Source organism: Methylotenera sp. E1MeOHC1, assembly GCF_058745595.1.
Genome location: NZ_CP196025.1, coordinates 1,555,256 through 1,611,645, shown reverse-complemented (window position 1 = coordinate 1,611,645; position 56,390 = coordinate 1,555,256). Strand labels below are relative to the sequence as shown.

The following is a 56,390-nucleotide window of genomic DNA, read 5'->3' as shown; positions in this document are numbered from 1 at the left end:
AGTTTATCGGTATAGGTAGATTTTAATTTGGCTAAGCCGCGGTACTCCAGCAGCACTTTCGGCAGTGGGTAATCTAGCGCAAGCTCCTGCAGTACGTCTTCGTCTGTAGACGGCGCACCAGAGGGAGTCTTTTTAATAGGCTTAATGCCGAGTTTGCCAAATAAGATTTCTTGCAGTTGCTTAGGTGAGCCCAAGTTAAACGGTTGCCCTGCAAGCTCAAAAGCTTTTGTTTCCAGCTCCATCAGTTTCATGCCGATTTCGTTGCTTTGGCGGTTGAGCATGTTGGCATCAATCAACACACCATTGCGCTCAATGGTAAACAGGCATTCCATTGAAGGCATTTCAACTTGGCTGTAAATAAAGTTGAGTTTGCTATCTTGCAGCACCTGTGGTGATAGCGCCTCATGTAGTTGCAGGGTAATGTCAGCGTCCTCGGCTGCGTATTCAGCGGCAACCTCGATTGTCACTTGATTAAAACCAACTTGCTTGGCGCCTTTGCCGGCCACTTGCTCAAAGCTGATAGGCTCAATGCCTAAATGTCGGGCGCTGAGTTCATCCATGCCGTGGCCGCGGTGGCTTTCTAGCACATAAGACTGCAACAGTGTGTCGTGCGTAATACCATTAAGCGCAATGCAGTGGTTAGCCAATACGTGTTTATCGTATTTTAAATTTTGCCCTACTTTTTTAATGGCTGGGTTTTCCAGCAAAGGCTTAAACTTGGCTAAAACCTGTGCCAGCGGCAGCTGCTCAGGGGCGTCAAAGTAATCATGCGTGAGCGGCAAATAGGCGCCAGTTCCTGCTGACACGCTAAACGACATGCCGACAATTTGGGCTGTGAGCGGGTCTAGTGAGGTGGTTTCTGTATCAAAGCAGATGAGGTCCGCCTGGTTAAGCTTAGCGAGCCATGCATCTAAGGCTGTTTCGCTGAGTATGGTTTCATATTGGCGGCTGGTGTTAGGGGTGTAGCTGTACTGTACGGATGGAGGCGCGGTGTTAGCCTCAGCTTTAGCTTTGGCTTCGGGTCTGGCCACCGTTGCGGGTGCGCTGAATAAATCACCAGAGGTACCTGCTGGCGGAGGCTCCGCGCTAGGCTGAAGTGCCGCGTCTGGCATATTGTCCAGCTCGCGCTTCCAGCTTCTGAATTCAAAGTGGTCAAATAGTGCGGTTAGTTTTGCTTTGTCTGGCGTTTGTTGTACCAGCTCGTCAAAGTGGTCGCGGATGCCCACGTCACAGCGGATGGTAATCAACTCGCGTGCGGTGGGTAGCCACGGTAGCGCCTTGCGTAAGTTTTCACCTACCACGCCTTTAATGCTGTCTGCATTGGCGACTATATTGTCTAATGTGCCGTATTCTTTTAGCCATTTAACCGCAGTTTTTGGGCCAACTTTTTCCACCCCTGGCACGTTGTCTGAGGTATCACCAACCAGCACTAGGTAGTCAATGATCAAGCTGGGCGGGATGCCAAATTTGTTTTCCACACCAGCCACATCCAGCACGTCATCGGTTTTGCGGAAAGCGTCGCGCATAGTGTTGACTACGGTAATGTGCTCGTTCACCAGTTGCGAAATGTCTTTATCACCGGTAGAAATAATGGTCTTAATGCCTTGGCGCTCAGCTTGTTTGGCCAATGCGCCAATCACATCGTCTGCTTCTACGCCATCTTCAACAACCAGTGGCCAACCCATGGCGCGTATGGTTTCAAATAGAGGCTCAATTTGCGAGCGTAAATCATCAGGCATGCTGGCGCGGTTGGCTTTGTATTCTGGATAAATGTCATCACGAAAGGTTTTGCCTTTGGCATCAAATACGCAGGCACTGTATTCGGCAGGGTAGTCTTTGTGTAGGCGGCGCAGCATATTGAGTACGCCCTGAATCGCACCTACCGGCTCGTTGGCCGAGTTGCGTAGGTCGGGCATGGCGTGGAATGCACGATACAAATAAGATGAACCATCCACCAATAATAAAGTTTTCATATAAAAATCCAAAAATTGCGAGCGTCCGTCACATTAAATAGCCCTGCTTTAGGCAAATAATTGCAATAGGTTGTTGCCAACGGTCTTTAATCGCCTACATAATAAAACATATATGACATGCTTAAAAATTGTTTATGCGCAGGCGTTTAATTTAGCCTGTTTAAATTTTGGTATTTCATTCATCAAGGATTAATCGTCATGACCATTGTTAAAAAAATTCCAAAAATTACCGACCCTGACGTGCAGGGTATGCACCATACCGGCCTTGAGTCTTGGCATGCGTTTAAGATTATGTCTGAGTTTGTGGATGCAACGGAGCGTCTTAAAGAAATTACGCCTGCGGTTTCTATCTTTGGCAGTGCACGCACCAAGCCGGATAGCCCTTATTATGAATTGACGGTGGACATTGCAAGACGGCTTTCTGATGCAGGCTTTGCTGTGATATCTGGCGGTGGCCCCGGCATTATGGAGGCGGCTAATAAGGGCGCATTTGCAGGCAAGTCACCAAGTATCGGCTTAAATATTGAGTTGCCGCATGAGCAAAATGCAAATCCGTATCAGGATATTAGCCAGAATTTTAAGCATTTCTTTATGCGCAAAGTTATGTTTGTAAAGTATGCGAGCGCCTATGTGGTAATGCCAGGCGGGTTTGGTACTCTAGATGAGCTGATGGAGGCGATTACGCTGGTGCAAACCGGCAAAACGCTCAAGATTCCTATTATCTTGGTATGTGAGCCATTTTGGCGCGGGCTGGTGGAGTGGGTGAAAACCACTTTGGTGAACGAAGACATGATTTCAACCAGTGATTTGGACCTAATTCAGATGATTGATGACCCAGAAGAGATTGTGCAGGCCATTTTCAAACATTACGAAACACGTGGTTTCAAGCTTTCTGCAGAAGAAGAGCGCATCCAGCTTTATTTGTAATCATATGGCCTTATACCGGATGGTTTTTGATAGAATGAGCACTTAATTTAGTTGATGATGTTGATGCCGTAAAGGGTGGTAATGATGATGCGTAAAAATTACAAAAATCTAAGTGCTTTATTACTTGCAGCAATGCTAGCGCCAACGCTGTTGCAAGCTAGAGAGTTGCCATCCAACCTGCAGCCGTTGGAGGACATTCCACCGCCTAGCATCAGCTCGGAAGATGTGCCGGATGAGCCGGAAGTTACTATCGTTAAAAAGAATGGCGAAACCATAGAGGAGTACCGTGTTGGTGGCCAACTGTACATGATGAAAGTCACACCTAAGCATGGCGTGCCTTATTATTTGCATAGAGAAGACCAAGACGGTGCTTGGGTAAACGTAGGGCCTAATCCGCCGCTATCTATTCCTAAATGGACTATCTTTAGATTTTAATCCATCACAATTGATCGAATACAGGCATGGGGATGTAAGCAGTGTTTTCATCTACATGCTTGATATAATGCCCCGCCTTTAATTATTTCCAGTTTTTTAAATTACACCTATGTCTGTTTTTACCTCAGTTAACAATCAACAACTACAAGCATGGCTTCAAGATTACTCCATCGGTGAGTTGGTTGAGCTAAAAGGTATTTCCTCAGGCATTACCAATACCAATTACTTTGTGACTACTACGCAAAGTAAGTACGTACTCACCTTATTTGAGCACAACACGATTGATGAGCTGCCGTACTTTATTGACTTGATGCATCATTTATCCACACACGGTGTACCTTGCCCAGACCCAATTAGTAATAAGGCTGGTGTTAATTTACACATGCTCAATGGTAAACCTGCCGTATTAATCAGTTGCTTGAATGGTCAGGATATTACAGCGCCTACTACCGTTCACTGCGCGGAGGTTGGTAGAGTGCTGGCGCAAATGCATCAGGCAGGGCAGTCGTTTGTTTCTCAGTATTCAGGCCAGGCACATCAAAACCCACGCGGCGCAGACTGGCGTAATCAAACCGCACAAAAGGTGATGGCGCATTTATTGGCAGATGACCAACAGTTATTGGCTGAAACACTGGCATTCCAAGCTGGGCTGGATACCTCAGCCTTACCTAAGGGCATTATCCATGCGGATTTGTTCCGCGATAATGTATTGTTTCACGGTGATAAAGTCGGTGGTTTGATAGACTTTTATTATGCATGTCATGATGTGCTGGCATATGACTTAGCGATAGTGGCTAATGACTGGTGCGTGCAGGCGGACGGCCAGTTAGATGCCGCCAAAGTGGAGGCGTTATTGCAGGCTTATCAAGCGGTGCGTCCATTTGAGCAAGCGGAACATGCCGCATGGCAGGGCTTGTTGCGTATTGCCGCATTACGTTTCTGGCTGTCGCGATTGTATGATCAGATTTATCCGCAGGCGGGTGAGTTAACGCACGCAAAAGACCCAAATCATTTTAAAAATATCCTGAAGTTAAGAACCGCACAATCTTAATCAAGGATAGGATTAATCAAACTGGATTAATCTGTTGTGCGTTAGCATAGAATAGTCATTACAGTAGGCTGATTTGAAACTAGAGGTGAAGGCATCATGGCAGAAGATCTAAACACGCAATCTCCAGCAGTTAAACAAGTGCCGGCGGCAAACGCATGGCTTTGGATTGTCAACGGCGTTAACTTGTTTAGAGCTAACCCTGTGATGTGGGTGATTCTGCTGCTAATTTACTTGGCAATCATGATTCCTATTTCAATGGTGCCGATTTTGGGCTCTGTGGTTAGCACTTTGTTGGCGCCGGTGTTTGCGGCAGGCATGATGTGGGGCTGCCAAGCACTTACACGTAATCAGGATTTAGAAATCAACCATCTGTTTCAGGGCTTCAAGCAAAACACTTCGCAGTTGGTAGCGGTGGGTGGTTTTTATATGATGAGCTTGCTGGTGATTGCGGTTTTAGTAGTGCTGATGCTAGATAGAGGTGCGGTAGAACTGATTTCGCAAGGCAAAGACTTAAGCCCTGAGCAAGCAAGCACTGTAATCTTGCCATTATTTATCGCCATGTGTTTGCTTATGCCGGTGCTGATGGCCTACTGGTTTGCACCAGTGTTGGCTGGGCTTAACCAATTAAAAGCAGTAGATGCGATGAAATTGAGCTTTGTTGCCTGCTTGAAAAATATGCTGCCGTTTCTGCTTTATGGCTTGATGTTTATGGCGGTTTTAATGTCTGCCATGTGGTTGGTCGTGAGCGTACATGTGATTTTTTCTGTGGTGTTTGTTGCCATTATTCCAGTCATGATGACCAGTTTATACACCAGCTACGCTGATATTTTTGGCATAGATAACGTTAGCCAATCTAGCCAGCCTGACCAAGCGATTTAGCCTTACTAACTCGCTTAAAATTATCTAGGTTTAATATTAAAACTTAATTGAATTGGTAGCCTGCTTAGCGCAAATCGTTAAGATTTTCGCTAGGCAGACTAAAGTTTAGATCGCAGTCAATTTAGCAAATTCTAACGCCAGCCATTTTAGGCCTTCACGTCCAAAATTCACTTGCACGCGCATATCGTTAGCGTTGCCTTCGTAGCTCACCACCACACCATTGCCAAATTTGTTGTGTGCCACTTGCTGGCCTACTTTCCATGGCATGGCATTTTTCTGTGTGCTGCTTTGCTGTTTGCTCATTACCGCAGGCAGTTCGTTGTAATCTCTGCCGTAACCAGATTTAGCCACAGGTTTGCTGTTTAAGCGTTTGAGCAGTTCCTCTGGAATTTCATCCAAAAAGCGCGATGGGATGCCGTAGCGTACTTGTCCATGCAACATGCGGCTTTGGGCGTGGCTTAAATATAAGCGTTGGCGTGCGCGTGTTACTGCCACGTACATTAAGCGCCGTTCTTCTTCTAGGCCATTGGCTTCGTAAGTGCTCTGCTCGTGTGGGCACAGGCCTTCTTCCAGGCCGCTGATAAACACTACTTTAAATTCCAAGCCTTTAGAGGCGTGTACGGTCATCAGCTGCAAAGCTTCACGCCCTACGTCTGCTTGGTGTTCACCTGCCTCTAAACTGGCATGGCTTAAAAACTGTGTGAGTAAGTCTTGTTCGGTTTCGCCATCTGCATTGCTATGGTTGCCAAAATCCTGGTTGGTAAACGCAACTGCGGCGGTGACCAACTCCTCTAAGTTGGCAATACGGTCTTCGCCTTCTTTTTCATTTTGGTAATGTGCTTTAAGGCCTGAAAGCGTGGTGGCGAGCTCAGCCAGTTCTGAAAGGCTAATGCCATAAGCTTCATCCACCATTTGCCTAATCAGTGCGACAAAACCATCAATGCCTTTGCCGCCAACCTTGCCGTGCCCCACTTTATTAATGGCAGCCTGCCATAGACTGCAATTTTCTGCGCGAGCGGCTTCCTGTAGCTGCTCTAAGCTACGAGCGCCGATGCCGCGCGCTGGGAAGTTAATCACGCGCAATAGTGCTGTGTCGTCATTGGCATTGGCAATCAGGCGCATGTAAGCGAGTGCGTGTTTAATCTCGGCACGTTCAAAGAAACGCAAGCCGCCATATACGCGGTATGGCAGATTAGCCGAGAATAGTGCATGCTCTAATACACGAGATTGCGCGTTAGAGCGGTAGAGCATGGCCATTTCGCCCAGCTCAGTACCTTCTGCATGTAGCATTTTAATTTCATCAACAATAAATTGCGCTTCGTCATTATCGTTGTAGGCTTGGTACACGCGCACAGGCTCACCAGCGCCTGCGCTGGTCCATAGGTTTTTGCCTAAGCGATTTTTATTGTGCGAAATAATCGCATTGGCGGCATCTAGTATGTTGCTGTGCGAGCGGTAATTTTCCTCCAGCTTCACTACGCTTTGTACATTGAAATCAGTTTCAAAATCGCGCATATTGCCAACGCGGGCGCCGCGGAAGCCGTAAATAGATTGGTCGTCATCACCCACGGCAAAAATACAGTTATGCTGTCCATCCTTACTTTGGCCCGCCAATAGTTTTAGCCATTGGTATTGCAGGCGATTGGTATCCTGAAACTCATCGACTAAGATATATCTGAAACGGCTTTGGTAATGCTGGCGAATATTGGCATCGCGTTCTAGTAGCTCGTAACAGCGTAATAGCAGCTCGGCAAAGTCTGCCACACCATCACGTTGGCATTGCTTGTCGTATTCTTCAAAAATCTCACGCAGTTTTTGTGAATGCGGGTCGTAGGCGTCCACTGCATGTGCGCGCAGTCCCTCATCTTTGCAACCGTTAATGTAGTTTTGCACTTGCTTGGGCGGAAACTTCTCGTCATCTACATTCATTAGCTTCATTAAGCGTTTAAGCATTGAAAGCTGATCTGCAATATCCAAAATCTGGAAACTTGCCGGCAGCCCGGCCTCACGGTGATGTGCGCGCAATAGACGATTGCACAAACCGTGGAATGTGCCAACCCACATGCCGCGGGTGTTGATAGGTAACGATGCAGTGATGCGCGTAAGCATCTCTTTTGCTGCTTTATTGGTAAAGGTTACCGCCAACAAACCCGTAGGTGAAACTTGTTCAGTTTGAATTAGCCATGCAATACGCGCTGTGAGTACGCGCGTTTTGCCACTGCCGGCACCAGCTAAAATCAGTGCAGACTGTTGCGGTAAGGTAACTGCCTCTAACTGTTTATTATTTAATCCAGCTAAAAGAGGATCTTGCATAGTGGTTTGCGGTTGGCTATTCATAGTCGATATTTTAGCATGACTACTTAAACCAAATATTCCATATGTGGTCACAGCTTACATATGTTTTAGATAGCTTCTTTGGTGTTGAATCTTTGGTGTTAAATGTGGCGCGGTTTTTTAAGTGAGCCTAAGTTTGGTGTAAAAGCTAGGCCTACAAAAAACGCATTTATTTTGGAACTTATTTAGAAAAGGCTTAGTCAGAACCTACAGGTAACGCAAGTTACCTTTCCGCTCCAATCCTCCCTGAGCGGAAGCCTTAGACGATGAGGCATTTTTGGACCCCGATTTCATCCCCTTGGTTGGGGTCTTTTTTTGCCTGCTATTTATGCAAAGGCTTTAATTTATGCATGCTAGTATAAACGTAAATCTTACCAATTGTAAATAACTTGTAAATGATTTGTAAATTTATTTAGAGGCTGTTTTAAACCTTAGTCATTAGGAGTAGTTTACTTGTATGAAACCAAACATTAGATTCCCAACGTTGTTTATCTCTCATGGTGGCGGGCCTTGGCCGTATATTGAGGATATGCGCGCAAGCTTTGCAGTGACAGAAACTGAGCTAGCCAAGCTGCCTGCCAGTTTGCCGGCAAAACCCAAGGCGATTTTGGTGATTACAGGCCACTGGGAAGAGCCGCAATTTACAGTATCTACCGCACAGCAGCCACCCATGGTGTATGACTACTTTGGGTTTCCTGAACATACTTACCATGTGCAGTATCCTGCAAGCGGTAGCCCTGACTTGGCTAAACGAGTAAGGGAGATATTGGCATTAGCTGGGGTGAATGCGCTGGAAGATGAACAGCGCGGTTTCGACCACGGTACTTTTGTACCGTTAATGCTCATGTACCCGAATGCTGATATTCCGGTGGTATTGCTTTCAATGAAAACAACTTATGACCCGCTTGAACATATCAAGCTGGGTGAAGCGCTTGCGCCGTTAAGAAATGAAGGCGTGCTTATTATCGGCAGTGGGCTCACTTATCATAATATGCGTGGCTTTGGCCGGCCAGCATCGTTTGAGCCTTCTGTGCAGTTTGAGCAGTATTTATATGAAGCGGTTACTGACCATAATACGCAGCAGCGTAATCAAGCATTGGTGGATTGGGAGCAGGCACCATTTGCACGCTTGGTGCATCCGCGGGAGGATCACTTAATCCCTTTAATGGTGGTGGCAGGTGCGGCAGGTGATAGTGTAGGTGAGCGTATTTTTACAGATACAGTGTTTGGTGTGGTAATGGCTTCTTACCGTTTTGGCTAGTACTAAGCTGGCTTTGCGATGGAGTTACCGCCAAGCCAGCGTTAGGGTTGTCATCCTATCCCCAGCCACGTTTCTTCTTCTCTAAATTTTGCATCTAAATCAGATTGCTGTAAGTCTGTTGTATTAGCTTCTTGCTCAGTATTTGCGCTGAAAATGGAGTTTCTCCAAGTGTAGATTCTTTCTAAAATCATCGTTATTCTCTTTTCTGTATGTGTTTAATTGGATTAAAGCTCCCAAGCCTTTGCTCGGGAGTGCTTTAACCGCTAACGCGATTTAAATAAAAGCGGCTTTGTTGGCAGTAATAAAGTCTTCCAATCTGGTTAATGGGCGGCCTAGTAAAGTTTCACCATCTGTGGTCACGACTGCTGCTTGGTTAGAGGCAAATACTTCAAATAGCTCAAGCACGCCTTTCGCCTGCCACTCTGGCCAGCCAGAACCTGTGAGTGACGCATACGTTGTGTCTTCATCTGGTGATACATAGTCAACGCTATGCCCAGTCACACGTGAGAATACGGCTGCAATGTCGCTGCCTGATAGCAACTCTGGTCCAGTAATGTTGTAAGCTTTATTGGTGTGGCCTGCTGTTGTGAGTGTCACCGCTGCCGCTTCGCCAATGTCTTGCACATTTAATGGTGCAAGTTTGCCTTCTCTAATACCAAAGTATAATTTGCCGCTTTTTACGCCATCCGCCCAGCCAAAAAAGTTATCTTGGAACCAGATCGTGCGTAAGTGCGTCCATGGCAAACCTGATGCTTCTAAATACTTCTCTGCCTCGCGGAACTGTTTTGCGAATAGAATCGCTTCCCACTCTGCACCTACTACCGATAACAATACGATTTGACTCACAGTGCCTGCCGCTACCGCAGCATCCACCGTATTTTTGGCATGTTGCGCTCTGTTCTCTACGTTGCCTGGAATGATGTAGACTTTGGTCACCCCTTCAAACGCTGCTTTCAAAGTAGCTGGCTCATCTAAATCAAAAATGGCGGTTTCGATCGTTGGGAATTTTTCTTTAAGTTGCGCGGCTTTGCTTGCGCTTCTTACGCCAGCCACTACTGTAATATTGCGATCATTTTTGTTCACTAATGCTTCAATGGCCGCTACGCCGTTATTGCCTGCTGCGCCTACGATTAAAATGGTTTCTTGTGTCATGGTATTGCTCCTAAAGAAATATAAAGTAATTAAAATTAAATAAAAGTTAGTAAATAAATAAGGTTAGTAAGGTAGGTCGAACATTAGTAGTTCGGCATCTGCTGCATTGCTAAACTCAACCAAAGCTTCCTCTTGAATTTTTAAGGCATCGCCTGTGGCCAACTTAATGCCGTTGACTTCCACTTCGCCTCTAATCAAATGCACATAGCCTGTTCTGTTAGCTGCTAATTGATGAGCCAATTTGGTTTCTCCGTTCAATATCGCTGCATAGATGCTTGCGTCTTGGTGAATCAGCACTGAGCCATCTTTTCCGTCTTGTGAAGCAATCAAACGCAGTTGGCCTGTTTTTGATGCGGCATCAAAATGTTTTTCCTCGTAGCTTGGTGCAATGCCGGTTACGTTAGGGTTAATCCAAATTTGCAAAAAGTGCACACGCTCAGTGCTAGAGTGGTTGAACTCACTGTGGCTCACGCCAGTGCCGGCACTCATTCTTTGCACATCACCGTAACGAATCACAGAACCATTGCCCATGCTGTCTTTATGTTCTAGTGCACCACTCAATACGTAGCTGATGATTTCCATGTCTTCATGGCTGTGTGTGCCAAAGCCACGGGCAGGTTGTACGCGGTCTTCATTAATCACCAGCAAAGGTCCAAACCCCATTTGCTCTGGGTTGTAGTAATGGCCAAATGAAAACGAGTGGTTAGATTGCAACCAGCCATGATCAGCTGCACCGCGTTGACTATTTTTAAGCACTTGTAACATGATGAATGACTCCTATTTAATCTGGATTGCTGCATCATTTATTACTCTATGTGCGATAATTTGAAACATAGTGTTTATTAATAAATGGCTTGCTGTTAATGTGATAAGCATTATGAACCGTTAGTTTCTCTATGAAAAACGGAAAAATTATCAACCTATCATCGAAAAATTCGAATGTTCAGAATAAGCCTAGATTCTTTATTAATTCTTGATGCGATTGACCGTGGCGGATCGTTTGCTGCTGCGGGTAGTGAGTTGCATAAAGTACCGTCCACCATTTCATACACGGTCAGTAAGCTGGAGCAAGACTTAGGCGTGCAAGTATTTGAGCGCCAAGGCCCTAAAGTTAGCCTAACCAGCGCGGGTAAGGAGCTATTAAAAGAAGGACGGTACCTGCTGAAAGCAGCGGAAGACCTGGAGCATAGAGTGCGGCGTGTAGCGTCAGGTTGGGAAACCGAGCTATCCATCGGCATGGATTCAGTGTTCTCTCCCACGGCATTGGTTGAAGATATTGCCGAGTTTTATAAAGTGGCGAATCTGACCAGACTGCGGTTTGCACAAGAGGCGTTATCCGGCTGCTGGGAAGCGCTGATGGACAGGCGCGTGGATTTGCTGATAGGGGCCGCAGGCGAGGGGCCATCTGGTGGCGGCTATCATGCAAAGGTGATTGATACCATCAATTTTGTGTTTGCTGTTGCGCCTAATCACCCATTGGCCAATGTGAATAAGCCCTTAGGTAAGGCCGAGTTATATCATCATCGCGCTATCACGGTGAGTGACTCGGTACGGAAAATGCCACCACGCACCGTGGGTTTACTGTTTGGTCAGGAAGCCTTAGCGGTGTCCAACATGCGTACAAAATATGAGTTTCAGCTAGCTGGGCTTGGTTTTGGCTTTTTACCTGAGCCATTAGCTCGCGATGCCATAGCAAACGGCTTGCTGGTAGAAAAACAAGTAGAAGAGCCACGCCAACCAGAATCCATCTATATGGCTTGGCGTAGCGGCGATGCTGGCGCTGGCTTGAAGTGGTGGGTTGATAGAATCAAATCACAAAATATGGCAGAAAAACTGTGGTGAAGTAAGTTGTGTGTTGAATAGCCAGTAAGTTTCTGTGTCTAACCATCTGTTCTATATGGGTGATTGTCTCTAACTTTGTTGACTGATAATGTTTGCTTGGTTTGAATTTATACGCATGCAAACGAGCTTATTATCCTGCTTGGCGATGAAGCGCGATAAAACATTTGACCTCAACATACTAAAAAAATGACAGTTGAATGGCTGTATCAAAATAAGCGCGTCCAAATTATTGGTAAGCAGATTTGTAAATTCAGATTGTAGATTAAGTGTAGCGATACTTTTTTATTAACAATGAGATTGCAAATGAAGAAAAAACTAATAATCCCCATCATGCTAGCTTTGCTAGTACCTTTAATTGCGAGTTGGTTTGCTTACCCCGATACGCATTTGCCACCTGGTTTTGGCGTATTTCCTCCGCAGTTTGTCGCAGAAGCACCAGGTTTCAATTTAATTGTATTTTGTGCGTTGGCTTTTGTAGAGTTGGTTGTACTGGCGTTATATATTTCCCCCACGCTATTTGGATTTAAAAAGGTGGAGCCTGCCGCACCTAATAAACCGTTACCTTTGCCTGTTTGGTTTTGGCTGGGTTTAGTGTCTACGTTGTTTTTTTTATGGCTGATGTGGACGCGCGTGACTATATTTGGCAGCCTTGTTTATTATGCATTTACACCGCTGTGGTGGAGTTTTATTTTTACACTAGACGGCGTTGTTTATCGTTATAACAATGGGCAGTCTTTGTTGTCATCTAAACCAAAAACACTAGTTATCAGCGCATTGGTTTCATTGGTTGGCTGGCGTATGTTTGAGTATTACAATTACTTTGCCCTAGGCAATTGGTATTACCCGCAAACCGAGAGTATCCCCTCATTGTCCCATGAGGCAGTGGTGGTGATATTTTTGCTAGCTTACACCACTGTTTGGCCTGCCATTTTTCAATGGTACATGCTGCTGAACACTTGCCCTAGCTTGGCTAGTAGGTACTCTCAAGGCCCCAAGGTTTCTGTTAATGGTAATTTTTTATTGTACGCAGGCTATGCATTGTTATTCCTCATGGTTTTTTGGCCTTATCCTTTATTCTGGGTGCTGTGGATAGGTATATTGATGATATTTTCAGGCTTACTCATCAAGCTTAATATTTGGACACCATTTACTGACATGGCTAAAGGCAACTGGACCTCTGCACTGCTCGTTGCGTTAGCAACCATGCTGAACGGTTTTGTTTGGGAGTGCTGGAACTACGGAAGCGCACACCCACAAATGCCGATTACGAACCCTAACTACTGGGTATACGATATCCCTTACGTTAATGTGATTCACATCTTTTCAGAAATGCCACTGCTAGGCTATATGGGTTATATGCCGTTTGGCGTGTTGGCGTTGGTGATGTGGATTTGGGCAGGGAATGTATTCGGTTTTGATACAAAAATAATCGATACCGATCAGCACTAATCCTTTACCTGTTTTACAAAGCCATGTTTAACGGGGCTTAATGATTGATGAGGCAGATGTCGCTTGTCTCATTATGATGTTGATGCCCCAATAGCAACGTTGCAAAAGAGTAGAACTTCTGTGTTTTGTTGGGTGCTGGTTTTTTGAATTGCCTCGCCGAAGGCGAGGCGCACATACTTATTGCATGGAAAGTTTTACCACTGTTTGCTCAGCATTAAATGCAGAAAGAACCCCTCGTTACGCACTTCAGTATTGTCGCCAAACAATTGGCTGTCATAAGTCACTTTTTTAGGTAATAAAAACTCAATACCACTCGTGATTTTCCATGTTTCATCTAGCTTGCGTGCGAAGCCCAGCGTAACGTGTTCTTCTAAAATCGCGGCGAGCAAAGCGCTAGAGTTATTTCTTGGCACCGGATTTTTGCCGTAGTTGTAGCCTGCATATAAAGTGGTTTTGTCATCGTAAGTATAGGCAGCACCTAGCGCATATACTATCTGGTTGCGCCAATCTTGTTGTCTAACATCCACGACTGAGGCAGGTGCAAACGCGCTAGTGGTGTCACTCCATGTGGTGGTTACATCGTTAACGGCATCTGCCCAGTTAAGCCAATTAATCTTGGCTGAAAGCAATAAATCAGGGTTAGGTTTAAAGGCGGCGCCAATTGCTACTTCACGTGGTAGCGCAAATCCTTTAATACTGAGGTTGTCATATTTAACAACGCCAGCCGAGCCATAGTTAAATTTAGCCGTGCCGCCAGTGAGCGGTAATTCAGTTTTTTCTGTATAGCTTGCGCCTAAGGTCCATTGCTCGTTTAATTTATATTGCGCGCCTACTTTAAAGCCGAAGCGTAGTGTATCTGCACCTTTATTTTTAAAGCCCGCAAAGTTAGAGGTAGGTGGAGTATGGTAAAAAAACTTTTGCTCAATACTGGCGTAAATCATGCTAATAGAGCCGCCGATTGCAAGGTTGTCTGTTACTTGGCAGCCAATGCCCGGCGTTACTTTTGCAATACCAAACAGTGAGCTCATTTCGTCATCGGTACCAAACGGTGTATTGATGTGTTTAAACACGGCGCCTGCGCCACCTTGCGAGAAAAAACCAATTCCCACTGTACAGGGTGAATTTTCCAATTGCTGTGCGTAGCCGCCACCAGCAAGCATGACGTAGCGATTGTCAGCATGCTGGTCATTGCGTGCGTCTTTGTGTGCTAAATCAGTGGTGCGTAGTAATGAACCGTACGCATCTAGCAACTTGCCTTTGACTTGTGCCAAACCTGCAGGGTTGGTGTTTAACGCACTGGTGTCGCGTGCCACAGCGGTATCTGCGCCGCCCATCAGCGTTGATTCCGCGCCATAGCCAATTAAATTGATGCCGTTCGTTGCATGGCTTTGTGTCGTAATCGATAGGCCGCAAAGTATCAATGCAATAGTGTAGTTGCGTTTCATTTGTTGTTATTTCTTCAGTTTTAGGCGATGAGTGTTTGGTTTTTGTTTGATTTTATATTGCTGCACTGCAGTTTTTATAATGGTTCTTATTATGCAATCAGCATAGTACATATTTAATCTGTTACGACAATATTTTTGTATTCTGTAGGCGCTGGTAGATATTTATACTTTCATGCGCATTCGCCAACTGAACTTATAAGTGATGTTATTTCCCGCTGCCAAGAAAATTAGCGACTACTTCTATAAACGCTTGTGGCTGCTCTGCATGCACCCAGTGGTTTGTTGCTAAGGTGGCAAATTGTGCGTTGGTGAAATGGGTTTTAATATGCTCTATATCAGCATCCTGCACGTAATCACTGCGTTCACCGCGGATAAATAGACTAGGCTTTTCATAACGGGTATGTTCACACACGGCTTGTATCAGGTGAGGGTAATTAGCCCTGAGTGCGGCTAGGTTGATGCGCCACGTAAGGTTGTTTTCGGGTTTGATTAGATTCATCAGCAAGAACTGGCGCACCATCGCATGGGGAATCTCGCTAATCAATGCTTTATCCACGTCATTACGGCTTTGCATGGTGCTGAGGTCAACTGCTATCATCGCATCAATCATATGCGTATATGCATCGGGGTACGTGCGTATTGCCATGTCCACCACGATCAACTTCTCTAGCTTATCAGGGTATTGTGTAGCAAATTGCATTGCCACTTTACCGCCTAGTGAGTGGCCTACTAAATGGATACGGTCTAAGCCGAGCGCGTCGCATAGTTCCAGCAGGTCATCTGCCATCTCGGTATAGGTTTGCGAGTCACTATGCGGTGATCTACCGTGGTTGCGTAAATCTACACTAATCACTTGGTAGTGCTGCGAGAAGTGCTTGGCAACCGTGCCCCAGTTATCGCCAGAGCCGAATAAGCCGTGCAGTAATATAAGTGGTTGGGTTTGGGCTGAAGTTTTATCGCCTAAGATTTGGTAGTGTAATTGCATGGGGGGATTATAAAAGATTGAAGTAGGCAGTGAGTTTAAATGCCTAGCAATTGTAGATGGCAATACAGCAGGGTGGATAACTAAGTTACCCACCCTAGTCATGCTAGCCTTATTCGATAGCTAATAATTCAACTTCAAAAACCAATGTTGCATCTGGGCCAATCGCTGGGCCACTGCCATTTGCACCGTAAGCTAAGTTTGATGGAATAGTTAATTCAAATTTACTGCCTACGTTCATTAACTGTAAGCCTTCAACCCAACCAGCAATCACGCCAGTGACTGGGAAAACGATAGGCTCACCGCGGTCGTAAGAGCTATCAAACACCGTACCATCAATCAATGTGCCTCTGTAATGCACTCTTACTTTGTTGCTTTTGCTTGGTTTTTCACCATCACCAGCCACCAATGATTTATATTGCAAGCCGCTATCTGTAGTAATAACGCCTTCTTTTTTGCCGTTTTCAGCTAAATAAGCCGCGCCTTCCGCTTGGTTTTTTGCAGACTGTTCCGCCTGTGCCGCCATTTGCTTTTCTTGGCTCTCTTTTTGCACTTGCTCAACCGTGCTGCGTTTTTCTGCATCCGTTAAGCGTGATGGGGTGTCCGCCATGACATCGATAACAGCTTGTGCAACTGCGTCTGCGTCTAAGGCTAAGCCATCATTCTTAAGCTGATGTGCCATGTTTTCACCAACAATATAACTTAAGCGTTGGGTTAAAGTGTTTAATTCAATTGCCATTGTGTGTTTCTTTCTTTGTTTAAGGGGATGCTTTTAATGCGATTGATGCAAGCGGCATAAACCGTAATTATGACGGAGAATGATAGATAAAACAAAACTAGACTAACTGGGGTGGCTGGTAGGTTTAATTCTACAATGAGTCTAATTCCGTAGTTATGTGGGATAACCGCACGTGGAAGTGATAAGTTATACTATGATCGCAAAGCGTGGTTCGAGAATACCACCTACATCGCTTAATGTTTAGCTTCGGTTACATGAACGTGGTAAGTATCTGCTTAGATGAGTATTTTAAATTTATAATATTTAAAGAAATGAATTACCAAGATGTCTATTAAAGTTATTAAGACGCAAATCGAGCTATTTTTAGCCAGTGACATACCAGAGGTCTTGGCAATTAAAGGCGCTTGGGGAATTGGGAAAACCTACTCTTGGAAGAAGTACCTTCATGAGGCTAAAGATCAGAAAAAGATTGCATTAGAAAAATATTCGTATGTATCTTTATTTGGAGTAAATACTTTAGATGCACTTAAACAATCAATCTTTGAAAGTGTCCTTAATCGGAATTTGATAGGTACGGAACCGAGCATTGAAACTTTTAAAGCGAATATAGCTGCAGTTTCAAACTCTTTTGGTAGGAAAGCTATAGATTTTATATCCAGTATTCCTTTTATTAAAAACTTCACATCTACGATTGATTCACTATCTTTTTTATCGTTAAGTAAAACTTTAATTTGCATTGACGACCTTGAAAGAAGAGGCTCTAAATTAGAGATTAAAGATGTACTTGGCTTAGTTTCTCAATTGAAGGAACAAAAAAAATGCAAAATAGTATTGTTATTAAATGATGGAGAAGATGGGTTAGATGATTATCTCAAATTTCGTGAAAAAGTAATCGATATTGAGTTGGAGTTTGCTCCTTCGGCTGCAGAGTGCGTAAGTATTGCTTATGAGGGAGTTAACAATACACATGTTAGATTGAGAGAGTTGGCAGAAAAATTAGAAATCAAAAATATTCGAGTTCTTAAAAAAATTGAAAGGCTTGTTAATCTGGCTCTTCCGTACACTACCAAATATGAAGACGAAGTTAGGGATCAATTCATTCATTCACTGACACTATTTTCATGGTGCCACTTTAATGTGGGTAAAGGCAACCCTACACTAGATTTTGTAACTAAGATAGGTTACGACTTTACCTATGGATTGGGTGATCCCAAAGACGAGAGTGAAGAGCAGAAAAAGTGGCGAACATTACTAGGTAACTACAATTATCAGAATACAGATGCCCTAGATCTTGTTCTTGCAGATGGGGTCCGTACTGGTTATTTTGTAGAAGATAAATTGAATGCCGCCACAAAGAAAAGAAATGAAGAAATTATTGCAGTAAAATCAGACAGCTCATTCCATGATGCTTGGAGGTTGTATCACGATACATTTGCAAACAATCAACAAGAAGTTGTTGATACTTTGTACAAAAGCTTTATGCAAAATGCAAAGCACATAGCCCCCAACAATCTAAACGGAACAGTTAAGCTATTTGTAGACCTCGGGGAGCAATCAAAAGCTTCGGAATTAATAGATTTCTATATTGATTTAAGAAAAGATGAAATAGATTTATTTAATCTCGACAAAAGTACTTTTTTTGGCGATGTCTTAAATGAGGAAATTATCACCAAATTTAAAATAGCATTTTCAAAACTAGCTATAACTGAGAATGCTAAGCAAGTACTGGAAAGGATTTCGGGCAGGGGTGGATGGAATCAAAAAGACGAAGTAATCCTTGCAAATACTTCAGTCGACGAATATTACGACCTGTTTAAATCTGAAACTGGACTTAATCTCGATTCTTACATCAGAGCTTGTTTACAGTTTGGTCAATTTTCAAATTCAAGTGATCAGCATAAAAAAATCATTGACACAGTGCAGCAAGCGCTCAAAAAGATTGCAGCTGAAAGTCAAATTAATCAGCGTCGTATGAAAAAATTTGGTATTGAGATTAATAGTAATTTAACTTAGTCTTACCAACAAATCACTTCTTTCCAGCGCCTGTTTTAATCATCTTGGGCCCACCATTACATTTGAAATTATTAGCCATAAAAAAAGCCTCGCAATAGCGAGGCTTTTTTTATTTAACTTGCAGTCAGACTAACTCTGTAATCTGGCTTCAGTTCGAAGGTGATGCTAGGCGGTGAAATTATTTACGACGCAGGCAGTACGTTAAGTACGACAAGGAGTAAATGATGAAACCAACAACGCATCACCGATGAAATGAAGAGCAGATTTACATCATACCGCCCATGCCGCCCATCCCACCCATATCGCCACCCATCGCTGGGCCGTCATCTTTAGGTAGTTCAGCAACCATACAATCAGTAGTTAGCATTAAGCCAGCCACTGAACCTGCATTTTGCAATGCTGAGCGTGTTACTTTAGTTGGATCTAAGATACCCATTTCGATCATGTCGCCATAAGTTTCGTTAGCAGCGTTGTAACCGTAGTTACCAGTACCTGCTGCCACGTTGTTCACCACTACTGATGGTTCAACACCAGCGTTTTGTGTGATTTGGCGTAATGGCTCTTCAACTGCGCGCAATACGATTTTGATACCAGCTTCTTGGTCAAGGTTGTCACCTTTAACTTTAGAGATAGCGTCACGTGCACGAATCAATGCTACGCCACCACCAGCTACGATACCTTCTTCAACTGCTGCGCGTGTTGCGTGTAGTGCATCTTCAACGCGAGCTTTTTTCTCTTTCATTTCGATTTCAGTTGTTGCGCCAACCTTGATCACTGCAACACCGCCAGCTAATTTAGCCACGCGTTCTTGTAGTTTTTCACGGTCGTAGTCGCTTGTCGCTTCTTCGATTTGAGTTTTGATTTGTGTGATGCGTGCTTTGATGTTTGCTTCAACACCGTGGCCATCAATGATGATTGTATTTTCTTTACCTACTTCAATACGTTTAGCTTGACCTAAATCTTCAAGCGTTACGTTTTCAAGTTTTAGGCCAACTTCTTCAGCAATCACTGTACCGCCAGTTAAGATAGCGATATCTTCTAGCATTGCTTTACGACGATCACCGAAACCAGGTGCTTTAACAGCAACAGTTTTCAAAATACCGCGGATGTTGTTCACTACCAATGTTGCCAATGCTTCGCCATCAACATCTTCTGCGATGATTAACAATGGACGGCCAGCTTTAGCTACTTGCTCTAAAGTTGGTAACAAATCACGGATGTTTGAGATTTTTTTGTCATGCAACAACACGAATGGATTGTCCATTAAAGCGATTTGACGCTCTGGGTTGTTGATGAAGTATGGTGATAAGTAGCCACGGTCAAACTGCATACCTTCAACTACGTCTAACTCGTTTGAAAGACCTGAACCATCTTCAACAGTGATTACGCCTTCTTTGCCTACTTTGTCCATTGCATCAGCAATGATTTGGCCAACTGAAGTGTCTGAGTTAGCTGAGATAGAGCCAACTTGCGCGATTTCTTTGCTGGTTGTACATGGTTTTGATTGTGCTTTTAAATCAGCAACTGCTGCTTCAACCGCTTTGTCGATACCACGTTTTAAATCCATTGGGTTCATACCAGCAGCAACAGATTTCATACCTTCACGGATGATTGCTTGTGCTAATACGGTTGCAGTTGTTGTACCGTCACCAGCGATGTCGTTGGTTTTAGAAGCAACTTCTTTCACCATTTGTGCGCCCATGTTTTCGAATTTGTCTTTTAATTCAATTTCTTTAGCAACAGAAACACCGTCTTTAGTGATGGTTGGAGCACCGAATGAGCGCTCTAATACAACGTTACGGCCTTTAGGGCCTAAAGTAACGCGCACTGCGTTTGCTAAAATATTGACACCGTTTACCATTTTTTGGCGAACGTCGTCACCAAATCTTACGTCTTTTGCTGCCATGTTAAATCTCCTGTTGTGGCAAAACATTTCGCTCTAAATAAGGGTGTTGCATCAACGCTTAAAAATCCTCATTTACTATTTGTAAACTCCGGTTTTTGCGCCTTGCTGCGCCTACTTATTTATTCGCTCTGATGTTTTGCATATCCTATTAAAAATTAAAAAAGCCGAATTAGGTCATCGTATTTGGTGTGGCGAGAGGAAGCGATACAAGGCGCGAGAAACGTATTAAGCGCAGACAGTACGTAAAGTACGGCAAGCTTAACGGCTTCGAGCAACGCAGTAGCGCGAACTCGCAGACCGCCAAATTATTCGACGATAGCCATGATGTCTTCTTCGCGCATTACCAATAGCTCTTCACCGTCAACTTTAACAGTTTGGCCTGCGTATTTGCCGAATAACACTTTGTCGCCTACTTTAACGTCAAGGGCAATTACTTTGCCGCTTTCATCGCGCTTGCCAGAACCTACAGCTTGAATCACGCCTTGGTCTGGTTTTTCTGTTGCGCTATCTGGGATTACAATGCCAGACGCGGTTGTACGCTCTTCTTCTGAACGTTTAACAATCACGCGGTCGTGTAATGGACGAATTTTCATTCAATTTCTCCTGATGAGTTATGCAAATAAATTGGTTAAATACAAAATTGTATGGGTAATGCCGCATTTTAGCACTCCCGTACCTCGATTGCTAATTTGGGGGCCAATTAAGTGATTTCAAGAGTTATAATAAAAATATTCGCAATTGTCGCTGTCATCCTAAGTTTGGGTGGCGCGGGCATCTAGCGTGCACCTGTAAGTGCAGGCTATCCCAACTGTACTCTAAAAACTCTCCGTTTCTGTGTCTGGTTTGTATCTGTGATCTCCCTTACGATTGCTGTAATCGTTATTCCGTATTCATGCGTGGCAAACTTTTACCAAAGACAGCCCGCATTTTTAAATTTTAAGTAAAGATTTATGTCGCAGCCAAAAGCCGTTATTAAGCCATACCATCATCCTGCCGCCGGTTGGGGTGCATTAAAGCAAGTTGCAGCGCAGCTTGCGTTACAGAAAATTCCAGTGAAGGGTGTCATGACCCTGCTTGCCCAGAATCAGCCCGATGGTTTTGATTGCCCGGGCTGTGCATGGCCTGATAAAGAGCACACTTCTACTTTTGAGTTCTGCGAAAACGGCGTGAAAGCGGTTGCCGCTGAAGCAACTGCCAAGCGTGTGCCGCCTGAGTTCTTTGCCAAACACACTGTTACTGAATTAATGGAGTGGAGCGATTTTGATCTGGAAAATGAAGGCCGCCTAACCCATCCTATGCGCTATAACTCGGCAACGGATAAGTATGAGGCAGTTTCCTGGGATGGTGCCTTTGAGCTGATGGCGGCGCATTTAAATGCGTTAGCTGACCCGAATGAGGCTATCTTTTACACGTCTGGTCGCGCCAGTAATGAAGCGGCTTTTCTTTATCAGCTGTTCGTACGTGAATTCGGCACCAATAACTTTCCAGATTGCTCCAATCTCTGCCATGAATCTACCAGCATGGCCTTGCCGCCAACCGTGGGCATAGGTAAGGGCTCGGTGACCCTGCATGACTTTGAGCATGCGGATACTTTGCTGATTTTTGGCCAAAACCCTGCGACCAATCACCCCCGCATGCTGGGTGAGTTACGTGAGGCCGCCAAGCGCGGTGCACGCATCGTTGCGATTAACCCATTGAAAGAGCGCGGTCTGGAGCGTTTTGCCGACCCGCAAAGCCCATTCGATATGTTGTCTTTCAAGGGCAGCAAGATCAGCGGTTTGTTTATCCAGCCCAAGCTAGGCGGAGATCTGGCACTGATTAAGGGGATGATCAAGTTCGTGATTCAGTGGGATGACGAAGCGATCAAGCAGGGCACAGAGCGTGTCGTAGACTTGGCGTTTATTCAGCAGCACACCAACAATTTCGAAGCGATTGCCGAAGATGCGCGCCAGGAAAGCTGGGATCTGATTCTGGAAGAATCCGGCGTGCCATTGGAGCAGATTGAAGAACTCGCCCGTATTTATGCGACGGGTGATCGCGTGATCTCAACTTGGGGTATGGGTCTTACCCAGCACAAGCACGGCGTAGCTACCATTAAGACTCTGGTCAACCTGATGCTGCTGCGCGGCAATATCGGCAAAGAAGGTGCGGGCTTGTGCCCAGTGCGTGGCCATAGCAATGTGCAAGGTAACCGTACCGTGGGCATTTATGAAAAGATGCCATTAGCATTTCTTGAAAGCTTGGATCGTGTATTTGATATCAATGTGCCTAAAGCGCCAGGTTACGATGCGGTGGCTGCCATTCAGGCCATGATTGATGGTAAAGCTAAATTCTTTTTTGGTTTGGGCGGCAACTTCTCAATTTCTACGCCGGATACAGATCGTACCTGGCAGGGTATGCGTAATTGTGACCTGACTGCTCATGTCACGACCAAGCTTAACCGCAGTCACCTAGTACATGGCAAAGAGGCACTTATTCTGCCATGCTTGGGCCGCACTGAAATCGACACGCAGGAAACTGGCGCGCAAGGCGTAACGGTGGAAGACTCCATGAGTATGGTGCACGTCTCCTACGGGATGAATAAGCCAGCGTCACCACAGCTGCTTTCTGAGCCTGCCATCGTGGCGCGCTTTGCGCATGCCACACTCAAACACAGTAAAACACCGTGGCTGGCATACATCAAGGATTACAGTAAAATCCGCGACGCGATTGAGCAGACCATGCCGGAGGCATTTAAAGACTATAACCAACGCATCAGACAGCCTGGCGGTTTCCGTATGCCGGTGCCTTCTAGCGAGCGTATTTGGAACACACCATCAGGTAAGGCTGAGTTCTCTGTGCAGGAGATCCCGTCTCGCTCGCCTATCCATCAGGCACGCGAGCAATATGGCGACCAGCTGTTCGTGCTGATGACTACGCGCTCACACGATCAGTACAATACGACGATCTATGGCATGGATGACCGTTATCGCGGCGTGTTTGGTCAGCGACGCGTTATTTTCATGAATCCGGCAGATATCACGCGTATGGGGCTAGTTGCTGGTGACTGGATTAACCTGACCAGCGTCTGGCAAGATGGTATTACGCGCAGAGCGGACAAGTTTTTAGTTGTATCCTACGACATTCCGCAGGGTTGCTTGAGTGGTTACTATCCGGAAACCAATAATCTGGTACCACTGGAGAGTGTGGCCGATCACTCACGCACGCCAACCTCGAAGTCCATCCCGGTGATTATTGAGAAAACCACAGCGTCTGAGGTGGCTAATGCTGCTTGAGTGCGATCATCATGAAGTGCAGGTGCGAGCGGGCTTTGTTTATGGCCAGTTTGACTCTGCGCAACTGGACCCTGTTCAGCCAGACCCGTTTCAACTGGATCACAGCGCCGTGCTGATGCTAGGCATACTGGAGTTGCTGCATGCGGAGCATGAAGCGGGTCGTGCACATGTGTCGCTCGCTGTTATTTGCAAGCGTCTGGATATCCGCATGAGTACGCTGCAACGGCTGATGACTGCATTAAGCGAGCAAGTGCTGGTGGAAGTTTCCACGCAAAAGGAGCGGTTGGTTGCTGCCCTTACGGCTAGCGGTGAGGAGCTTTCTCTCGCATTGCAGGCGGCCTAAGGCTACACCAACCACGAACCTAGAACGAGCTCTCAAACGAACCTAAGGTGGTGTGACGTAAGCTGTGCAGGGTTAGGCTGTAGTATAATTGCCGATAACAAGAACCCTCCCATTTGGCCACCATGAAGCTTTATGTCTCGTTTGCCGCTCGCATACGCGCAATGATCGATGAAGGCGTTTTACGGCCAGCAGACAAGATTTTTTCGGTACGGCAGGCTAGCCAGAAATATGGGGTCAGCATCAGCACTGTATTGCGCGCTTATCTGCTGTTGGAGCAAGAGGGCGTTATCAGTAGTCACCCACAGTCAGGCTACTATGTCACACCACGTAAGCGTCTGCAGCAGCGCTATGCATCCCCGTTCGCCAAGGATGTTAATCTTTCCGAAGTCGATGCGAGTAAGCTGGTGCTCACTACGCTTAAATCCATCCGCGAATTCGGCACCGTGCCGTTAGGTTCACCATTCCCAGACCCCCAGCTGTTCCCACTCAAGAAAATCCATCAATATGAAAAAGCCCTGACCGATGACGAGGGGGAGTGGGGTGTGTTGAGCGACCTGCCACCCGGCAACGAAATGCTACGCCAGCAGATTGCGCGCCGCTATCTAGCCAGCGGCATAGATGTATCACCGGATGATATTGTTATCACGCATGGCGCCACCGAAGCTATCACCCTCTGCCTGCAGGCAGTGGCCAAGGCGGGAGATACCATTGCGCTGGAATCACCAGGCTATTATGCGCTAGCACATACCGTGGAGCGACTGGGTATGAAAGTCGCTGAAATTCTTACCGATCCGGAGTCCGGCATTGATCTGGATGCGTTGCGGGCGGCGGCAGCTGATACGCGTATTGCGGCGGTGATTCTTACTACCAATTTTCAGAATCCGCTAGGCTTTGTCATGCCCGAGGCAAAAAAGCAGGCCTTGGTGGAATTTCTTGCGGAGCAGAATATTCCGCTGATTGAGGATGATGTTTATAGTGAGCTGTACTTTAGCAACGAGCCGCCTTTGCCCGCCAAGGCCTATGACCGCTCGGGCATGGTGCTGCACTGCTCGTCGTTCTCCAAATCGCTGGCACCTGGCTACCGCGTGGGATGGACCAGCGCAGGACGCTATCGCCAAGAGGTAGAGCGACTAATGTTTCTTAACAGTCTATCGCTCACCTCGGCGCCGCAGATTGCGATTGCCAAGTTTATGCAGCGGGACAGCTTTGAGCAGCATCTCAAGCAGTTGCGGCATACGTTACGCTCAAATTATGTGTTGATCCGCAATGTGATAGAGCAAAGTTTTCCTGTCGGCACAGAGCTTTCTGTCCCCAAGGGGGGGTATGTGGTCTGGGTAAAGCTCCCTCCGGCGCTAGATGCACTCAAGCTTTATCGTACTGCGATTGACAACGGCATCACAGTAGCGCCTGGTACCATTTTTTCGCGCAAGAAAGACCTCACACACTATATACGCCTCAATTTTAGCCATCTTTGGACACTTGCCATTGAACAGGCCGTGCGTGATGTGGGCGCCCTTGCCTGCGAGATGCTGGCATCAGCTAGGCCAAGCCAGGATAGTGGCACCAGTGTTTAGCAAAGACATTTAGTATGTCTAAACTTATAGTGTGTCTAAATTTACGACGACAGTAACCAACATCAGGATCAAAGTATGCAATACACCAAGCTTGCCCACACCGATTTAAATGTTTCTAAAGTATGCCTAGGTACCATGACCTATGGAGACCAGAACACGGAGGCTGAGGCACACGAGCAGTTAGATTATGCGATAGCCCGTGGCATTAATTTTATTGATACGGCTGAAATGTACCCAGTGCCACCTAAGGCCGATACTTTTACGCGTACTGAATCCATCGTGGGGACTTGGCTAAAAAAACAGCCGCGTGACCAAATCATACTGGCGGGTAAAGTTTCCGGGCCACGCCGTGGCTTGGATTGGATTCGCGGTGGCCCGCCATCGCTAGACCCTGCCAATATTCGCGCGGCGATTGAAGGCTCTTTACAACGCTTGCAGACGGATTACATCGATTTATACCAATTACATTGGCCTGAGCGCAATGTGCCGATGTTTGGGCAATATCAGTTTGACCCTGCGAGTGAGTTTGAGTCTGGCGTGTATCAGCAAGGGGAAGAGAAAGTATGGGTGTCGATACAGAACCAGCTGGAAACGCTGGCTGAGTTAGTGCAAGAGGGGAAAGTGCGTTATGTCGGTTTATCGAATGAGCAGCCGTGGGGCGTGATGGAGTTTGTGCGTATCGCTAAGGCTTATAACCTGCCGCACATTGCCAGTGTGCAAAACTGCTATAACCTGATTAATCGCGGTATGGAGTTTGGCATGGCTGAAGTTTTATATCGCGAGCAAGTGGGTTTGCTTGCGTATTCGCCACTGGCGTTTGGCCATTTAACCGCAAAGTATATTGATAACCCTGAGGCAAAAGGGCGCGTCACCATGTTTTTAGGCTATGCACAACGTTACAAAAAGCCTGGTGTAGCGTCTGCCAGTGCCGCATATGCCAAACTGGCAAGGGCGCATGGGCTTACGCCTACACAATTGGCGTTGAGCTTTGTGTATCACCGCTGGTTTGTGAGCAGCACGATTATTGGCGCAACCACGATGCAGCAATTAAAAGAAAATATTGACGCGTGGGATACCAAGCTATCGCCAGAAGTGCTGCAAGAGATTGAGCATTTGCATTTGACCATGATGAACCCGGCACCTTAGCGATTAGATAAGTCTGTATTGATTACTAGGTTAAAAGGCCACCTAATATAACCATATTTAAAATAATGTCTTTCTATTGGGGTGCTGCCTAGCTTACAATCACAGCATTGTTAACTATTGTTTAATCGTTTAGAAAGTTTTGTATGTCCCAGCTCCCATCATGCCCGCAATGCCAATCTGAATATACCTATGAAGATGGCGATAGGTACGTTTGCCCAGAGTGTGCGCACGAGTGGTTAATTGATGGCGGTGCAGAAAGCACTGATGAAGTGCGTGTGATTAAAGATGCAAATGGTAATGTGCTGCAAGATGGTGACACGATTACCGTGATTAAAGACCTGAAAGTGAAAGGTTCTTCATTAGTGGTAAAAGTAGGCACTAAGGTTAAAAATATTCGCTTGGTGGATGGCGACCATGACATTGACTGCAAAATCGATGGCATTGGTGCAATGAAATTAAAGTCAGAGTTTGTAAAAAAAGCGTAATAAAAACTTGGTATAAAGCTTGCTGTTTTTAGCCATACAGCGCTCTCCTAATTTAAGCTTGTTTCGAGCAGGGGTTGACGCGTCAAGTGTGCGTGCTTTACTTTCACCCCAACTAGCACTTCAACAAAAGGGCATTAATCTGTATATTGTGAGACATACATTAATCACACCAAGTTTGACAGTTAATGATGTCATGGTTTAGCCCACAACAATTGCGTACGTGTTTTGCTTGCCTAGCCTCTTATGCAGGCGTGTTGTTCAGTCTTTTTCTATTCTTGGCTGCACCAGCGCATGCAAGCCCTGATCTGAAGCCCAGTTTGATTGAGGGGCATTGGTATGCTGCGCGCCAGCCTGCTACGCCGATTAAATCCCTGCCATTAACTGGTGGTGATTTTGTATTTAATGGCACCTTGCATATCGCCACTGCCGGTGACTATGTGATTGATTTCAAAAACACCAGTACGTTTGCGATGTTTAAACATAAGGTGCTGGATAGCCGCAGCGTAGTGGTTGCTGAGTTAGAGGGCGGAATCAGTAGCACGGAAACCAACCCCTTTACGTTAAGGCATGCGCGGCTTTTGTATTTGGAAGCTGGCAATTACACTTTACTGACTTCGCTTAAAACCCCTTACCTGATTGCACAGCCTCAGCCATATTTAGACTCAAAGGCACATTACCAGCAGGCGATTAAGCTTGGTAATTTTATCTCGCTGCTTTGCTTGGGTGTGCTGGCTGGATTAATGGCGTATTACGTTGTGCTAAGCTTAATTAGACGGCAAATGGTGCACAGCATGTATGCGCTGTTTATTTTGGGCAATCTATTTTTGCAGGGAACATCACTATTGGTATTCTCTGACACGTTTGACATCCATTACTTTTACTTGAGTGCGTTGCCTATCCTGTTCTCAAATATCGCTTATGTTTTCTTTGTTAAAGGCTTGCTGAATATCCGCCAGCAATACTACCCTAAGCTATATCGCTGGATTCAATATGCAGTGACGATATTGGTGCTATTTGCGGTGTGGGGTATTTACTCTCCTCACTGGATGATGGAAATGGCGCGTTATGGCGTTGGTGTTTTTCTGTGCCTTGGCTTGGCATGTGGCATCTACCTTAGCAGTAAAAAGAACATGACCGCGCGTTATTACTTGATTGCGATTCTGACCTTTTTTGTTTTAGGTGGCTTAACCATTACTGCCCAAAATTTCACCGGTTATACGCTCTATGTTGAGCATTTAGGTTTGGTGGCGGTAACGATAGAAGCGCTGTTGCTGTCGTTTGTACTCAGCTACCAATTTAGTGAGTTATTTAAAGAAAAAGAACAAGTGCTGACAGCGTTGGGCCTCAGTGAGGCTAGGGTTAAAACAGATAAATTAACCGGTTTGCCTAATCGCATGGCACTGGAAGCCACCATTCAGGAGTTACCTAAGAATGGCAGTATTACCATACTGGATTTAGATCGTCTCAAGTACTATAACGATAATTTTGGGCACGCCTACGGCGACAAACTGCTGTGCGATTTTAGCCGTTTCCTACAGGCTAAATTAGAAGGGGTCGCGACGCTGCATCGTTTAGGTGGTGATGAGTTTGCAATTACTGCACATAATGCAGATGAAGCGCTGATTCAAACACTGCTGGATGAAACCGTAGCACATCTGCGCGCCAATGGTTTTGAGTTGGTCGGTGTGAGTGCTGGTACGGCGTTTATCTATGAGGAGCAGGATAACTGCGGCGTGGTGATGCACATGGCTGACCTACGTATGTATGAGAATAAGCGCGCCCATAAGCGCGCGCAAAATGAGCAATTCTATTAGCGGAATGCCTTAGGGAAAAAGTTAACGGGCTGTGGCTCAGGTATTTGCAAAATGTTTTTGCGGATTTTACCCATCACATGCATCTCGCATGGTTTGCAATCAAACTTCAACGTGTAGCGGTCATTGCCGTTAATTAATGTCATTGGCTCTGCGGTGACCGTACCTTGCACCCCAATCACACCTTTAGCTTCTTTCGGGCATAGGCCATGGCTAAAACGTAAGCAGTGCTTGGTAATCATCAGCGGCACTTCATCTAACTCTTTATTGGCTTCATAAGCCGCCGCAATCATCTTTACGCCATGTTTTTCGTAAAATTGACGTGCTTTTTTGTTGTACACATTGGCAAGGTAGCTCAGTGTATCTTCAGGGAAAATCGCTGGCGGTTGCGCTGCCTCACGGCGTGGTGGGCGTTGGTAGCCTAAATCACGGGTTTGCTGCAATTGTTCGATAGCGTCACGGCGTAAGTTGTTAACGATAGAGGCAGGGATAAACCAGGTTTGAGCGGTGCTGATTTCAATCCCTTGCGTGCTGAAATCTGTGCCGCCCAGTTTGCTCAGGTTCTCACGCAGGCTAGTTTCCGCTTTTTCCAGATTTTGTGCGCTTTGTTTTTCTGCTTCACAGGTGGCGGTAGCGCTAAAGCCGCTTTCATCGGTAATGGTTAAAGCAAAACCATTGGCCGTTTCGTAAAAATTCATATCAACCGCAATTTTGCGCTGCGCTGAATCTTTTTCCAGCAGGCGCATAAAGGCGTGGTCGCGATTGCGGTAAATGGTCATATTGCGCGTTAGGCCAGTTGGCATTTCGTTAGGGTAGAGCCTTTTGCCTTCTACCGTGTTGACGCGCAAGCCGACCAGTTCTTTATGTACATCAAAGAAGCATACGCCATCACCGTTATGTAGCTCGATATTGGTTTCCACCTCAAAGTAATCGTTACCCACTTTGCTAACCTTCCCTAATGCCTCACCAGAGAATTTAGGCGTATCAAACGCGCCAATATCGGCTTGGCGTCCGTTTACAAAGTAGTCGGTTGCGCTACGGTTGAAGGTTTTTTCCGGCTGTGGAGTGAATGTGTAGGTGGCGTGGCCTGACGATGGTTTTGCCAACTCTGGCCTGTCGTTCAGTATTTCATCAATCAATTCACGGTAATGCGCGGTGGCATTTTTTACATAGGGTAAATCTTTGTAGCGGCCTTCAATTTTAAATGAGCTGACACCGGCTTCAATCAATGCACGTAGATTGGCACTTTGGTCGTTATCTTTCATGGATAAAAAGTGCTTATCCTTACCGATGATACGGCCTTTTTGGTCTTCTAGCGTAAAGGGCAGGCGGCATTCTTGTGAACACTCACCACGATTGGCGCTACGTCCCGTGTGTGCGTGGCTGATAAAGCATTGACCGCTAAACGCTACACATAGCGCACCATGAATAAAAAATTCCAAATTACATGAAGTCGCGTCAGCAATCTGTTTGATTCTTTTTAAATCCAGTTCGCGCGCTAATACAATTTGTGAAAAACCAACCTGGTCTAAAAATACTGCTTTTTCTACGGTGCGGATATCAGTCTGTGTGCTGGCATGTAGCTGTATCGGCGGTAAATCCATTTCCAACAGCCCCATGTCCTGCACGATAAGCGCGTCTACTTCAGCGTCGTAAAGTTGATGTACCAGCTCACGCGCGCCTTCTAGCTCGTTGTCATGGAAAATGGTGTTTAGTGCAACATACACCTCTGCGTGGTAGCGATGTGCGTGTTTCACCAAGCGTGCAATGTCGGCAATGGTGTTAGGCGCTTTTGCACGAGCACCAAAGGCTGGGCCGCCGATATATACCGCGTCTGCGCCATGATTAATGGCCTCAATGCCGAAATCAGCATTTTTTGCAGGAGCGAGTAGTTCTAAATGGCAGCGAGTTTTTTGCATGGGACTTAATTTGCTTAGGTGATCAAGGTTGAATTTTAGACTAAACAACAGCTTATGACGACATTTGATTTTTGTTCAGATGAAAAACCTCACACAATTATCGTACAATTCAGCCATGAGTAATCAAGATCTATTAAACCGCAGTATGCAGTCTGTATGGCACCCGTGCACGCAGATGAAGCAGCATGAGTCTTTTCCATTAACGCCGATACAACGTGGGGATGGGGTCTGGCTATATGATGCAGATGGCAAAAAATACTTAGACACTGTCAGTTCCTGGTGGGTGAACTTGTTTGGGCATAATAATCCACGCATCAAAGATGCCATCAAGCAGCAGTTAGATACCTTGGAGCATGTGATGCTGGCTGGCTTTACCCATGAGCCAGTGGTGGCGCTGTCCGAGCAACTAGCGGCGCTTACCGGGCTTGGTCATGCGTTTTACGCCAGTGATGGTGCCAGTGCCACCGAGATTGCGCTCAAAATGAGTTTTCATTATTGGCGTAATGTCGGTCAGCCCAATAAAACCAAATTTATTAGCTTGCAGAATAGCTATCATGGCGAGACCTTGGGCGCGCTGGGGGTGACCGATGTAGCCATTTTTAAAGATACCTATGCACCGCTATTGATGCAATCTGCACAAATGCCTAGCCCTGATTCCAGATTGGCAGAGGCTGGTGAGAGCGCTGCAGACTATGCCTTACGCTGCGCTGCGCAATTGGAGCTGTATGTAGCGCAACACCATGCTGAGCTAGCAGCTTTTATTATAGAGCCGCTGGTGCAGTGTGCCGCAGGCATGGCGATGTATCACCCCGTTTATCTGGCTAAAGCACGTGAAATTTGCAGCAAGTATCAAGTGCATTTGATTGCCGATGAAATTGCGGTGGGCTTTGGCCGCACAGGCTCCATGTTTGCTACTGAGCAAGCAGCTAGTGAGGGATGCAAAGTAAGTGATATTGCAGATTTTGTCTGCTTGTCTAAAGGGATTACCGGTGGTTACTTGCCACTTTCTGCAGTACTCACAACTGACAGTATTTATCAGGCTTTTTATGACCAGAGCACTGCGCGTGGTTTTCTACATAGCCATAGTTATACGGGTAATCCATTGGCATGCAGTGCGGCGTTAGCCACGTTAGCAATTTTTAAATCAGACCATGTGGTGCAAAAAAACTTGGCACAGTCTGCGTTGATTATGCGCGAGATGCAAGTGCTCACTGACTTGCCAATTCAACATCTACGCCAGCAAGGCATGATATTCGCGTTTGATGTAGTCACCGATAACCATCAGTTTGCAAAGCAGTGCTACCAACTGGCAATGCAGCATGGTTTATTGTTGCGCCCGATTGGCAACACAGTGTATTACATGCCGCCGTATACCATCAATGCAGATGAAATTGTATTTATGGTGCAAAACACGCATCAGGTGATTAAGCGGATTCTATGAAAAAACTCACATTGTTGGTTAGCCTGATGTTGCTCTGTGCACAAGTGCATGCTGAATTGCCTAAAACCGTTGCAACGGAGCTGGTACAAGCCGATGTGCCGCTAAGCGGTGTGTCTATCTATGTGCAGGCGGTGGATAATCAGGCGCCAAGCCTAAGCCATAACGCAGACAAAGGTATGAACCCAGCTTCTGTGATGAAAATGGTGACGACCAATGCGGCATTGGATTTGCTCACACCGGCTTACCGCTGGAAAACCGAGCTTTACCATGACGGCCAAATTAAAGACGGTGTATTAAATGGCAATTTAATCATTAAAGGTTATGGCGACCCTAGCTTTAAAGTGCAGGATTTTTGGCGCTTATTGATGAGCTTAAAACAGGCCGGGGTAAAAAAAATCAACGGTGACTTGCTGATTGATAAAAGTTACTTTGCTGATGGTCTTGATAATGGCATTAGCTTTGATGATGAAAAATGGCGTGCATACAATGCAAAGCCCAGCGCATTTTCTGTCAATGGCCGCAGTACTAGCTTCCGCTTTTTTGCCAACGAAAACGGTTTGAGCCTGAATCAGGAGTTTGAATTACCCGAGGTAACGATAGTCAACAATATGAAGCTGGTGGATGGTGATTGCGGCAACTGGCGCGGCAGAATGAGCTATGACATCCAGACCAAGGCTGCAAAAGCTGTGGTGAGTTTTAAGGGTGTTTATGCAGCTGACTGTGGCGAGCGTTACATCGAGCTCAGTTTGTTTGACGACACGCAATATGCTTACTTTACGTTTAAAAAACTATGGCGTGAGCTAGGCGGTACGTTTGATGGCAAGTTAAAGCTGCAACCCGTGCCTAGCACTGCTAAAAAGCTGCTTGAACAAGTTTCTGAGCCTTTAGGCACAGTGGTGCGAGACATTAATAAATGGAGTAATAACCTCATGGCGCAGCAGTTGCTGCTCACGCTAGGCACTGAGAAATTAGGTGCGCCGGCGACCATGCAAAAAGGCGCCGCCGCCATGCAAGACTGGCTGTTTACAAACGGGCTTAATTTTAAAGAGCTTGTGATTGAGAATGGCTCAGGCTTGTCGCGTGCTGAGCGTATCAGTGCCGAGCACTTGGGTAAAATGTTAGTACGTGCTTACTCAAGCCCTGTGATGCCTGAATACATGGCATCTATGCCGATATTATCGTTAGATGGTACGGTCAAACATCGCTTGCAAGACAATGCTGCCAATGGTCGAGCGCACCTTAAAACTGGCTCTATCAATGGGGTGAGCAGTATTGCTGGCTATGTGTTGAGCGCAAGTGGGCATCGGTATGTGATGGTGATGCTGGTTAATCACCCTAATGCGGGTGCCAGTAGAGATGCGCAGGATGCGTTAGTGGAGTGGGTATATCGCCTGCCTTGAGTTAACGGTAACGCTGATTTTAAAGTATGATTACGGATTAAACCCCTTCATTTAGATACAACGCTACAGGACACACAATGAAATTATTAGGATCATTACTCGCAGTTGTTTGCTTGTTAAGCTTAGGTGCATGTCAAGCCGAGTCAAATAAATCAACATCAGATAAGTCAACAGTAAAGGAAGCAAAAGCGATGTCGGAACAAGTTAAAGAATTACAAAAGATTGATACCTTAGTGGGTGAAGGGCGTGAGGCTGAGCCTGGCTTTAATGTAACCGTGCATTACACTGGCTGGCTGTATGACGCATCGGCTAAAGATGGTAAAGGTAAAAAGTTTGATAGTAGCGTAGATCGCAAACAACCGTTCGTTTTCTTCTTAGGCGGTGGCCAAGTGATTCAGGGGTGGGATGAAGGCTTTGCCGGCATGAAAATTGGCGGTAAACGTACATTGATTATCCCATCAGAAATGGGCTACGGTGCACGTGGTGCAGGTGGCGCGATTCCACCTAATGCGGACTTGATTTTTGATGTGGAATTATTGGGCGTTAAATAACTCATCAGCAGTTTATTGACCATAGCTGATATCTGATAGCGTTTGTATTGGGCGCTATCGGTTTGTTATTTGCAACTGGTTATTGATTAGACCTAACGGTACGAGAGATGAAACATGAAAGTTAGTATAAAGTGGATTGACGGTGTAAGTTTTGTCGGCGAGTCAGAGACTGGCCACGCGGTTGTGCTAGATGGAGCGCCTGAGAACGGCGGCCGTAACATTGGGATGCGCCCGATGGAAATGCTGTTAATCGGTATGGGCGCTTGCACTTCATTTGATGTGGTGGCTATTTTGAAAAAAGCGCGTCAGCCAATTTTTGATTGTGTTGCCGAGATTGATGCGGCGCGTGCTGATGAGATTCCAAAAGTATTTACCAAGATTCATGTACATTTTGTGATTACTGGTGACAATTTAAACCCGGCACAGGTAGAGCGTGCGGTTAAATTATCTGCTGAGAAATATTGTTCAGCTTCTATTATGCTGAGCAAAAGTGTAGAAATCACACATGACTTTGAGATAAAACCATTGACTGTAAAGGCATAAGGCTGATTGCTTGGCTTGCGCTGAGTAGAAGTTAAGCGCTGGCTAGAATTACTGCAATAAAAAAGGGGATGAGTAATCATCCCCTTTTTTTATCTTTTTAAGCACTCAATCACGTGTGCATCCAAGCAAGTCGTTCGCCCGTTGTCTGAATAAACGGGTATATCAGCTTATGCTTCAATCACTTTCACCGTGAGCGGTTGCTCATCTTCCAGAATGTTTAGTAAACGGTCTACGTTCGGATGTTTGCCAGGGCAGTTCTCAGCATCTTCAGTATGTTCTGCATATAAGCTTAAGCCCTCAACCGCCGCATCTAAAGAGATTTCTCCATACATGCGCGCCAAATGGCTATAAACCTTGATTGAGCCCTGGCTACCCGGTTTGTTCTCAATCACGCCCGCTGAGCTGCCGTCTTTATTGTAAAGCTCGATACGTTCGACATTGGAAGCGTCATCGAGAGTTTGTAGTACATCACTGAATTTTTGCATGGTATTGCCTTAAAAAATAATTAGATATGATAGGTCGTGCTGGTCATTAGTTGCGACATTTTTGTCATGCAGAATTTAATCGGCGCCGGCAACTCGGCTGCGCCTTGTTGTTTTGCGTCATTGGCGTGCTTGGCTTCATCAATTTGCATTTGTGCAATAATGCGGCGTGATTTTTCATCTGTGGTTGGCAGTTGGTCGAGATGGCTGGCTAAGTGCGCACCTACCTGCTTTTCGGTTTCTTGCAAAAAGCCTAGGCTCCATTTGTCTCCCAATGCGCCTGCTACTGCGCCAATCGCAAATGATCCGGCATAAAACAATGGATTAAGTACACTGGTGTGCCCGCCTAATGCTTCAATACGTGACTCACACCATGCCAGATGCTCGGTTTCTTCACGTGCCGCTTGTTGCATGGTGCTGCTGGTGGCAGCACTTTGTGCGGTGAGTGCCTGACCACTGTAGAGTGCTTGCGCACAGACTTCACCAGTATGATTAACACGCATTAGCGCGCTTACATGTTTTTTCTGTTGGTTATCCATTGGCGAGTCATCAATCGCCACATCCGGATGTTCACGCTCGCTATGTGGTTTTGCAAACAGGGTACGCAACCCAGTGTCAAAAGCACAAATTAATTTGTCTGTAGTGAGTAGTCTGTTCATGAAAGTTATTTTACGCTTAATTATCTTGGCTAAGCTAGTGTTGCTTGATTTGTTTTAGATACTAGATGCGGGCAGAGGCTGATGGTGTCGGTGTTGAGTAGTGCTGTTTGGTTATGCCTTAAATCCCATTTGCTTCGCAATGATTTGTATCGGGTGTAGCACGTGGGTGTCTATACCTTCGTTCTCTAATCCCTTAGTGATATGCAAACTACAGCCAATATTGGATGTGGCCAGTATTGATACCTGATTGGACTGTATAGCGGCCAGTTTATCATTGCGTAGCGTGTTTGCCATCTCCGGCTGCGTAATAGTGTAAGCGCCAGCGCCGCCACAGCATTGACCGTTGCCCGGCAGTGCTTGTATGTCAGCAGTCGGGATTTTTTTTAGTAAGTCATACACCGCTTTTTGTGCTTTGAGTCCATTGCGCAGTGAGCAAGGGTCCTGCACGAAAATGCGCTCTTTAAGTGGTGCAACTTGCGCTGTTGACCAGTCGCAACTCATTAAAAAGGTACTGATGTCTTGTACTTGATGCGTGGTGAGGTAATCCTGCAGGCCTGCGCCGCAACCGCTTGCTGTGGAGAGTATGGGCATGGCATGGTCAAAGCTTGCGCCATTTTTTGCAATTAAGGTATCGGCTTCAACAGCGTCACCTGCCTGACGTGCAATACTACCGCAGCAAGTTTGCGCAGTGGGTACGTGTACATCGTAGCCCAGTGTGTTTAATACATAAATGCTGGCGCTTAGTGTTTGGTTATCAAAGGCGTTGGTGGCGCATCCTAAAAATAAACTCACAGCACCGCGCTTGGGTGTGGTTGCCGAGTACAATGCTTTCCATACAATGGGCTTGGGGATGGCCGGCAACAGTTTGGCTAATGGTGCGATGCGCTTTAACGCACCCATCAGTTTGGCTTTAGACAGTAACCAAAGTGGCCATGTACATATATAGCTTAATGCACGGTAACGGATAAATGGTTTTGCTAAGCTTAACCAAAGGCTCTTTTTCTTAATATAAAGTGCACGTGTTGTATCTACCAGTGCACCATAGCTCACACTATTCGGGCATGCCGATTCACAGCTGCGGCAGCTTAGGCACAGATCAATATGCTCTTTAAAGCGTGCGCTGTTAGGCAGAATGTCTTGCGACACCGCACGGATAAGCTGGATACGTCCACGTGGAGAGTCTGCCTCAGAGCCCGTCTTTCTATAAGTTGGGCAGTGCGGTAAGCACAGGCCGCATGCAACGCAGCGGTCGGCTTCAGCAGTGAGTTCTTTAAGTGATAACGTCATGGTGACATTATAATCGTTTTCAATCTCAACACTTCTTAAACAATGTTAAGTCATGACGACAGACGTAAAAAAACCGCCTTAACTATCAAGGCGGTTTAGTTTGCTACGGCAATACCTTATTCAGTTTTTGGTGTTTCAGCTTTTACCGCAGGGGTAGACTGAACAACTGGCAAGCCTTTTAGCAGGTTCATGGCTTGCGTAAATTGAATATCATCTTTACTTGCAGGCTCAATCGGTGCGCTAGGCTCTGCGTATTTCTTCTCATTCAATTTTGCTTTGGCCGCATCATTTTGAGTAGCGCTATCTGCAGGTTTATTTGCCTCAGCATCTTTCGGGTTAGACAGATGGCGAGATAAGTCCGCTTCATGAATTGCGCCAGATTGGTCGGTACCGTCTTCAACCAAGTAATCAGGCACGATGCCTTTAGCCTGGATAGAGCGACCTTTAGGCGTAAAATAACGTGCAGTGGTTAGCTTAATCGCCGCACCGTTATTCATCGGCATAATGGTTTGCACTGACCCTTTACCAAAGCTCTGTGTACCCAACACTGCTGCGCGTTTATGGTCTTGCAGGGCGCCCGCTACAATTTCAGACGCAGAAGCAGAACCACTGTTAATCAATACCACCATCGGTACCGTTTTGATATCGGCTGGCAAATCACGGATGTAATCGTTTGCTGCGCCACCACGTACATAGTTTTCTGGTGTAGCGGTGAGCTGCATTTTAGAGTCAGGTGCACGACCTTCTGTGTAAACCACTAACTCGCCTTTAGGTAAAAAAGCAGCAGATACGCCAACCGCACCGTTCAGCAAGCCGCCCGGGTCATTACGCAGGTCTAACACTAAGCCCTTAAATGCGCCTTTGTTCTCAGTGTGCATGGTTTTAATGGCTTTGGCTAAATCTTCACCAGTACGCTCCTGGAACTGCGTTACACGTACGTAGGCATAACCTGGCTCGGTTAGTTTGTATTTAACACTCTTGCTCTTAATAACTGCGCGGGTCAGCGTGAACTTGAGTGGCTTGGTTTCAGTTTTGCGGATTACCGTAAGTACAATTTTAGTATCAGGTTTGCCACGCATGCGTTTAACCGCATCATTTAACGTTAAACCTTTGACTGGGGTGTCATCAAGCTTAACGATTAAGTCACCGCTTTTAAGGCCAGCTGCATAAGCTGGAGAATCTTCAATCGGTGAGATTACTTTCACTAAGCCATCTTCCATACCAACTTCAATGCCCAAACCGCCAAACTCGCCCTGAGTGGCAACTTGCATGTCTTTAAATGCATCAGGGTCCATGTAGGTAGAGTGTGGGTCCAAGCCAGTGAGCATGCCGCTGATAGCTTCTGAAATTAGTTTTTTGTCTTCAACCGGCTCTACGTAGTCGGTCTTGATTTTGCCAAACACTTCAGCAAAAGCACGCAGGTCATCCAGCGGCAACTGTGGTTTAACCATTTTTTCTGCAACTGCAGAATAGGTTAGGCTCAGCATTAGGCCAAGTATCAAACCTGAGCCAACTAGCCCGATTTTTGTAAGCCGGTGATGTTTATTATTTACTTGCATGAATGTAAGGTGTCCTAACAAAAGTAACAGTAACTGATTTATGCTTTAATATCTTAACTCGCTTTATATGGTTTACATAAAGCCAGATTAGGGTTTGTTGCATTAATACATTGCGCTAGATTTAACGGGCTAAACAACAGCCTAGCGATAACTATGAGTTGCCAAATATTTTTTAGTTTCAGAGTTTAATCATTATATTGCGTTCTACGCATATTAAACTATATCAGTCGGGACATACAAATTGAGTAGATATATTGTTGAAATCACCTATTGCACGCAGTGCCGTTGGCTATTGCGCGCGGCATGGCTTGCGCAAGAGCTATTAACAACGTTTGAGCAGGACTTATACAGTGTGGCATTAAGGCCGGGTACTGGCGGCATCTTTGAGGTGAGCTTAAATGATGAGCTGATTTTCTCCAGAAAAGAGGCGGGCAGGTTCCCCGAGGCAAAAGAGATTAAGCAACTGGTGCGTGATAAAGTAGACCCAGACCGTCATTTGGGGCATAGTGATAAAACGACTACTGAGAACTAGTCGTCTATCGCATGCGTCAGTATGAAACGTTACCGATTTAGAGTCGGGCGATTATTTTTTGATAAGAAAGGATTACAAAATGTCAGATCATCACGATAACAGTCCTATTGTGGACGCGCTCAACACGATTTTAGAGTTTGAATTAGCAGGGGTTGTAAGATACACCCACTATTCGTTGATGGTGTTTGGTTACAACCGTATTCCTATTGTGTCTTGGCTGCGTAGTCAAGCTACAGAGTCTTTAGATCATGCAAACAAAGCAGGCGAAATTATTACGCATTTAGGTGGGCATCCATCATTGTCGATCGGGCCATTGTTAGAAACCCATAATCATGACATTGGTGATATTTTACGTGAGTCTTTAGCGCACGAAACTGCAGCTTTGAATGCGTATAAAGCGCTGTTAAAGCTAGTAGAAGGTGATTCAGTGATGTTGGAAGAGTACGCTAGAGAAATGATTTACCAAGAAGAGTTGCATTTGGGTGAAGTGGATAAAATGCTGCGTAAACCTGGCGATTTAGCTAAGTTTCACGCTTAAGCTAAACCCTCTGTTTGGATATTGACTGGCGGCAACTTGCTCGCCAGTTAGTGTTAGTTAAGACATACGAATTAAAGCAGAAGTTAAGACAGCGAAGCTGAAATTTAGATAACGAGTTAAGCAGGTTATCAGCATTAAAAAAACGACGAAGCCTATGATTGCAAACCTAAGCGTTTAGCGCTTGGGCTTCGTTTAGTTTTTATCTTGGTCAGGTTCTATACGCTGGGCGCCATTAAAGCGTTTGCTCCAATAGCTCGTTTGCATATCATCTACCCGCACACCGCCACCGCTGCTGGGCGAGTGAATAAAGCGGTTATTTCCTACATAAATACCTACATGTGAGAAGGTTGATTTGAGTGTGTTGAAGAACACCAAGTCACCTGGCTGCAAATCACTTTTAGATACTGATTTGCCAATTTGGCTAATGGCTTTTGCACCATGTGGTAGGCTTAAATTAGTAGCTTGCTGGTATACATAACGCACAAAACCACTGCAATCAAACCCGGTTTCTGGTGAGGTGCCGCCATACTTATAGGTAATGCCGGTGAGGCTGAGCGCGCTCACTAAAACTTCACGCGCACGTTCCGGCCAAGCGTGATGCGTCTCTACAGGCTCGGCAGGTGTAGATTTCTCTGTGAGAGTGTTGGTGCTGGTCAGCCCATTGGGGCTAGCTGCGCAGGAGGCACTGGTGAGTGCAAGCACTAAACACACTAAATAATTGTAGTAAGTGAATTTTGCCACGGACTCATTATATTCAACTTACCCAAAAGTACCAAATGTGACGATAACTCAGGTTAAAACAAACATGAGCGTGTTAACTCATGGGATAATTACCGTTCTATGAGTGAATACAATATCCGCCAAGTTTTTGAAAAAGATGGCATTTTAGCTTCTCACATTGCTGGCTACCATGAGCGTACCCAGCAATTGGAAATGGCGTTGGCGATTGCCGATGCGATTGAGCATAATACCCAATTGGTTGCAGAAGCTGGCACCGGCACAGGCAAGACATTTGCCTATTTGGTGCCTGCATTGCTGACTGGCGGCAAAGTCATTATTTCTACTGGTACCAAGAACCTGCAAGACCAACTGTTTAGCCGCGACCTGCCCAATGTGCGAGATGCACTGAAAGTGCCCGTGACGGTAGCTATGCTGAAAGGCCGCTCCAACTATGTGTGCCATTATCATTTAGAGCGCGCAGCTAACGAAGGGCGCTTTGCGGCGAGAGATGATGCCAAATATGTGCAAATTATCAAGACTTTTGCCGAAAACAGTAAAACCGGTGATAAAGGTGAGTTGAACACCGTGCCTGAAAACGCCACGATATGGGCTAACGTTACCTCAACCCGTGATAACTGCCTGGGCGGGGATTGCAACTTCTACAAAGAGTGCTTTGTGATGGAGGCGCGCAAGCAGGCGCTGGCTGCGGATGTGGTGGTCGTGAATCACCACTTGTTCTTTGCGGATGTCATGTTGCGGGATGAAGGCGTGGCCGAATTGTTGCCCAGCGCGAACACCGTGATATTTGACGAGGCACACCAATTGCCGGAAGTCGCAGGCCTGTTTTTTGGCGAGGATGTATCAACCAGCCAATTAATAGAGTTGGCGCGCGATTGTACCGCCGCACATTTGAGCCTAGCCAAAGACTGTGTACAGCTAGGTGAGGTGATTCCCGTACTGGAAAAAGCTTGTAAAGATTTTAGGTTGATTTTTTCGTATGAGGGTTCGCGCATGTCGGTGCAAAAAGCGCTGGCATTGAAAAACTTTGAATCTACATTTGCGCATATGCAGGAACAACTGCAAGCTTTGGCAAAGGTACTGGAAACGCAAGCCGCACGCGATCCACTGCTAGAAAAGTGCTGGCAGCGCAGTATGGCACTACATGACTTACTCAGCCGCTGGCATGCTGCTGAAAATAATAACTTAGTGCGCTGGGTGGAGGTATTTACACAATCAGTGCAATTGCATGCCACCCCGCTCAGTGTTGCCGAGGGCTTTGGTAAGCAGTTAAATGCACAGCCACGCGCATGGATATTCACCTCGGCCACGTTGGCGGTTAAAAATGACTTTAGCCACTATTTAGCACAAATGGGCCTGCAAGCTGCAGCTACCGCTTCGTGGCAAAGCCCATTTAACTATCAGGAGCAGGCATTGTTTTATGTGCCGCCTGAAATGCCAGACCCGAACCACACTTCCTACACTGCCTGTGTGGTTGCAGCTGCGCTGCCTGTGTTACAAGCGAGTGGTGGACGCGCCTTTGTACTTTCAACCAGTTTGCGCGCGATGCGCGAAATCCATGCTTTGCTGAAAGATGCGTTTGCAGAAAACGGCATTGAATGCCCATTGCTGTTGCAGGGTGATACCTCGCGTACTGAATTGTTGGAGCGCTTTCGCAAGCTGGGCAATGCCGTGCTGGTAGGGAGTCAAAGCTTTTGGGAGGGTGTGGACGTACGCGGCGAGGCGTTAAGCGTGGTGATTATTGATAAATTACCATTTGCGCCGCCCGATGACCCGGTGTTGTCAGCACGTGTGGATAAGCTGAATGCAGAGGGTAAAAATGCATTTATGGAGTACCAGCTTCCGTATTCGGTGATTACCTTAAAGCAAGGTGCTGGGCGCTTGATTCGCGATGAAAATGATCGCGGTGTGTTGATGATTTGTGATCCGCGCTTGATTACCAAGGCATACGGCAAACGTATCTGGCAAAGTTTGCCACCGTTCAAGCGCACGCGTGTGTTGAGTGATGTGCAGGCGTTCTTTGCTGACCATTAATATATATAAATTGCAGGCGTTAGCTTCTGTGCTTAGCATCGAAAAAATAATGCAGGTGGAGTAAATCCCGTGTTTTTGATTTCCTAATTAGTTTAGAATGCGCGTCCTTTATGTTTTAGCGGCATTGACCATGTGACGCTAAAAACTTCGCACACGTTTTAAACTTTTGGAATTCATCATGATTCGTTCTTTATCAGCGCTTTTTGCAACCGTACTTTTTTCTGCTTCAACACTTAGTTTTGCAGGTGATTGCAATAAAACAGTGATGGGTGGCGGCTGTACGGTAGAGGCCGGTGCAGGTGTTGCTGCTCATATGCGCAGCCAGCCTGTGGTTAAGCCAGCAGTTGCCAAGGCAAAAGAGGCTGCGGTCAAAGAAGTGGCCGTGCCAAAAAATGTGAAAATGAGCACAGCAGCAAACCAGAAACCGCAAATTTAGGCTAGATACCTAAGTTTTGGGTGTCTAAGTTGTAGATGCCTAAATTGCAGATAACTAAGTTGAGTAAGTGCACAATTGCCAGCACACAGTAAGGGATAACCCCGTTGCTACAGTCAGGCATGTTGCTGCAATTTACGCGGTAAATAATTTAAATGAAGCTGACGTCATGGTCAGCTTTTTTAATTTTGGCTATGTCTTAAAGTAATTGGCGCTATAGTTATCTTTTTAATTGAATCTCCCCTAATTTATTGCGATGCATGTTATTCATATACCAGAAAGTGAGTACGAGCTTAGTGCGATTCGTGCGCAAGGTGCGGGTGGGCAAAATGTGAACAAAGTCTCCAGTGCGATTCACTTGCGGTTTGATATTCAGGCATCAAGTTTGAGTGATTTGCTGAAAGAGCGTTTGTGTCATCTTAAAGATAACCGTATCAATGATGATGGTGTATTGGTCATCAAAGCACAGCAATATCGCACGCAAGAGGCGAACAAAAAAGACGCGGTTCAACGCCTGCACGAGATTATCAATGCGGCAAATCAAGTCAAACCTACCCGTTATGCCACGCGTCCAACTTATGGCTCCAAGTTGCGCCGATTAGAAACTAAATCACAACGTGGGCATTTAAAGCAATTGCGTGGCAAAATAGCGGGTGAGTAAAACTCCATGCTTTATCTCACCATTTTGTTGCTGCCATAACTGCTTTAATTGATATTAAAACATGCTGTTACGGCCACATAGAGTAAGATTTCCCCTAGCGTAATTTAAGATGTGTAATTTAAAAATTTAACCAATGAATCTATTAGCTTTTGATACCTCAACCGAATATTTATCACTCGCCATCATGCGTGATAACACGGTGTTTAACTATGACGTGTTGGCCGGACAAACTCACTCGCAAATTATTTTGCCGCAGATTCAGCATTTATTAAATCAAGCCGAGTTGCAGTTGCAGGATTTAAATGGCTTAGCGTTTGGCGCAGGCCCCGGCTCCTTTACTGGTGTGCGTATTGCGGCTGGTGTTGCGCAGGGCTTGGGCTTGGGAGCGAATCTGCCTGTAGTCGGCGTTTGCACCTTGATGGCTTTGGCTGAAGCAAGCACGGCGCCAAAAGTAATCGCTTGCTTAGATGCGCGCATGGGAGAGGTTTACCATGCGGTTTATGTGAAAGATGCTGCGGGCTGGCAGGCAGTGATGGCGCCAGGCTTATATAAGCCGGATGCAGTGCCGGCGGTTGAGGGTAACGATTGGGTGGGCGCTGGCAGTGGCTGGCAAACTTATGGTGAAGTGCTGGCGGAGGCTTACCGTGGACAAGTGCTGTCTACGCAGCCAGCCTTGCTGCCCATGGCAAGTGCGGTGCTTACCTTAGCGCAGCCGATTTTTGAAGCGGGTGAAGCGAAAACGGCTGAGCATGCCATGCCAATTTATATACGTAATCGGGTGGCACTGAAGACAGCTGAGCGTGAGCAGGGTTTACGTTTATGAGTGCAGTACCAAAGCCACAATATCAATTCCGCGCCATGACGGTTGCTGATTTGGACGCTATCATGGAGATTGAGCCGCACATTTACTCACACCCTTGGACACGTGGCAATTTTGCAGACTCGCTGAAGTCTGCGCATAGTGCATGGGTATTGCTACATAATGAAGAAATCATCGGCTATGCTTTGATGATGATGGTGTTAGATGAAGCGCACTTGTTAAACCTTAGTGTGAGTAAACCTTACCAAAAGCAAGGCTTAGGGCGCTTATTGTTGGAGCACATGATCAGTATTGCGCAGGCGTTAAAAGCTGCCAATATGTTTTTAGAGGTAAGAGCCAGCAATATTTCTGCCATTGCTTTATACGAGAATATTGGGTTTAATGAAATGGCTGTCCGCCGCGGCTATTACCCAGCGCATCATGGACGTGAGGACGCAATTTTAATGGGATTGGCGATATGACTTTGATGACGCGTGAGGACGTGCTGCGAGAGCTTGAATTGCTACCTGTCTGGCAATTAAAAGCACCGCTGCCGAGTGTGCAGGGAGTGCCTGCATTAAAGCCAGCACATACCATTGCGACTGAAAGTGTAACGTTATTAAGCCAAGTTATTGAGCCAGTTATTGAGCCAGTTATTGAGCCAGTTATTGAGCCAGTTATTGAGCCAGTTATTGAGCCAGTTATTGAGCCAGCGCCGCTGGATAGCGTAGTGGTGGAAGCCGTAGCGATTGTAGCTCCATTCCGCTTACTCATCAGCGATGATGCCAGCATTGGGTTTGCATTAGATAGCACGTCTGGTGATGCGCACGATATAGAAACGCTATTGAGCAATATGCTGAAAGCGATTAACATAAACTGCCGTATTGATATTGCAGAAGCGACCGTAGCTACGCTCGCTGAACATGCTGTTAAATTAGTAGTGGTGATGGGAGGTGCGGCCGCCCACAGCTTGATGGGGCAATTGCAAACCATAGACGATTGGCGCAGTATCCAGTCAGCTAACCCGATTTATTATCAGAAATTACCAGTGGTGATTACTTACCACCCTGCATTTTTGCTTAAAAATACCGCTTATAAGGCAAAAGCCTGGGTTGATTTATGTGCGGCAAAACGTATTCTGCAAGAGTTGTGACTAGCGCAAGACTTGTAAATAAAAGATTCAGCACTATATTAAGACCGATAATATTGAAATCGGTAATTAATCAATTTTAGAGGAATCGTAATGAAACATTTAGTTTTGAGATTTTTAGCCGTGTTATTTGTATTAAGCTTAACTGGCTGCGGTTACAATACTTTCCAATCGCTAGATGAAGAGTCGAAAGCGAGCTGGTCTGAGGTGTTGAATCAATATCAACGCAGAGCAGACTTAGTGCCTAATTTAGTGAATGTAGTAAAAGGGTATGCTTCACATGAAAAAGAAGTGCTGACGCAAGTTGCCGATGCGCGATCAAAAGTCGGTAGCATGCAAGTGACTCCTGAGCTACTAAATGACCCGGAAGCTTTTGCCAAGTTTCAGGCGGCGCAAGGGCAGTTAACCTCTGCATTGTCACGTTTGCTAGCGGTGTCTGAAAACTACCCAAATTTAAAAGCAGACCAAGGCTTTAGAGATTTACAGGCGCAGTTAGAAGGTACCGAAAACCGCATTACAGTTGCACGTAATCGCTATATCGAAACCATTAAAAACTACAATGTTGCTGTGCGTAGCTTTCCTAATAACTTAACTGCCATGGCGCTAGGTTACAAAGCTAAGCCATCATTTACTGTAGAAAACGAAAAAGCGATTTCTGTTGCGCCTACGGTTAATTTTGAAAGTAAATAACTAGCCTAAGCACTGGCGTGATTAGCGTGTCTTTTTTCTTGAGAGCAAGCTTGTTTGCACTTTATATGATGCTATTTGCATCGTTTAATGTGCATGCCGAGCTTGTGCCTATCCCAGCTTTACAGCACCGTGTTACCGATTTAACCCAAACCCTTAGCGCTCAGCAGCAATCTGCACTTGAGCAGAAAGTTGCTGCATTTGAGCAAGAAAAGGGCAGCCAGATTGCGGTGTTGATTATCCCCACTACCCAGCCAGAAGTGATTGAGCAATACAGCATCCGCGTGGCAGAAGCTTGGAAGCTGGGGCGTGAGAAAGAGGATGATGGCGTGCTGCTGTTGGTAGCAAAAGACGACCGTAAAATGCGTATTGAAGTTGGCTATGGCTTAGAGGGCGCCATTCCTGATTTAATTGCTAAACGCGTGATTACGGAAATCATGGCGCCAAGTTTCAAACAAGGCGATTTTTATGGCGGCATCACCAAAGCAGTGGATGCACTGATAGGCTTGATTGCGGGGGAGCAGTTGCCGGCGCCTGCTAAGCACAATAACCAGAGCAGTTTTAGTGACCTGCTACCTTTGTTGCTGGTGGGTGGCTTGATACTGGGCAGCATATTGCGCGCGGTATTTGGCGACTTTTTTGGAGGCGTGTTAAATGGAGGCATTATCGCCGTACTGGCTTGGTTTTTTGGCGTAGCTTTATTAATTGCGCTGCTATTAGGCATCGTTGCCTTTATTCTCACCCTGATTGGCTCATCTGGATTGGGGCAGCTAGGCGGAGGCGGTTATAGTGGCGGCGGTGGGCACTCCGATAGCTGGAGTGGCGGTGGTGGTGGCGACTTTGGCGGCGGCGGCGCATCAGGAGATTGGTAATGACAGCTAAACTGATACGACGCTTATGCAGGCATCTTTGCACTTTACCCAGTGCGGTAAAACAGCATTTTTGTTATGGTGCAATACAGCGTATTGAAGCGGCAATCGCTGCCAGTGAGTTGCAGCATCTAGGTGAGATTCGCTTTGCGGTAGAGGCTAGGTTGCCATTATCGGCACTGCTCGCCAAAAAAACGGCTAAACATAGAGCGCTAGAACTTTTCTCATCATTAAGAGTTTGGGATACAGAACAAAATAATGGCGTGTTAATCTATCTGCTGTTAGCGGATCATGATTTTGAGATTCTGGCAGATCGCGGCATACATCAGCATGTGGAGAGCCAGGGCTGGGAGCATATCAGCCGCCATATGGAGCAGATGTTCAAGCAAGGAAAATTTGAGGCTGGCGTGATTGAAGGCATCTCAAAAATCAGTGAACATCTGATTCAATATTATCCAGCCCACGGTAAAAATCAAAATGAGCTACCCGACGCCCCAGTTATTTTATAGATTATTGCTGGGGTTCAGTTTACTGCTACCGTTCAGCGCACAGGCATCCATTGCCGATATTACGCGTATTTATAAACAAACACCAAAATTAGAAGCTTTTGAAATCTGTACTGGCGGCGGCTGTGCAGAGATTAAACAGGTTTCTTTGACTAATGATGAATGGAAAGTCATCACCGCTATATTTGAGGATACTAGCCCAACGCAAGATGCGCCATCAGAGCGCAAGCATATTGCAGAGGCGATTGGTGCACTGGAAAAAGTGGTAGGCGCCAAAACAGGCACCAGTACTGACCGTGCAGGTACTTTTGATAACTCTCGTTACCCCGGCCAGTTAGACTGCAACGATGAGGCCATTAATAGTACGACTTACATGCGCTTAATGTATCAGCATGACTTAATTAAACTGCATGCGATTGAGAGTATGGGGACACGCAGTTATTTTCTTTTTGGCTGGCCGCATAGCACCGCTGTGATTCATGAACTTGCCACAGGTGAGCGCTATGCCGTGGATAGCTGGTTTTACGATAACGGCTATCCTGCCACCATTGTGCCGTTTGCATCGTGGAAATCTGGCTACTTTCCAGCAGATAGCCCTATCTTAAAAGGCCGTTCTGACGCCAAGTAGTAAAATGTCGTGAGTCCAGTGTGATAAGTATTACTGACTAACACACTGATTATCTGTAAAATTCGCATTTTTATTTAGCACTGATCTCAATTACTATGCGCGCCTCTCAATTTTTCTTTAATACTCAAAAAGAAGCCCCTAACGAAGCCGAGCTGCAAAGCCATATTTTAATGGTGCGTGCTGGCCTGATTAAACGGCTAGGCTCAGGACTGTATAGCTGGATGCCACTAGGTCTGCGCGTGTTACGCAAGGTAGAGCGCGTGGTGCGTGAGGAAATGAATAATGCAGGCGCGTTAGAGCTATTAATGCCAGCAGTGCAGCCTAAAGAACTGTGGGAAGAAACAGGCCGTTGGGCGGTATTTGGCCCACAAATGCTTAAAATTCAAGATAGACACGAACGCGAATTCTGTTTTGGCCCTACGCATGAAGAAGTGATTACTGACATCGCCCGTAAAGAAATTCGCAGTTACAAGCAATTGCCGCTTAATTTTTATCAGATACAGACTAAGTTCCGTGACGAGATTCGCCCGCGCTTCGGTGTGATGCGCGCGCGTGAGTTTATGATGAAAGATGCCTATTCATTCCATACTGATTTTGCATCGTTAGAAAAAACTTATGACACCATGTATCAGGCTTACAGCAATGTATTTACCCGCTTAGGCTTGAAATTCCGTGCGGTAAAAGCCGATACAGGCGCAATTGGTGGTGATGGTTCGCACGAGTTTCATGTATTGGCAGACTCTGGCGAAGATGGCTTGGCCTATTGCGAGACATCAGATTTCGCAGCCAATGTGGAGTTGGCCGAGGCGATCCCTGTCAGCACTAGCCGTGGTAAAGCTACTGAAACCATGCGTGACGTAGATACCCCGAAACAAACCGCATGTGAAGATGTGGCGAAACTACTGGAAATCAGCATAGAGCGCACAGTGAAAGCGATTGCTTTGATTGCTAAAGATGAAGCCGGCAATGATAAGTTTTACTTGGCATTGTTACGTGGCGACCATCACCTCAATGAAGTGAAGCTAGGTAAGCTTGCCGGGTTGGCCGACTTTAGATTTGCCACTGAAGAAGAAATCCGCGCTAACCTTAATTGCCCGCCAGGCTTTATTGGCCCGGTAGGTGTAGGCGCTAATGTCACCGTGATTGCAGATAAAACCGTGGCATTGATGAGCGATTTTGTGTGTGGGGCCAATAAACCTAAATATCACTTGGCTGGTGTGAATTTTGGCCGTGACTTACCTGAGCCAGTGTTAGTTGCAGATATCCGTAACGTAGTGGCTGGTGATGCCAGCCCTGACGGTAAAGGCGTGTTGTCATTATGCCGTGGTATTGAGGTTGGTCATATTTTCCAACTACGTACCAAATACTCAGAAGCGATGAGCGCAACCTACCTGGATGAAAACGGACAAACCCAAGTGATGGAGATGGGTTGTTACGGCATTGGCGTATCACGTATCGTGGGTGCTGCCATTGAGCAAGGCAATGATGAGCGCGGTATTATCTTCCCTAAGAGCATGGCACCGTTTGAAGTGGTGATTTGTGCGATTGGTTATGATAAGTCTGAGGTGGTTAAAGCGGCAGCGAATAAACTGCATGATGAGTTACAAGCCGCTGGGGTGGATGTGTTACTAGATGATAGAGGTGAGCGTCCGGGCGTGATGTTTGCCGAAGCGGATTTGATGGGCATCCCGCATCGCTTGGTGATTGGTGAACGTGGCCTCAATGAAGGTAATGTGGAGTACAAAGCTAGAACACAGGCGGATGCGCAATCTGTAGCGCTGGTGTCAGTGGTTGAGTTTGTGCAGAATTTGTCTTAGTATCAAGGTGTTGCAGTGATTGCATTAGGGAGTTTGCGTGCTCAAAAAACTACGAATTAGCTTGCTGATGTTGTTAGGTGCTCTAGTGCCTTACATGAGTTATGCCGGCTCGCAGATTGAAGAGCCGCTTTCTAATAGCGTGAAAGCGTTGATGCAGCGCAGCGTAAGTGACCGCGCTGCACCTACGCTGACCTTTGCAACTAAAGAAGAAGGCCAAGCCTGGCTGAATGAAATGTCGCAACGTCTGCAAAAGCGCATGCCAGACCAGCAGTATCGAGAGGACTTTTTGCGCACAGTGCATTATGAAGCCAGCCGCGCGGGTTTGGACCCGCAAATGGTGTTGGGCCTGATTCAAGTGGAGAGTGGCTTTAAGAAATATGCAGTCTCATCGGTAGGTGCACGTGGTTTTATGCAAGTGATGCCATTTTGGGTGCGTAGCATAGGCGCTAACGACCATAACTTGTTTTTACTGCGTACTAACCTACGCTATGGCTGCACAATTTTAAGGCACTATGTAGATATTGAGCGCGGCGATTTATACCGTGCTTTAGGGCGCTACAATGGTAGTTTGGGTAAGCCGGAGTATCCAAATTTAATCCTTGGTGCCTGGCGTAAAAACTGGGACTACACGCCTAACCGCTGGTCAGTAACACCCAAAAACATTTAATTTAAAAGTTTTTATCAATATTTAACTCGCACTTTGTTACCTAATTAGCAAGCACACATAAAAAAACCGCCTTCAGGCGGTTTTTTTATGTGTGCTTGCTAAGCGTTATTACAAATACTGCGTGTTATTTTTGTATTTTAAAGCCATAGTAGGTGCCAAATTCACCTTCTGGTTCGTGGAATACAAATAGCATTTGGTTGGCGTAACCCAAGCCGGTGTAGTGGTTGTTAGCACGCAATTTTAGCGTTTTAGGTAGTGCAGATTTACCTACATATTTACCTGTAATGTCAAACAGCAATACGGCTTTATGGTCTACATCGAGTAACGCAAACTCCTCGCCTTTTACTGCAGTATAAGCAATAAATGACTCGCTCACATCATCATGCGCGGCACCAGCTTTGTCGAGCTCTAGCGTGATCACGCCGGTTTTTTCTCTGCTGTTTGGATCCACAATAAATACATTGTTGCCATGCGCTTGTTTTGCATAATAGCGTTTATGCTCGGCATCGTAGCTTGGGATAGTCGCTGAGTCACCGAACGCAGGGTTGAATTGTGAAATCTCGTCAGATGAGTCTTTTAACTCGCCAGACTCAGTTAAATGGATCGAAAAAATACCCGAGTTAGGCGCAAAGCCTAAATCACTGGAGATGTTGTAGGTAACGGTTTCCAATTGGTGCGTGTTGCTGTTGTAATAAATTGAGCGGTTATCGTAACCCGGGCGTGAAGAGTTTACATATTTGCCGTCTTCGTCATAAGCATGGATCTGCGATTTTGAATAAGGCGCTTCTGTTTCGCTACCCATAGGCGCTAAGCCGCCATCTGCAATGTAATAGCGCTTAAAGCCCGGGATATGCGCTACGGTAAATGGGCGCGTGGTTGGTTTTTTTACCATCGGGATTTTAATGCCAACTTCGGCCTCAGGTAGGATCTCTGCATTAGCAGTGGATGCTAGCGTCATTAGGGCAATCGGAATGAGTAGGGTGAGTGCGCGCATTTTTTCTCTATTTCTTCAAACGGTTAAGTGTCAGTTAGTCCAAGTGCTTATAGCTTTTGTTCAATATAGCTCAATCAGTCATGCTTATGTATTTATGCTGCCTGTAGTTTTTCTATGAGCATAGCATCGCCATAACTAAAGAAACGATACTCACCTTCTACAGCATGGGCATAAGCTTTCCTGATGTTATCAGTGCCTGCAAATGCAGAGACTAGCATGAGTAAGGTGCTTTTAGGTAGATGAAAGTTAGTTAGCAGGCGATCCACCACGTTAAAGCGGTACCCTGGTGTAATGAAAATATCGGTGTCGCCTTCGCCCGCGGCCAATTTTCCACTTCTTGCGGCGCTCTCCAATGCGCGCATCGCGGTGGTGCCAATTGCAGTGACGATGCTGCCATTAGCTTTGGTTTCTTCAATTAGTGCGACTGTTTCTTGTGGTACATGAAATAGTTCGCTGTGCATTTTATGGTCTGCCACGTTGTCTACACGTACCGGCTGAAACGTGCCGGCACCTACGTGCAGCGTCACGTATGCGATATTTACACCTTTTGCCTTGAGCTGCTCCAAAATCTCGGTGCTGAAGTGTAAGCCTGCGGTAGGTGCTGCCACTGCGCCCAAGTGTTTTGCGTACACGGTTTGGTAACGCTCTTCGTCATGGTCGGTCGCACCGTGGGTAATATAAGGCGGCAACGGCAATGCACCATACTGTTCAAGTAACTCAAACACAGATGCATCGCTTAAAAAATGTAGCTCGAACAAATCATCATGGCGTGCGGTGACTTCTACATCAAATGCTTCGCTAAGTGTGATGCGGCTGCCAACTTTAGGCGCACGCGATGCACGTACATGTGCATAGGCAGTATGTTGATTAATTACCCGTTCAATCAAAACTTCAACACTGCCACCAGAGTGTTTATTTCCGAACAAACGAGCCTTGATGACGCGGGTGTCATTAAAAATGAGTAAATCCCCGGCCTTGAAGAAATCAGGAAAGTCTAAAAACTGTTTATCCGTTAATTCACTGGTTGCGCTATTGAGGTATAACATGCGACTGGCAGTGCGTTCTGAGGAGGGATGTTGTGCAATTAGTGAAGAAGGTAGATAAAAATCGAAATCTTGGGTTTTCATATGGCTCATAGCTTGCTATAATAGCGAAATCGCAATTATACAGGAATGTATAATTCCAAGAGGCCCAGGTGGCGGAATTGGTAGACGCACGGGACTCAAAATCCCGCGCCGCGAGGCGTGCCGGTTCGATTCCGGCCCTGGGCACCAAAACATTAAAAAGGACTACTCTTACGAGTGGTCCTTTTTTTTATCCAGCATTTTGCAGTGCTTAAGCTAGTTATCGTATGTGAATAGTGCCTGGGTTATTTAACTGATTGATTTTTATGCAGTTAGCTTGGATGGTGATGTGCCATAAGCTTAGTGCAGTTTGCTGTATATGGGTTTTGTTCATGATTTTACGTAGTGGTTATTCATGAACAGTGACAGTGTTGTTTTTGCACACAGGTGCATAATAGAACCATACGAACAAGACATTACGTCAGTTCAAACCCAATACTAGGAGAATGATTATGTGGACAACACCAGCAGCTACTGAAATGCGTTTTGGCTTTGAAGTTACTATGTACGTAATGAACAAGTAATTATTGTTTTTGCACTTAATTACTGCTTGTACTTAAATTATTATTAGTACTTGCAATACAATGAGGGGGCTTAGGCTCCCTTTGTCATTTATATGACATAAAACTTGCTTATAGTTACCCACTATTAAAGCATGTAGCGAAGTTACCTACTTCATTTGTAATAAACCGGAAATCAAAAGTTTCTTAAGGAGATTTAAATGTATACATATCAACAATATGATGATGTCACGCCCGATGTGGTGCTTGACGCAGACCAAGTCATACGCTTCATTTTCACTGCAGTATTTGTTGTCGCGGCGTTTGTCGTCCCCGCTGCTGTTGCTGTACAGTTCTTTATCGTTTAGCCAATTTTGATGGAGCACCAAGCTCTGGTGCATTGCTGCTATCTGCTGCTAGGCATGTAGCGAGTACGTCTGGATTATTTAAGCTGGGCTAAAGCGGCAGTAATAGAGTTTTCACTTAGTGGACGCACTAGTCGGTCAACCTCTACACCGTCTTGTAACAGTATGAGTGTTGGCCATAACTTCACTGCATAAGTTCGACCTAATCGCTGGCCTTTTCCGTCTTCAATCTTAATATGATGGATGTTGGGGTAAGCGTTGATGGCTGCACTGATGCTTGCTTGAGCTGCTTGGCAATGGCCGCACCAGGCTGCGCCAAACTCTACCAAAGTGGCACCTGTGCGCTGATCGAGAAATTCACGATTAATGGGTTGATTGGGGAGCATGCTGCCTAATAATGCCTCTACATGAATAAGTCGATTGAAAGCAGTCACTTAATTAAGCTGTGCCCATCCATCCCACAACTTTACCCACAGAAATTGTGGAGTAATCAAATAGATGTCACCATCAATTGTTACCGTGAGCTACCTTGCAGGCAACTTATTTAAAGCGTCTGAAAGAACCTGTTACTACGCCCCATACCTCAAAGTTCATTTCCTCTGTGATATTAATAGGCGCGTAGTCTGCAGATGAGTTTGCCGGTAGCAAGCGGATATTGCCTTCTTTGGTGCGGCTTAATGTTTTGATGGTAAATTCACCGTCAATGACTGCTAATACAATATCACCGATAGATGCAATTTTAGCGCGGTCAACTACGGCTTTATCGCCAGGTAGTAAGCCTATGTCCACCATAGAGTAACCTTGAATCGTTACAAAAAAAGTGGTGTCTTTTTTATCAATCAAGAAGTCATTAGGGTCTAGCCTTTGTTCTAAATGGTCTTCTGCCGGGCTAGGTAATCCTGCGGATACTTTAGAGCTAAATAGCGGCAACTCCATTGGTTGCGTTACTAAGGCGGGTAATTCAAATTGTGTTACTACGTCTAAATCGGTCATCATTCTTTTTCGTTGGTAAGCAGCCAGAAAGTCTTTAATAACAGGGGCTTGGCTTGTGGGGATTCTAAGCACGGATGTTTGTTCACGAAATTTCCCAGAACCAATCTTGCGGCCCGCACCTTCGCGCTTGCCGCCTGCTTTATTGATTTTAGGTAAATCATTCATATAATTAATGTTACGTTAATCAAACTGATGATGCAATCAAATTTAACGACCTGACAAAATCTAAAAAAGCTGCGTATTATCTTGCCGAGAGTAGCCTATGATGCAGGCTGGATTAAAGGCAGTTAAACGCGTCTTCAATAGAGTGTGCTGAAAACTTAGATACGCAGCATGCACCATGATTTGATAGATGCAATTGAATCAACTTAATTACCTCATCAAGTGGCATGACATCATTTGTGGTTGATAATGCTATCTGCTCAGTTTTGTGGAGTTTAAACACATGGCCGAGCTTATCAATCAACATGTCCTGAGCTTGAAAATACATATTGTTGATATCCTGATTGCTTTCAAAATCTGTTGTGTTGGCAATTAACAGCAACTCATCATCTGCATGCAGTTTGATGATCGCAGGGAAGTGCACTAAATTTATATTAGATGGATTCATTACTGTTTATTGTATACAGATTGGTTCTGAGTGCTAGCTAAATAGCCATTTATGTACCAATTTAGTGTAGCGCGGCATAACTACATACACCATCATCAATACCACCAGAAACGTAGTAATCAACACGGTTAACTCATGGCCCAGCGTGACTGAAATGCTGTTAGCCAGCCAATTAACAAATGCAGACATGGTTAACACTAGCGGAAAAATAGCAGACCAAGTCATCAGTAATTGCTTCCATTTTGTAGGCAGCTTGGCTTTTGCTTCTTCTGGTGTGAACCAAAAATCCAGACCGCTACGCACAAAAAAATTGTCATCTTCTACTAGGTAGTGCTGTACTTTTTTAATCAGATTTTTTCTATCGTCTGACTTCATCCAGGTAAGCAGATTTTTGCGCGTATCAAACCGAATAATTACCGTATAAGTGACTGTGGCACCAGCTACAGGGTGCACGATGCTAACGCCCAAGTGCCCAGGGTAACTTTTAGAAACTGGAATAATCTGGTTTAACCACGCTTCATAATCGAGTTTAGCGTCATCTCTTACATGGTGCGAAATGACTACGGTAGCGGTTTGTTCAGTGTCTAATGTGAAAGTCATGCTTTTGTCCCTGATAAATGTTATCCCCAAGATTCAAGATAGCGTCTCGGGGATGTTCATAATTATTTCTGGCAGTTATTTACTGCCGCTTTGCGCATTAAAAGAAGTGATGAGGTTACGGTAGTCAGGGATATGGTTAGATAACAAAGTCGCCAAACCCTCCACATCATTACGCCAGTCACGATGTAACTCACAAGCCACCCCAAACCAAGTCATGAACTGCGCACCAGCCGCTGCCATCCGCTGCCATGCCGCATCACGCGTCATTTCATTAAACGTACC

57 protein-coding genes and 1 tRNA gene (2 of these 58 running past the window's edge) are annotated in these 56,390 nt (G+C 45.7%); 35 read left to right on the top strand and 23 right to left on the bottom strand.

The features are described 5' to 3' along the window. Positions 1–1,973 carry the 5' portion of a DNA polymerase I gene (polA, locus tag ACSSU7_RS07420; RefSeq protein ID WP_492515918.1) on the bottom strand. It extends 856 nt beyond the left edge of the window, so 1,973 of the gene's 2,829 nt are visible here — the first part of the coding sequence; its start codon is at positions 1,971–1,973; the stop codon falls past the left edge of the window. 198 nt (positions 1,974–2,171) lie between these two features. Here polA and ACSSU7_RS07415 point away from each other — a divergent pair, with 198 nt between their 5' ends. The 4 genes from ACSSU7_RS07415 (at position 2,172) to ACSSU7_RS07400 (ending at position 5,265) form a co-directional block, all read left to right on the top strand. Continuing rightward, positions 2,172–2,900 (top strand): LOG family protein, encoded by a 729-nt coding sequence (locus ACSSU7_RS07415; RefSeq protein ID WP_492515917.1) that lies wholly within the window; start codon positions 2,172–2,174, stop codon positions 2,898–2,900. Positions 2,901–2,981: 81 nt separating this feature from the next. After that, positions 2,982–3,335: a DUF2782 domain-containing protein gene (locus tag ACSSU7_RS07410; protein ID WP_135277913.1), complete on the top strand. Its 354-nt coding sequence runs from the start codon at positions 2,982–2,984 to the stop codon at positions 3,333–3,335. A gap of 109 nt (positions 3,336–3,444) precedes the next feature. Next, on the top strand, positions 3,445–4,386 hold the full coding sequence (locus ACSSU7_RS07405) for a homoserine kinase (protein WP_492515916.1): 942 nt from the start codon (positions 3,445–3,447) through the stop codon (positions 4,384–4,386). A gap of 96 nt (positions 4,387–4,482) precedes the next feature. Beyond that, positions 4,483–5,265 carry a BPSS1780 family membrane protein gene (locus ACSSU7_RS07400; protein WP_492515915.1) on the top strand — a complete coding sequence of 261 codons (783 nt, stop codon included), beginning with the start codon at positions 4,483–4,485 and terminating at the stop codon, positions 5,263–5,265. 105 nt (positions 5,266–5,370) lie between these two features. Here ACSSU7_RS07400 and ACSSU7_RS07395 read toward each other — a convergent pair whose 3' ends face one another. Next, complete coding sequence (locus ACSSU7_RS07395; RefSeq protein WP_492515914.1) at positions 5,371–7,602, bottom strand: UvrD-helicase domain-containing protein; 2,232 nt, start codon at positions 7,600–7,602, stop codon at positions 5,371–5,373. A 454-nt stretch (positions 7,603–8,056) separates the two neighbouring features. Here ACSSU7_RS07395 and ACSSU7_RS07390 point away from each other — a divergent pair, with 454 nt between their 5' ends. Next, positions 8,057–8,860, top strand: a complete 804-nt coding sequence (locus ACSSU7_RS07390) for a DODA-type extradiol aromatic ring-opening family dioxygenase (RefSeq protein ID WP_492515913.1) — start codon at positions 8,057–8,059, stop codon at positions 8,858–8,860. Between the two features lie 50 nt (positions 8,861–8,910). On the opposite strand, the gene ACSSU7_RS07385 is transcribed toward ACSSU7_RS07390, so the two are convergent. The 3 genes from ACSSU7_RS07385 to ACSSU7_RS07375 form a co-directional block, all read right to left on the bottom strand. After that, the gene (locus ACSSU7_RS07385) at positions 8,911–9,051 is read right to left on the bottom strand and encodes a hypothetical protein (RefSeq protein ID WP_492515912.1); all 141 of its coding nucleotides are present in this window, start codon (positions 9,049–9,051) and stop codon (positions 8,911–8,913) included. Positions 9,052–9,133: 82 nt separating this feature from the next. Continuing rightward, positions 9,134–10,012 carry an SDR family oxidoreductase gene (locus tag ACSSU7_RS07380; protein WP_492515911.1) on the bottom strand — a complete coding sequence of 293 codons (879 nt, stop codon included), beginning with the start codon at positions 10,010–10,012 and terminating at the stop codon, positions 9,134–9,136. Between the two features lie 63 nt (positions 10,013–10,075). After that, positions 10,076–10,777, bottom strand: coding sequence for a pirin family protein (locus ACSSU7_RS07375; protein ID WP_492515910.1), 702 nt, complete (start codon positions 10,775–10,777; stop codon positions 10,076–10,078). A 174-nt stretch (positions 10,778–10,951) separates the two neighbouring features. On the opposite strand from ACSSU7_RS07375, the gene ACSSU7_RS07370 reads away from it, so the two are divergent. Both ACSSU7_RS07370 and ACSSU7_RS07365 read left to right on the top strand, forming a co-directional pair. Then, the gene (locus ACSSU7_RS07370) at positions 10,952–11,854 is read left to right on the top strand and encodes a LysR family transcriptional regulator (RefSeq protein ID WP_492515909.1); all 903 of its coding nucleotides are present in this window, start codon (positions 10,952–10,954) and stop codon (positions 11,852–11,854) included. A gap of 303 nt (positions 11,855–12,157) precedes the next feature. Beyond that, a complete protein-coding gene (locus ACSSU7_RS07365; protein ID WP_492515908.1) occupies positions 12,158–13,303 on the top strand; it encodes a mechanosensitive ion channel protein MscS in 1,146 nt (381 codons plus the stop codon). A 194-nt stretch (positions 13,304–13,497) separates the two neighbouring features. On the opposite strand, the gene ACSSU7_RS07360 is transcribed toward ACSSU7_RS07365, so the two are convergent. The 3 genes from ACSSU7_RS07360 to bamJ form a co-directional block, all read right to left on the bottom strand. Then, a complete protein-coding gene (locus tag ACSSU7_RS07360) occupies positions 13,498–14,748 on the bottom strand; it encodes an OmpP1/FadL family transporter (RefSeq protein WP_492515907.1) in 1,251 nt (416 codons plus the stop codon). 205 nt (positions 14,749–14,953) lie between these two features. Then, positions 14,954–15,733 (bottom strand): alpha/beta fold hydrolase, encoded by a 780-nt coding sequence (locus tag ACSSU7_RS07355; RefSeq protein WP_492515906.1) that lies wholly within the window; start codon positions 15,731–15,733, stop codon positions 14,954–14,956. A gap of 109 nt (positions 15,734–15,842) precedes the next feature. Beyond that, entirely contained in the window at positions 15,843–16,469 is a 627-nt protein-coding gene (bamJ, locus tag ACSSU7_RS07350; RefSeq protein ID WP_492515905.1) for a BamJ family beta-barrel-assembly machinery protein, read from the bottom strand. Between the two features lie 324 nt (positions 16,470–16,793). On the opposite strand from bamJ, the gene ACSSU7_RS07345 reads away from it, so the two are divergent. Beyond that, complete coding sequence (locus tag ACSSU7_RS07345) at positions 16,794–18,482, top strand: hypothetical protein (protein ID WP_492515904.1); 1,689 nt, start codon at positions 16,794–16,796, stop codon at positions 18,480–18,482. Positions 18,483–18,747: 265 nt separating this feature from the next. On the opposite strand, the gene groL is transcribed toward ACSSU7_RS07345, so the two are convergent. Further along, positions 18,748–20,388, bottom strand: a complete 1,641-nt coding sequence (gene groL / locus ACSSU7_RS07340) for a chaperonin GroEL (RefSeq protein WP_492515903.1) — start codon at positions 20,386–20,388, stop codon at positions 18,748–18,750. A gap of 305 nt (positions 20,389–20,693) precedes the next feature. Further along, positions 20,694–20,981 (bottom strand): co-chaperone GroES, encoded by a 288-nt coding sequence (locus ACSSU7_RS07335; protein WP_015831377.1) that lies wholly within the window; start codon positions 20,979–20,981, stop codon positions 20,694–20,696. Between the two features lie 357 nt (positions 20,982–21,338). Here ACSSU7_RS07335 and ACSSU7_RS07330 point away from each other — a divergent pair, with 357 nt between their 5' ends. The 6 genes from ACSSU7_RS07330 to ACSSU7_RS07305 all read left to right on the top strand — a co-directional run bounded on the left by ACSSU7_RS07330 (position 21,339) and on the right by ACSSU7_RS07305 (position 29,025). After that, positions 21,339–23,663 carry an FdhF/YdeP family oxidoreductase gene (locus ACSSU7_RS07330; protein ID WP_492515902.1) on the top strand — a complete coding sequence of 775 codons (2,325 nt, stop codon included), beginning with the start codon at positions 21,339–21,341 and terminating at the stop codon, positions 23,661–23,663. Beyond that, entirely contained in the window at positions 23,653–24,006 is a 354-nt protein-coding gene (locus ACSSU7_RS07325; RefSeq protein ID WP_492515901.1) for a hypothetical protein, read from the top strand. Before ACSSU7_RS07330 ends, ACSSU7_RS07325 begins: the two co-directional genes overlap by 11 nt. A gap of 122 nt (positions 24,007–24,128) precedes the next feature. After that, positions 24,129–25,580, top strand: a complete 1,452-nt coding sequence (locus tag ACSSU7_RS07320) for an aminotransferase-like domain-containing protein (protein ID WP_492517778.1) — start codon at positions 24,129–24,131, stop codon at positions 25,578–25,580. Between the two features lie 75 nt (positions 25,581–25,655). After that, complete coding sequence (locus tag ACSSU7_RS07315; protein WP_492515900.1) at positions 25,656–26,726, top strand: aldo/keto reductase; 1,071 nt, start codon at positions 25,656–25,658, stop codon at positions 26,724–26,726. Positions 26,727–26,869: 143 nt separating this feature from the next. Further along, positions 26,870–27,211 carry a zinc ribbon domain-containing protein YjdM gene (locus tag ACSSU7_RS07310; RefSeq protein ID WP_492515899.1) on the top strand — a complete coding sequence of 114 codons (342 nt, stop codon included), beginning with the start codon at positions 26,870–26,872 and terminating at the stop codon, positions 27,209–27,211. A gap of 185 nt (positions 27,212–27,396) precedes the next feature. Next, positions 27,397–29,025 carry a GGDEF domain-containing protein gene (locus tag ACSSU7_RS07305; protein WP_492515898.1) on the top strand — a complete coding sequence of 543 codons (1,629 nt, stop codon included), beginning with the start codon at positions 27,397–27,399 and terminating at the stop codon, positions 29,023–29,025. On the opposite strand, the gene ACSSU7_RS07300 is transcribed toward ACSSU7_RS07305, so the two are convergent. Next, a complete protein-coding gene (locus ACSSU7_RS07300) occupies positions 29,022–30,941 on the bottom strand; it encodes a peptidase U32 family protein (RefSeq protein ID WP_492515897.1) in 1,920 nt (639 codons plus the stop codon). The genes ACSSU7_RS07305 and ACSSU7_RS07300 overlap by 4 nt on opposite strands. Positions 30,942–31,056: 115 nt before the next feature. On the opposite strand from ACSSU7_RS07300, the gene bioA reads away from it, so the two are divergent. From bioA to ACSSU7_RS07280, 4 genes are all read left to right on the top strand, one after another. Further along, positions 31,057–32,382, top strand: a complete 1,326-nt coding sequence (gene bioA, locus ACSSU7_RS07295; protein WP_492515896.1) for an adenosylmethionine--8-amino-7-oxononanoate transaminase — start codon at positions 31,057–31,059, stop codon at positions 32,380–32,382. After that, entirely contained in the window at positions 32,379–33,782 is a 1,404-nt protein-coding gene (dacB, locus tag ACSSU7_RS07290) for a D-alanyl-D-alanine carboxypeptidase/D-alanyl-D-alanine endopeptidase (protein WP_492515895.1), read from the top strand. Before bioA ends, dacB begins: the two co-directional genes overlap by 4 nt. A gap of 77 nt (positions 33,783–33,859) precedes the next feature. Next, entirely contained in the window at positions 33,860–34,333 is a 474-nt protein-coding gene (locus ACSSU7_RS07285; RefSeq protein ID WP_492515894.1) for an FKBP-type peptidyl-prolyl cis-trans isomerase, read from the top strand. 114 nt (positions 34,334–34,447) lie between these two features. After that, positions 34,448–34,876 (top strand): OsmC family protein, encoded by a 429-nt coding sequence (locus ACSSU7_RS07280; protein WP_492515893.1) that lies wholly within the window; start codon positions 34,448–34,450, stop codon positions 34,874–34,876. A gap of 167 nt (positions 34,877–35,043) precedes the next feature. Here the strand turns inward: ACSSU7_RS07280 and ACSSU7_RS07275 are convergent, their stop codons facing one another. From ACSSU7_RS07275 to ACSSU7_RS07260, 4 genes are all read right to left on the bottom strand, one after another. Further along, positions 35,044–35,361, bottom strand: a complete 318-nt coding sequence (locus ACSSU7_RS07275) for a DUF2322 family protein (protein ID WP_492515892.1) — start codon at positions 35,359–35,361, stop codon at positions 35,044–35,046. 20 nt (positions 35,362–35,381) lie between these two features. Further along, positions 35,382–36,017, bottom strand: coding sequence for a 2-polyprenyl-3-methyl-6-methoxy-1,4-benzoquinone monooxygenase (gene coq7 / locus ACSSU7_RS07270; protein ID WP_492515891.1), 636 nt, complete (start codon positions 36,015–36,017; stop codon positions 35,382–35,384). Positions 36,018–36,128: 111 nt separating this feature from the next. Beyond that, complete coding sequence (locus tag ACSSU7_RS07265; RefSeq protein WP_492515890.1) at positions 36,129–37,304, bottom strand: (Fe-S)-binding protein; 1,176 nt, start codon at positions 37,302–37,304, stop codon at positions 36,129–36,131. Between the two features lie 116 nt (positions 37,305–37,420). After that, on the bottom strand, positions 37,421–38,863 hold the full coding sequence (locus tag ACSSU7_RS07260; RefSeq protein WP_492515889.1) for a S41 family peptidase: 1,443 nt from the start codon (positions 38,861–38,863) through the stop codon (positions 37,421–37,423). A gap of 241 nt (positions 38,864–39,104) precedes the next feature. On the opposite strand from ACSSU7_RS07260, the gene ACSSU7_RS07255 reads away from it, so the two are divergent. Both ACSSU7_RS07255 and ACSSU7_RS07250 read left to right on the top strand, forming a co-directional pair. Further along, positions 39,105–39,395 carry an Rdx family protein gene (locus tag ACSSU7_RS07255; RefSeq protein ID WP_331020720.1) on the top strand — a complete coding sequence of 97 codons (291 nt, stop codon included), beginning with the start codon at positions 39,105–39,107 and terminating at the stop codon, positions 39,393–39,395. A gap of 79 nt (positions 39,396–39,474) precedes the next feature. Continuing rightward, positions 39,475–39,933, top strand: coding sequence for a ferritin-like domain-containing protein (locus ACSSU7_RS07250; protein WP_331020721.1), 459 nt, complete (start codon positions 39,475–39,477; stop codon positions 39,931–39,933). 192 nt (positions 39,934–40,125) lie between these two features. On the opposite strand, the gene ACSSU7_RS07245 is transcribed toward ACSSU7_RS07250, so the two are convergent. Beyond that, complete coding sequence (locus ACSSU7_RS07245) at positions 40,126–40,674, bottom strand: C40 family peptidase (protein ID WP_492515888.1); 549 nt, start codon at positions 40,672–40,674, stop codon at positions 40,126–40,128. A gap of 99 nt (positions 40,675–40,773) precedes the next feature. On the opposite strand from ACSSU7_RS07245, the gene yoaA reads away from it, so the two are divergent. The 12 genes from yoaA (at position 40,774) to ACSSU7_RS07185 (ending at position 50,922) form a co-directional block, all read left to right on the top strand. Then, positions 40,774–42,705 carry a DNA repair helicase YoaA gene (gene yoaA / locus ACSSU7_RS07240; RefSeq protein ID WP_492515887.1) on the top strand — a complete coding sequence of 644 codons (1,932 nt, stop codon included), beginning with the start codon at positions 40,774–40,776 and terminating at the stop codon, positions 42,703–42,705. A 178-nt stretch (positions 42,706–42,883) separates the two neighbouring features. Beyond that, positions 42,884–43,141, top strand: coding sequence for a hypothetical protein (locus ACSSU7_RS07235; protein WP_492515886.1), 258 nt, complete (start codon positions 42,884–42,886; stop codon positions 43,139–43,141). A gap of 253 nt (positions 43,142–43,394) precedes the next feature. Further along, on the top strand, positions 43,395–43,799 hold the full coding sequence (arfB, locus tag ACSSU7_RS07230) for an alternative ribosome rescue aminoacyl-tRNA hydrolase ArfB (protein ID WP_492515885.1): 405 nt from the start codon (positions 43,395–43,397) through the stop codon (positions 43,797–43,799). 133 nt (positions 43,800–43,932) lie between these two features. Further along, positions 43,933–44,622, top strand: coding sequence for a tRNA (adenosine(37)-N6)-threonylcarbamoyltransferase complex dimerization subunit type 1 TsaB (tsaB, locus tag ACSSU7_RS07225; protein WP_492515884.1), 690 nt, complete (start codon positions 43,933–43,935; stop codon positions 44,620–44,622). Beyond that, positions 44,619–45,080 (top strand): ribosomal protein S18-alanine N-acetyltransferase, encoded by a 462-nt coding sequence (gene rimI / locus ACSSU7_RS07220; RefSeq protein ID WP_492515883.1) that lies wholly within the window; start codon positions 44,619–44,621, stop codon positions 45,078–45,080. The genes tsaB and rimI overlap by 4 nt, the downstream gene beginning before the upstream one ends. Then, positions 45,077–45,751, top strand: a complete 675-nt coding sequence (locus ACSSU7_RS07215; protein ID WP_492515882.1) for a uracil-DNA glycosylase family protein — start codon at positions 45,077–45,079, stop codon at positions 45,749–45,751. The genes rimI and ACSSU7_RS07215 overlap by 4 nt, the downstream gene beginning before the upstream one ends. 90 nt (positions 45,752–45,841) lie before the next feature. Further along, positions 45,842–46,438 carry a LemA family protein gene (locus ACSSU7_RS07210; protein WP_492515881.1) on the top strand — a complete coding sequence of 199 codons (597 nt, stop codon included), beginning with the start codon at positions 45,842–45,844 and terminating at the stop codon, positions 46,436–46,438. Positions 46,439–46,506: 68 nt separating this feature from the next. Then, positions 46,507–47,307, top strand: a complete 801-nt coding sequence (locus tag ACSSU7_RS07205) for a TPM domain-containing protein (protein WP_492517777.1) — start codon at positions 46,507–46,509, stop codon at positions 47,305–47,307. After that, positions 47,307–47,813 (top strand): TPM domain-containing protein, encoded by a 507-nt coding sequence (locus ACSSU7_RS07200; RefSeq protein WP_492515880.1) that lies wholly within the window; start codon positions 47,307–47,309, stop codon positions 47,811–47,813. Before ACSSU7_RS07205 ends, ACSSU7_RS07200 begins: the two co-directional genes overlap by 1 nt. Beyond that, a complete protein-coding gene (locus ACSSU7_RS07195; RefSeq protein ID WP_492515879.1) occupies positions 47,782–48,438 on the top strand; it encodes a hypothetical protein in 657 nt (218 codons plus the stop codon). Before ACSSU7_RS07200 ends, ACSSU7_RS07195 begins: the two co-directional genes overlap by 32 nt. Positions 48,439–48,533: 95 nt before the next feature. After that, the gene (locus ACSSU7_RS07190) at positions 48,534–50,255 is read left to right on the top strand and encodes a proline--tRNA ligase (RefSeq protein WP_492515878.1); all 1,722 of its coding nucleotides are present in this window, start codon (positions 48,534–48,536) and stop codon (positions 50,253–50,255) included. A gap of 67 nt (positions 50,256–50,322) precedes the next feature. Next, positions 50,323–50,922 (top strand): lytic transglycosylase domain-containing protein, encoded by a 600-nt coding sequence (locus tag ACSSU7_RS07185; protein WP_492517776.1) that lies wholly within the window; start codon positions 50,323–50,325, stop codon positions 50,920–50,922. A 124-nt stretch (positions 50,923–51,046) separates the two neighbouring features. Here ACSSU7_RS07185 and ACSSU7_RS07180 read toward each other — a convergent pair whose 3' ends face one another. Together ACSSU7_RS07180 and queA are read right to left on the bottom strand one after the other, a co-directional pair. Next, the gene (locus ACSSU7_RS07180) at positions 51,047–51,916 is read right to left on the bottom strand and encodes a hypothetical protein (protein ID WP_492515877.1); all 870 of its coding nucleotides are present in this window, start codon (positions 51,914–51,916) and stop codon (positions 51,047–51,049) included. Between the two features lie 92 nt (positions 51,917–52,008). After that, positions 52,009–53,043: a tRNA preQ1(34) S-adenosylmethionine ribosyltransferase-isomerase QueA gene (queA, locus tag ACSSU7_RS07175; protein ID WP_492515876.1), complete on the bottom strand. Its 1,035-nt coding sequence runs from the start codon at positions 53,041–53,043 to the stop codon at positions 52,009–52,011. A 62-nt stretch (positions 53,044–53,105) separates the two neighbouring features. Here queA and ACSSU7_RS07170 point away from each other — a divergent pair. From ACSSU7_RS07170 to ACSSU7_RS07160, 3 genes are all read left to right on the top strand, one after another. After that, positions 53,106–53,190, top strand: a tRNA-Leu gene (locus ACSSU7_RS07170). Positions 53,191–53,492: 302 nt separating this feature from the next. Continuing rightward, entirely contained in the window at positions 53,493–53,564 is a 72-nt protein-coding gene (gene pqqA, locus ACSSU7_RS07165; protein ID WP_012777389.1) for a pyrroloquinoline quinone precursor peptide PqqA, read from the top strand. A 197-nt stretch (positions 53,565–53,761) separates the two neighbouring features. Continuing rightward, positions 53,762–53,908, top strand: coding sequence for a hypothetical protein (locus ACSSU7_RS07160; protein WP_492515875.1), 147 nt, complete (start codon positions 53,762–53,764; stop codon positions 53,906–53,908). A gap of 74 nt (positions 53,909–53,982) precedes the next feature. On the opposite strand, the gene ACSSU7_RS07155 is transcribed toward ACSSU7_RS07160, so the two are convergent. The 5 genes from ACSSU7_RS07155 to ycaC all read right to left on the bottom strand — a co-directional run. After that, positions 53,983–54,291 (bottom strand): thioredoxin family protein, encoded by a 309-nt coding sequence (locus tag ACSSU7_RS07155; RefSeq protein ID WP_492517775.1) that lies wholly within the window; start codon positions 54,289–54,291, stop codon positions 53,983–53,985. A gap of 154 nt (positions 54,292–54,445) precedes the next feature. Further along, positions 54,446–55,063 (bottom strand): LexA family protein, encoded by a 618-nt coding sequence (locus ACSSU7_RS07150; protein ID WP_492515874.1) that lies wholly within the window; start codon positions 55,061–55,063, stop codon positions 54,446–54,448. A 112-nt stretch (positions 55,064–55,175) separates the two neighbouring features. Beyond that, complete coding sequence (locus ACSSU7_RS07145; RefSeq protein ID WP_492515873.1) at positions 55,176–55,508, bottom strand: DUF4144 family protein; 333 nt, start codon at positions 55,506–55,508, stop codon at positions 55,176–55,178. 33 nt (positions 55,509–55,541) lie between these two features. Then, positions 55,542–56,108: an antibiotic biosynthesis monooxygenase gene (locus tag ACSSU7_RS07140; RefSeq protein ID WP_492515872.1), complete on the bottom strand. Its 567-nt coding sequence runs from the start codon at positions 56,106–56,108 to the stop codon at positions 55,542–55,544. 75 nt (positions 56,109–56,183) lie between these two features. Beyond that, on the bottom strand, positions 56,184–56,390 hold the final stretch of the coding sequence (gene ycaC, locus ACSSU7_RS07135) for an isochorismate family cysteine hydrolase YcaC (protein ID WP_492515871.1). 420 nt of this gene lie beyond the right edge of the window; only the last 207 of its 627 coding nucleotides appear in the window; its start codon lies off the right edge, out of view; the stop codon is at positions 56,184–56,186.

What these genes read in the sequence shown, in the direction of transcription:
- ACSSU7_RS07415 (WP_492515917.1), top strand. Translation starts at nt 2,172, where the DNA reads ATGACCATTGTTAAAAAAATTCCAAAAATTACCGACCCTGACGTGCAG.
- ACSSU7_RS07410 (WP_135277913.1), top strand. Translation starts at nt 2,982, where the DNA reads ATGATGATGCGTAAAAATTACAAAAATCTAAGTGCTTTATTACTTGCA.
- ACSSU7_RS07405 (WP_492515916.1), top strand. Translation starts at nt 3,445, where the DNA reads ATGTCTGTTTTTACCTCAGTTAACAATCAACAACTACAAGCATGGCTT.
- ACSSU7_RS07400 (WP_492515915.1), top strand. Translation starts at nt 4,483, where the DNA reads ATGGCAGAAGATCTAAACACGCAATCTCCAGCAGTTAAACAAGTGCCG.
- ACSSU7_RS07395 (WP_492515914.1), bottom strand. Translation starts at nt 7,602, where the DNA reads ATGAATAGCCAACCGCAAACCACTATGCAAGATCCTCTTTTAGCTGGA.
- ACSSU7_RS07390 (WP_492515913.1), top strand. Translation starts at nt 8,057, where the DNA reads ATGAAACCAAACATTAGATTCCCAACGTTGTTTATCTCTCATGGTGGC.
- ACSSU7_RS07385 (WP_492515912.1), bottom strand. Translation starts at nt 9,051, where the DNA reads ATGATTTTAGAAAGAATCTACACTTGGAGAAACTCCATTTTCAGCGCA.
- ACSSU7_RS07380 (WP_492515911.1), bottom strand. Translation starts at nt 10,012, where the DNA reads ATGACACAAGAAACCATTTTAATCGTAGGCGCAGCAGGCAATAACGGC.
- ACSSU7_RS07375 (WP_492515910.1), bottom strand. Translation starts at nt 10,777, where the DNA reads ATGTTACAAGTGCTTAAAAATAGTCAACGCGGTGCAGCTGATCATGGC.
- ACSSU7_RS07370 (WP_492515909.1), top strand. Translation starts at nt 10,952, where the DNA reads ATGTTCAGAATAAGCCTAGATTCTTTATTAATTCTTGATGCGATTGAC.
- ACSSU7_RS07365 (WP_492515908.1), top strand. Translation starts at nt 12,158, where the DNA reads ATGAAGAAAAAACTAATAATCCCCATCATGCTAGCTTTGCTAGTACCT.
- ACSSU7_RS07360 (WP_492515907.1), bottom strand. Translation starts at nt 14,748, where the DNA reads ATGAAACGCAACTACACTATTGCATTGATACTTTGCGGCCTATCGATT.
- ACSSU7_RS07355 (WP_492515906.1), bottom strand. Translation starts at nt 15,733, where the DNA reads ATGCAATTACACTACCAAATCTTAGGCGATAAAACTTCAGCCCAAACC.
- bamJ (WP_492515905.1), bottom strand. Translation starts at nt 16,469, where the DNA reads ATGGCAATTGAATTAAACACTTTAACCCAACGCTTAAGTTATATTGTT.
- ACSSU7_RS07345 (WP_492515904.1), top strand. Translation starts at nt 16,794, where the DNA reads ATGTCTATTAAAGTTATTAAGACGCAAATCGAGCTATTTTTAGCCAGT.
- groL (WP_492515903.1), bottom strand. Translation starts at nt 20,388, where the DNA reads ATGGCAGCAAAAGACGTAAGATTTGGTGACGACGTTCGCCAAAAAATG.
- ACSSU7_RS07335 (WP_015831377.1), bottom strand. Translation starts at nt 20,981, where the DNA reads ATGAAAATTCGTCCATTACACGACCGCGTGATTGTTAAACGTTCAGAA.
- ACSSU7_RS07330 (WP_492515902.1), top strand. Translation starts at nt 21,339, where the DNA reads ATGTCGCAGCCAAAAGCCGTTATTAAGCCATACCATCATCCTGCCGCC.
- ACSSU7_RS07325 (WP_492515901.1), top strand. Translation starts at nt 23,653, where the DNA reads ATGCTGCTTGAGTGCGATCATCATGAAGTGCAGGTGCGAGCGGGCTTT.
- ACSSU7_RS07320 (WP_492517778.1), top strand. Translation starts at nt 24,129, where the DNA reads ATGAAGCTTTATGTCTCGTTTGCCGCTCGCATACGCGCAATGATCGAT.
- ACSSU7_RS07315 (WP_492515900.1), top strand. Translation starts at nt 25,656, where the DNA reads ATGCAATACACCAAGCTTGCCCACACCGATTTAAATGTTTCTAAAGTA.
- ACSSU7_RS07310 (WP_492515899.1), top strand. Translation starts at nt 26,870, where the DNA reads ATGTCCCAGCTCCCATCATGCCCGCAATGCCAATCTGAATATACCTAT.
- ACSSU7_RS07305 (WP_492515898.1), top strand. Translation starts at nt 27,397, where the DNA reads ATGATGTCATGGTTTAGCCCACAACAATTGCGTACGTGTTTTGCTTGC.
- ACSSU7_RS07300 (WP_492515897.1), bottom strand. Translation starts at nt 30,941, where the DNA reads ATGCAAAAAACTCGCTGCCATTTAGAACTACTCGCTCCTGCAAAAAAT.
- bioA (WP_492515896.1), top strand. Translation starts at nt 31,057, where the DNA reads ATGAGTAATCAAGATCTATTAAACCGCAGTATGCAGTCTGTATGGCAC.
- dacB (WP_492515895.1), top strand. Translation starts at nt 32,379, where the DNA reads ATGAAAAAACTCACATTGTTGGTTAGCCTGATGTTGCTCTGTGCACAA.
- ACSSU7_RS07285 (WP_492515894.1), top strand. Translation starts at nt 33,860, where the DNA reads ATGAAATTATTAGGATCATTACTCGCAGTTGTTTGCTTGTTAAGCTTA.
- ACSSU7_RS07280 (WP_492515893.1), top strand. Translation starts at nt 34,448, where the DNA reads ATGAAAGTTAGTATAAAGTGGATTGACGGTGTAAGTTTTGTCGGCGAG.
- ACSSU7_RS07275 (WP_492515892.1), bottom strand. Translation starts at nt 35,361, where the DNA reads ATGCAAAAATTCAGTGATGTACTACAAACTCTCGATGACGCTTCCAAT.
- coq7 (WP_492515891.1), bottom strand. Translation starts at nt 36,017, where the DNA reads ATGAACAGACTACTCACTACAGACAAATTAATTTGTGCTTTTGACACT.
- ACSSU7_RS07265 (WP_492515890.1), bottom strand. Translation starts at nt 37,304, where the DNA reads ATGACGTTATCACTTAAAGAACTCACTGCTGAAGCCGACCGCTGCGTT.
- ACSSU7_RS07260 (WP_492515889.1), bottom strand. Translation starts at nt 38,863, where the DNA reads ATGCAAGTAAATAATAAACATCACCGGCTTACAAAAATCGGGCTAGTT.
- ACSSU7_RS07250 (WP_331020721.1), top strand. Translation starts at nt 39,475, where the DNA reads ATGTCAGATCATCACGATAACAGTCCTATTGTGGACGCGCTCAACACG.
- yoaA (WP_492515887.1), top strand. Translation starts at nt 40,774, where the DNA reads ATGAGTGAATACAATATCCGCCAAGTTTTTGAAAAAGATGGCATTTTA.
- ACSSU7_RS07235 (WP_492515886.1), top strand. Translation starts at nt 42,884, where the DNA reads ATGATTCGTTCTTTATCAGCGCTTTTTGCAACCGTACTTTTTTCTGCT.
- arfB (WP_492515885.1), top strand. Translation starts at nt 43,395, where the DNA reads ATGCATGTTATTCATATACCAGAAAGTGAGTACGAGCTTAGTGCGATT.
- tsaB (WP_492515884.1), top strand. Translation starts at nt 43,933, where the DNA reads ATGAATCTATTAGCTTTTGATACCTCAACCGAATATTTATCACTCGCC.
- rimI (WP_492515883.1), top strand. Translation starts at nt 44,619, where the DNA reads ATGAGTGCAGTACCAAAGCCACAATATCAATTCCGCGCCATGACGGTT.
- ACSSU7_RS07215 (WP_492515882.1), top strand. Translation starts at nt 45,077, where the DNA reads ATGACTTTGATGACGCGTGAGGACGTGCTGCGAGAGCTTGAATTGCTA.
- ACSSU7_RS07210 (WP_492515881.1), top strand. Translation starts at nt 45,842, where the DNA reads ATGAAACATTTAGTTTTGAGATTTTTAGCCGTGTTATTTGTATTAAGC.
- ACSSU7_RS07205 (WP_492517777.1), top strand. Translation starts at nt 46,507, where the DNA reads ATGCTATTTGCATCGTTTAATGTGCATGCCGAGCTTGTGCCTATCCCA.
- ACSSU7_RS07200 (WP_492515880.1), top strand. Translation starts at nt 47,307, where the DNA reads ATGACAGCTAAACTGATACGACGCTTATGCAGGCATCTTTGCACTTTA.
- ACSSU7_RS07195 (WP_492515879.1), top strand. Translation starts at nt 47,782, where the DNA reads ATGAGCTACCCGACGCCCCAGTTATTTTATAGATTATTGCTGGGGTTC.
- ACSSU7_RS07190 (WP_492515878.1), top strand. Translation starts at nt 48,534, where the DNA reads ATGCGCGCCTCTCAATTTTTCTTTAATACTCAAAAAGAAGCCCCTAAC.
- ACSSU7_RS07185 (WP_492517776.1), top strand. Translation starts at nt 50,323, where the DNA reads ATGTTGTTAGGTGCTCTAGTGCCTTACATGAGTTATGCCGGCTCGCAG.
- ACSSU7_RS07180 (WP_492515877.1), bottom strand. Translation starts at nt 51,916, where the DNA reads ATGCGCGCACTCACCCTACTCATTCCGATTGCCCTAATGACGCTAGCA.
- queA (WP_492515876.1), bottom strand. Translation starts at nt 53,043, where the DNA reads ATGAAAACCCAAGATTTCGATTTTTATCTACCTTCTTCACTAATTGCA.
- ACSSU7_RS07160 (WP_492515875.1), top strand. Translation starts at nt 53,762, where the DNA reads ATGTATACATATCAACAATATGATGATGTCACGCCCGATGTGGTGCTT.
- ACSSU7_RS07155 (WP_492517775.1), bottom strand. Translation starts at nt 54,291, where the DNA reads ATGCTCCCCAATCAACCCATTAATCGTGAATTTCTCGATCAGCGCACA.
- ACSSU7_RS07150 (WP_492515874.1), bottom strand. Translation starts at nt 55,063, where the DNA reads ATGAATGATTTACCTAAAATCAATAAAGCAGGCGGCAAGCGCGAAGGT.
- ACSSU7_RS07145 (WP_492515873.1), bottom strand. Translation starts at nt 55,508, where the DNA reads ATGAATCCATCTAATATAAATTTAGTGCACTTCCCTGCGATCATCAAA.
- ACSSU7_RS07140 (WP_492515872.1), bottom strand. Translation starts at nt 56,108, where the DNA reads ATGACTTTCACATTAGACACTGAACAAACCGCTACCGTAGTCATTTCG.